The sequence below is a fragment of the Ruegeria marisrubri genome, from assembly GCF_001507595.1.
Classification (GTDB): Bacteria; Pseudomonadota; Alphaproteobacteria; order Rhodobacterales; family Rhodobacteraceae; genus Ruegeria; species Ruegeria marisrubri.
The window spans coordinates 1-55411 of the sequence record NZ_LQBQ01000035.1; the positions used below are offsets into that span (position 1 = coordinate 1).

Here is a 55411-nt window from a genome sequence, read left to right on the forward strand (position 1 = left end):
ATCTCCCCGACCGAATCCGTCAGGGCAACGTGTTCACATGGGTCAATTCTCAGTGAAAATCTGGGGGGCTACCGGGTCACTTCTCAGCAGAAATCAACAATTTATATGTTTTAAATTTTTTTCTTGCGTTTGATCGATGGCAGTTCCATCTCTTTTTCATCCAACGTTCAGAGCCAAATCTGGTATCCGAACGACGGGTCGAACGGCGGCGAAGAAGCCGTTCGCAGATCAGTTCATCCTGATCTCACGTGAGCGACCCAGAGGGTCCTGCTTACGCATCAACGGAGAGACCGCGGTGTCCAGCACCGCATGAAAGTTTCGAAGGAGCCTTCCGGGCTGTCCGGCGGGCGTGGTGCATGAGGAGGACTTATTGTGCCGAATGCGAAGACCGAGGCGAAGAGCCTAACCCTGCCGGAAGAGCTTCGGCTGAAGATCACATACCGCAAGGTGGAGGATCTCAAACCCTATGCGGGGAATGCCCGGACCCACTCCGACAAACAGATAGACCAGATCGCAGCATCGATCCGGCAGTTCAGCTTCGTGAACCCGGTTCTGATCGATGACGCTGGCGGCATCGTCGCCGGACACGGCCGCGTCGCCGCGGCGCGCAAGCTCGGATACGATGAAGTTCCTGTCATCGAACTGGCACATCTCAGCGAGGCCGAACGGCGGGCCTACGTCATCGCCGACAATCGCCTCGCCGAACTGGCGGGCTGGGATCGCGAAATCCTTGCGATCGAGTTTCAGGCCCTCTCGGAGATGGATCTCGAGTTCGATCTAGAGATTACCGGCTTCGAGACGGCCGAGATCGACCTGCTGCTGGATGACGACGATGCTGGAGATCGCGATCCCGCCGATGTTGTCCCCGAGCCCATCGCAGGTCCTGCAATCACTCGGCCTGGCGATATCTGGCAGCTTGGACGCCACAAGCTGATCTGCGGCGATGCGCTGGATCCTGAAACCTATCGTCTGCTTATGGGTGACGATCGCGCACGCGCTGTCTTCACCGATCCGCCCTACAACGTAAAGATCGACGGCCATGTCTGCGGCTCCGGCAAGGTGAAACACCGCGAATTCGCCATGGCGACTGGCGAGATGGATAAAGCCGGCTTCACCAGCTTCCTGCGCGACGCCCTTTCCGCCATGGTCGAGGTCAGCCTCGATGGCGCAATCCACTTCGTCTGCATGGACTGGCGCCACATGGATGAACTCAGCGCGGCGGGTGACGAGGTCTATTCCGAGTTCAAGAACCTGGTGGTCTGGGCCAAGACCAATGGCGGCATGGGCACCTTCTACCGCTCGCGTCACGAGCTGATCTTCGTCTACAAGGTCGGCACCGCGAAGCACCTGAATACCTTCGGCCTTGGCGAAACTGGTCGCTATCGGACGAATGTCTGGGACTATCCCGGCGTCAACAGCTTCGGCGGCAACCAGGAAGACCTAGCGCTTCATCCGACCGTGAAGCCTGTCGCGCTGGTGGCGGATGCCATCCGCGACGTGACCCGCCGCGGCGACATCGTGCTCGACGGTTTCGGCGGTTCGGGCACAACATTGATCGCGGCCGAACGCACGGGCCGTGCGGCTCGTCTGATCGAACTCGACCCGCTCTACTGCGATGTGATCTGCCGGCGCTTCGAGGCCCAGACGGGGCAGCCGGCACGGCTCCTTGGTACGGATCAGACCTTTGCCGATGTAGCTTTCGATCGCGCAGCCGATCCAGACATTACGATCGTGGAGGCTGCCGAATGAAGAAAGACCAGACCCCCAATGTAGGCTACATGATCCCGCCGCAGCACACGCGGTTCAAAAAGGGCCAGTCTGGCAATCCGCGTGGCCGCCCGCGCAAGCGGGAAGACCTGAACACCGTTCTTCATCGGGTCCTCAACCGCAAGGTCCGGACCAAGGACGACGACCAGACGATGCCGATCCGCGATGCGCTGATGTGGAAGCTCCGCGATCTGGCGTTGCAAGGCGACAAACAAGCCATCGCTCTGCAGCAACGCATCATCGAAGAAGCCGGTATCGCCGATCCCAATGCCCATTCGCCGGAAGAAAAGGCACGGCGGGTTCTCCGCAACATCAGACGGATGGAGAAAAGAGCGGCTCGAAAGGACCCTACCCATGAATGATGACAAGAAAATCGGCTACGCCCATCCACCAAGATCGACACGCTGGCAGAAAGGTCAGTCGGGCAACCCAAAGGGTCGGCCGAAAACAAAATCGGAAATCATGATGGACGCCGCACGAATCCTGACCCAGACGGTCGACGCCCGCGCGCCGGATGGACGTACGATCAGGCTGGAAGCCATCGAAGCCGCCTATCTCGCACTCTGTCGAAAAGGTCTCAAGGGGCACAAACCGTCGCTGCTCGAAGCGATCCGCATCATGATGGATGTCGGTCCGGCTGTTCAGGCAAAAAAGGAAGAGCAGAAAAACAAGCGGCAGGAAATTTTGGAACGGCTGGAGCGTATGGGCGTCCCAATCTCAGAAGATTCCAAACTGCGCAAATAGCGCCATTCCAAACTGGACTTCCGACGCGCCAAGAGCGTCACTGTTGCCACGCCCGGCAAGATCATCCCGGGCGCATCTCGGTACCAGGGCCAGCATAACGCTGGCCCGGAGAACCGAGGAGCAAACATGTCCACATCCAAATCGACACCCCCGCGCGAGACCAAGTCCGCAATCCTGCGCAGACTGCTGAGCCGCAAGGCCGGCGCGGATCTGACCACCCTGCAATCCGCCACCGGCTGGCAGCCGCATTCCGTCCGCGCCGCGTTGAGCGGTCTGAGGAAGGCCGGATACACGATCGACCGAGCGGATCCCTCTAAGCCCGGCGGCGGCGCGGTCTACCGCATCACCAGCAGCCCGGAGAGCACAACATGAAGCTCTCCCTCGCCGAGATCGAGACCATGGACCGGGCGGCGCTGAGCGCCGCCTGGGACGCGGTCTTTGGCACACCTGTGCCGAAACGCCTCAGCAGCCCGTTCCTGCGCCGGTTCCTGGCCTTCGAGATACAGGCCCGGGAATGTTGCGGATTGCCCAAGGGCTTTGTCGCTAAGCTGCAGAAGGCGGTCGGCGACGGCCGGGGCACCAGCAGCCCTGCGCTGAAGCCCGGCGGCCGCCTGATCCGGGAATGGAATGGCGTGACCCATGTGGTCGATGTCATCGACGGTGGCTTCGTCTGGAATGGTCAGCGTTATGCGTCGCTGTCGCCGATCGCCCGGGCCATCACCGGGGCCCGGTGGTCCGGGCCGCGGTTCTTCGGCCTGAAGAAGGTGCCCTGACCATGAACAAACCGCGGATCCGCTGTGCCATCTACACCCGCAAATCCTCTGACGAAGGACTCGACCAAGACTTCAACTCGCTCGACGCGCAAGCAGAGGCATGCGCCGCCTACATCGCCAGCCAGCGGCACGAGGGCTGGGTTGCGGGCAAAACCCGCTACGATGACGGCGGCATTTCTGGCGGAACGCTTGACCGACCCGCTTTGCAGCGTCTTCTCGCCGACATCGACGCGGGGCACGTGCAGATGGTGGTGGTCTACAAGATCGACCGCCTCACCCGCTCGCTGGCCGACTTCGCCAAGCTAGTCGAGCGCTTCGATGCGGCCGGGTGTTCCTTCGTCTCGGTGACCCAGGCCTTCAACACCGCGTCTTCCATGGGACGGCTGACCCTGAACGTGCTCTTGTCCTTTGCCCAGTTCGAGCGCGAGGTCACGGCCGAACGGATCAGGGACAAGATCGCCGCCTCAAAGAAAAAGGGGCTCTGGATGGGTGGCGTGCCGCCGCTCGGGTACGATCCCCATCCGGATCCGAAGACCCGCGGTCTCGTCATCAACGCAGTTGAGGCAGAGACCGTTCGGACGATCTTCGCGCTTTACGACGACCTCGGCTGCCTGAACGCCGTCATGCGCCGGGCCAATGATCTGGGCCTGCGCTCCAAGCTGCACCGTTTCCGCTCCGGGCGGGTCCAGGGTGGCAATCCGTTGTCGCGCGGCCAGATCTATGCGCTCCTGCGCAACCCGATCTACATCGGCAGGATCCGACACAAGACCCGGGTCTGGGATGGGCAGCATGAGCCGATTGTCTGCGATGCGGTTTGGGACCGGGTCCAGGAAAAGCTACAGGCCGCCAGTGCACGACCGCGGGGTCGGAAAACTGCTGCTCGACAGCTCGGCGCCATGCCTGATGCCCCGCTCACCGGGAAACTGCGTGATGGGACCGGAGATCGACTCACCCCGACGCACACCCGACGTCATGGACGGCAAATCCGGTATTATGTCTCGAACCGGTTGATCTCCGGCGGAACGGATCCCGCTGGATGGCGACTGCCCGCAGCCGCGCTGGAGCAGGCGGTGGCGGACACCGTTGCCAGCCACCTCGTCTCCCTCGCCAGCGACCACCGGATCTGTGCAGAAACGGACCTACAGCGGGGCAACGCCGTCAGGGACAGGGTGCGCCACCTCGCCGATCGGCTGACAAGCGGCACGCCTGGTCTCCTCGACGCGCTTTTGGCCGAGGGGTGCATCGGAAAGAACCGCATCGTCCTGAGGCTGCAGGCCCAGGCGCTCGCCGAAGCACTCGATCTCCATCCGAACGCGATCAATCCGTCAGCCCTCTCGATCGAGGCCCCCTTCGCCCTTCGGCGTCGGGGCGTGGAAGGCAAGATCGTCGTCGGGGAGCGCGCGCCACAGCCCGATCGCACGCTGCTGCGCGCCCTCTCGCAGGCCCATGCATGGGTGGCCGACTTGCGCAACGGCAGGCCCCTTTGTGAGATCGCCACGGCGACGGGTCATGCAGAATCCTATATTCGCACCCGATCGCAGCTGGCGTTCCTGTCGCCCGCGATCCAGAGCGCAATCCTCGACGGGCGCCAGCCGACGAACCTGACCCTCGAACGGATCATCCGAAAACCAGTGCCATTGGACTGGGATGCCCAGGCCCGATTGTACGGCTTCGCAAGCGGTCAGTGACTTCCCAGATCTGGACGTGGCGTTCCCTGTTCCCGCGGAACACTTCCCTGATAATCGCGAAAAAATCCCTGTTAATTTGCGTAGGGAATTTTTGTGCAAGGTACTGATAATACGAGGCGATTTATGGCGCAAAATCACCAAAATGCCCCAAATTCGAAGAATTTCCCTGTATTTTCCCTGTTAGCAGGGAATTTTGGCCCTAACCGAAGCGCGTGATGGTGCCTACGGAGACACTACGCAGAAATCGCGCCAGCTCACGGGATTACGGTCGTCTCTCTGGCAGATGGCATAGTCCAAGCGCCCGGGAAAACGGGAGAAAACAGGGAAAGAAAGACTGTGCTGACAGAGATCGGGGTGGGTGGCGGAGACGAAGGGATTCGAACCCTCGAGACGGTTTCCCGCCTACTCCCTTAGCAGGGGAGCGCCTTCGACCACTCGGCCACGTCTCCGGCGACGGGTATATCCTTGCACTCAACGGAAACACAAGGCCGATTGTGGTTGGCCGGCAATTTTTTCGGTTCGTGTGATACGCCGTTGAAATCCTGCGGAAAAGCACTCCAGCAGGGCGCGCTTCTCGCTTTTTTGTCGACCACTGGGAAACTCACCGCTTCAAAGTGCCACCGTTTCCGCAAAATGGATTCGTCCATTCCTCCTGCGAGCAAGGGCGACATACCTCGGCTGAAACGGTTTCCGGCTGGGAACGCCGCGCAGCGCGGGTTGCAAAATGTGGCAAAATCTAGGCATAATTGCGGCAATTGTATGTCGAAAGTGTGCAAAGCAAGCACCGCTGGACCGGAATAGTACCGGGGCGTCAGGCCAAGATGAAACCTCTATGAGCCATTTGGAACTCCAGATGGGAGATTGTTGGTGTGTCTTGGTGCCAAGTATTGAAGGTTTTCATTTTCTTTGGGGTTTTTGCACAAGCTGCCGAGGACGTTCAGGCTGCGATCGGCGAGGTCGTGGGGGTCCAGCAGGGCGCCAAGCTCACATCCGGAGGCAAGACCCAGGTCGTGCGTCTGGGGATGGAGGTGAATTCCGGCGATGCGATCACGACGGATGCCAGCGGCGTGGTGCAGGTCATATTTTCCGACGAAACCAAGATTGCCGTAGGACCGAATGCCCGCATGGTTCTGGATGTATCGATGATGCGCGGCAACCAGACCGCCAAGAATTTCGCGGTCAAGGCGCTTGGTGGGAGTTTCCGTTTCATCTCTGGTAAAAGCAGGCGGCCTGTTTACAAGATTCAGACACCGACGGCGACAATGGGTGTGCGCGGAACAGTCTTTGATCTTTGGGTTCTTGATCAGAGGCAAAGTTCGATGGTCATCCTTGAGGGGTCGGTTCGCATGTGCAGCTCCAGGGGATTTTGTTCCTTGGTGCGTGGCCAATGCAAAATGGCCGCGACCTCTCCGAACGGTCGTGTAGGTCGGCCTGCGGACCACCTGCAAGCCGCAAGGGCGCTGCGCAGCGGGTTCCCGTTCCTCATGTCCCAGAGCGCTTTGACCGATCCCTTTCGGGTCGAGGTGGGTGGTTGTTCGAACCTGACTGAACCGCCCTCGCAGTTCGAGACTGTCATTCAACAACCGGTTCCCAAGATTGCGGTGCCGAAACCTCAAGCTTTGCCGATTGCAACCCCTCCGGCGCCGCAACCGCCTGCACCGCAACCGCCTGCGCGGGAACCGCCGGCGCCTGAACCACCAGCCCAACAACCTCCTGAGCCGGAACCGCCCGCGGTTCAGCCGCCCGTTGTCACGCCTCCGGCCGCGCTTGGGTTCCCGGGGCAAAGCCGTGGGGCATCCGGAAGAAATCAAGGGCGTGGCAACGAGATCAGTGAAGGCCAGCATGGGACAGGCACCGGAAAGGGGCGGGGCGCTGAAAACCGCGGTGGCAATGCTTCGGGGCGGGCGGCGACCACCGGGACAGGTATGGCTTCCGGTGGAGCCGTGGCCGTAGGTGGTGGGTCTGCCCCGGGCAACAGCGCGTCGACCGTTGGGCGGGAAAACAGTGCTTCGGTCGCCGGACGAGGCGGCAGCGCGTCAGCCGCTGGACGGGGCAACAGCGCCTCGGCCGTCGGGCGAGGCAACAGCGCGTCAGCCGCCGGACGGGGCAAGAGCGCTTCGGCCGCCGGTCGGGGCAACAGCGGTAATGCAGCCGGTCGGGGCAACGGTGGCGGTGCTGCCGCGGCGCGCGGAGGCCCGGACAACTGATGCTGATCCTGCTGGGGTTTCGGTGACATGTTTTGGTTGTCTGGAAAAAGAAACCGAAAGCTGGTGTTCCGTATCACGGGACTTGTTCTGATCCTCATGGGGTGCGTCTTGAGGGTAGTGGACCCCTATCCGGTCGAGGCGTCCCGGCTGATCTATTTCGACTATCTTCAGCGGTTGGCGCCCAGAGACTTCGATCCGGACCTGCCCGTACGTGTTGTCGATGTGGACGAGGCCTCGTTGTCGCAATTGGGACAATGGCCTTGGCCACGCACGACATTGGCTCGGATGGTCGACCGCCTGGGGGAATATGGTGCAGCGGCCATCGCCTTTGACATGATGTTCGCCGAGCCCGATCGCTATTCGCCGGCGCGACTGGCCAGCGATCCCCTGTTCGCGGCCGTCCTGCGCGACGACACCGACCTCGGCAGTTTGGACAATGACGTAAGATTCGGCCAGGCGATCGCACGGTTGCCGGTGGTCATGGGTGTAGCTGCGCGCCTGGGCGGTCCATCCCCGAGCCAACTGCAGCCGCGGGCCGGAATCATAGAAATCGGAGAAAATCCCGCAGCGGGATTGGTTCAGGTGCCGGACTGGACACCGCTGGCGCCGCCGCTGGGGGATGTTGCGGCCGGGATCGGCGGCGTCAACGTTTCGCCCTTGGGCGGACTGGGCGTGGTGCGGACGGTTCCTTTGTTGTGGGCCAGCCCCAGCGGCATCGTTCCGGCCCTCAGCATCGAGGCACTCAGGGTGGCAATGGGGGAAACCAACATCTTTGCCGAAGGTGCGATGGACGAGCCCGGGATAATGCTGTCGCTCGGCTTGGGAGGGTTCCAGGTGCCGACGACCGAGCGCGGCGAGATCTGGGTCAGATATCGGCGGGACGACCCGGGGCTCTACCTGTCTGCGGCTGATGTTCTCAGCGACACTTTCGATCCCGCCCTTCAGGCCGAGATCAGCGGCAGGATCATTCTGGTGGGCACCTCGGCGGCAGGTCTGCTCGACATTCGCGAAACACCCCTTGGCGAATCCGTGCCCGGCGTTTCGATCCACGCGCAGATCATCGAGCAGACCGTGCTTGGAGAGGTTCTGCAGCGATCCGACATCACGGCCGCGTTGGAATTGATCTGCTTCGTGTCTCTGGGCTTGATCGTAACCACCGTCATGTCGGGAGCCGGGGCGATTCCCTCATTCTTCGCGGGGGGCGCTGCCGCGGCTTCGGTCGTCGGAATCAGCTGGCTGTTTTTCGAACATTCTTCGGTGTTGTTCGACGTCACCTTCCCTCTGGCGGGAGGGATGGCGAATTTTAGTGTCCTCGCGGGATTCCTGTTCGTGTCTACAGAGCGGGAAAAACGGGCCATCCGCCGGACATTCTCGCATTACGTGGCGCCGGAAATTCTGGATGAAATGGAAGCCAGTGGCCATGAGCTGGAACTGGGTGGAGAGACGCAGGACATAACGGTGATGTTTTCCGACATCCGTGGTTTCACGCCACTCACCGAAACGATGTCTGCCACCGAACTTGTCAAGTTGCTGAACAGGTTGTTCTCGCGCATCGGCGACCAGATTCTGGCCGAGAGGGGGACGATCGACAAATTCATTGGCGATGCGGTGATGGCGTTCTGGAACGCGCCTTTGCCCCTTGAGGACCATCCTCTGCGGGCGGCCCGGGCGGCCCTGCGGATGCGCGAGGCGCTTGCCGCCTTCAATTCTTCTCCCAGAATGAGGGGGCGATCGCCCATTGCACTTGCGACCGGCTGCGCGTCTGGCCGGGCCTGCGTGGGAAATATCGGGTCACGAAAGCGTTTCAACTATACCGCCGTCGGTGATGTCGTGAACGTGGCGGCGCGGATCGAGCATGTCTGCCGTCATGTGGAATACGATATTCTGGTATCGGAAGCCGTATTCGAGGCCACAAAGGGCATGCTCGCCATGCTCGAGGCGGGTATTGTTCCGCTGAAGGGAAAATCCCGGTCCGAGGCGATCTACATCGTCGTGGGTGACGAGGGCGTCGCGGGCTCTGCCGCGTTTGCGGAACTGGCCGAAAATCATGCAAAATTGATCAAGATGCTACGCGAGGGCGCGCCGCCGTCCGAAATCGAGTCCCTGGTGGAACGCTGTGCTCTTCTTGGATGCGAAATCGAGCCGGGGTTGGGGCGGTTTTACGCCATTCTGCCGGAAAGGAGCGTGGATTTTCGGCCCGATGCGCAGACCGATGAGATCGCATTCCGGCATTTTCAGATTTCGCGCTCTGCCGGGGCCTGAAGCCACACGACATTTTCGACAGACCGATCCCGGTATTTTCCTGCTGGTGAGATGCTCCTGCCCGGGTGGATGCGGGGGCCGCCCCCCTCACGCAAGAACACCAGATACCGCAGTTTCCCGCGACGGCACATCTGGCGCTTGCAAGCCGGCCCCCGCTCCACCACAGGGTGACCTTAACGTCATTCAAACTGGTGCCGTGGTCTGTGAAGCAGTTCACAGAAGCCCGAAAAAAGGCCTTCCGATCAACGCCAGTCGAAGAAGTTCTCGCCGGCCTGCGCCAGCAGTTTGGCGGCCATCGCGCGGCCCATCTCGGCGCCATCCTCGATCGTTCCGGTCACGTCGTCGGCGATGACTTCCGAGCCGTCAGGGCGCAGCACTTCGCCGCGCAGCCTCAGCGAGCCGCTGTCAAGTTCGGCCAATCCGGCGATCGGGGTTTCGCAGGACCCGTCCAGTGCCGCCAGAAACGCCCGTTCCGCCGCCAGCCGCTGGCCGGTTTCGGTATCGTGTATCGCCGACAGCATCTCGGCCGCGCGGGTGTCGTCGGTGCGGCGTTCGATGCCGATGGCGCCCTGGGCGACCGCCGGTAGCATGTCGTCCACGGGAATCGGGGTTGCCGGAACATCCTGCATGTCCAGCCGGTTGAGGCCGGCCATGGCGAGGAATGTGCATTCAGCCACGCCTTCGCCCAGTTTCTTGAGCCGGGTCTGAACGTTGCCGCGAAACTCCACGACCTTCAGATCCGGCCGACGGTTGAGCAGTTGCGCCCGCCGGCGCAATGAAGAGGTTCCGACGACCGCGCCTTCCTGCAGATCCGCCAGGGAGGATTTGGAGGGCGACACGAAGGCGTCGCGCACGTCTTCGCGCGGCAGGTAGGTGTCCAGGATCAGGCCGTCGGGCTGCAGCACCGGCATGTCCTTCATCGAGTGCACGGCGATGTCGATGCGGCCTGCCAGCAGGTCTTCCTCGATCTCCTTGGTGAACAGCCCTTTGCCGCCGATCTCTTTCAGCGGCTTGTCGGCGTCGATCAGCGAGCGGTTGTCGCCGGTGGTCTTGATGACGACGATCTCGAACGCCTCGGCGGGCAGGTCGAAAGCCGCGCTCAGGCGGCGGCGGGTCTCATAGGCTTGGGCCAGCGCCAGCGGCGAACCACGGGTGCCGATTTTGAGCGGCGAAGCGGGGGAGGGAAGCGGTGCAGTCATGGGGCAAGCTTTAGTCGCGTCACATCGCCCTGACAATGGGGGCAGATCTTGACAAATTGCCGCCGAAGGACGAGCGGTGGCCCAAACAGGAATTTTGGGGGCAAGCATGGCCGGAACGAAGAAACTGCTGCGGGCACTGGCGGGCGAGGTGCAGGAGGTGCCGCCGATCTGGATGATGCGGCAGGCGGGGCGTTACCTGCCCGAGTATCGTGCGACCCGCGAACAGGCCGGCGATTTCCTGTCGCTTTGCTATACGCCCGAACTGGCCGCCGAGGTCACGCTGCAGCCGATTCGGCGTTACGGGTTCGACGCGGCCATCCTTTTTGCCGACATCCTGCTGGTGCCGCAGGCGTTGGGCGCGGATTTGTGGTTCGTGACCGGCGAGGGGCCCCGCCTGTCCACCATAACCCGTCAGGAAGAGTTCGATGCCCTCAGGCCGGTTTCGGATATCCACGAGACTTTGGCGCCGGTCTATGAGACCGTGCGCATCCTGTCGCGGGAATTGCCGTCCGAGACGGCCTTGATCGGATTTGCCGGTGCGCCGTGGACCGTGGCCACCTACATGATCGCCGGGCGGGGGACCCCGGATCAGGGGCCGGCGCATGCGCTGCGCGAGGAAAACACCGCGTTGTTCGAGGCGCTTATCGACCGGATCACCGAGGCGACGATCGAATATCTGTCGGCGCAGATCGAGGCCGGGGCCGAAGTCGTCAAGATTTTCGACAGCTGGGCCGGGTCTCTGAAGGGCGAGGCCTTCACGAAATATGCGGTGGAGCCCTGTCGGATCATCACCCAGGCGCTGAAGGAGCGTCACCCCCGCATTCCGGTGATCGGCTTCCCGCGCGAGGCGGGCGAGGGATATATCGGTTTCGCCAAGGCGACCGGCGTCGATTGTGTGGCGCTGGACAATTCGGTGTCCCCGGAATGGGCGGCCGAGCATGTGCAGGTGGATGGCTGTGTTCAGGGCAATCTCGCCGCGTCACACATGGTGACCGGTGGTCAGGCGCTGATCGACGAGACACGGCGGATCGTCAAGGCGTTCTCGAAGGGGCCGCATATTTTCAACCTTGGCCACGGGATCACGCCGGATGCCGATCCGGAGAACGTGCAACTGATGATCGATACGGTGCGCGGCAGGTGAGCGTGGTGGAGGGGGCCTGCCCCCTCTTGGCCTGCGGCCAATTCACCCCCGGGATATTTGGGGCCAGATGAAGGGGCGGGTCAGGATTTCTGGTCGCCCCTGATCTCTTGCAGGATCTCCTGGGTGTTCTCGCCGCGTGCCGGGCTGGGTTTGGGCTGCCATTGGGCGGTTGAAAAGCGGGGAGCACCGGCGGCCTGCAAGGTGCCGTCGATTTCCCGCCAGGTCTGGCGGGCGTCGTTCATTTCATGCGTTTTCGCTTCTTCGGGGCTGAGAACCGGGGCGACGCAGGCATCCGTGCCGAGGAAGACCCTGGTCCAGTGATCGCGAGGTTGCTCGGCGAAGATGGCTGCAAGCCTTTGGGTTAACTCGGGCCAGAGCTTGGGGTTGAACTGTTGCTGGAATTCCGGGTCGCCGGACAGGCTCAGCTTTTCGAGGAAGATGGCGTAGAATTTCGGCTCGAGGCATTGCACCGTCACGAAGCCGCCGTCGGCGCAGGCGTAGGTGCGGCTCCAATGGGGGCCGTCCAGCAGGCTGCGCCCGCGTGTTTCCAAGAGATTGCCGGTCTGGCGCAGGCTCATCAGCAGGTTCATCATGTGGGCCGAACCGTCGTAGATGGCGGCGTCGACCACGGTGCCCTGTCCGGTTGAGTGCGCGTTGATGATGCCTGCGAGTATACCGGTCACCAGATACATGGCGCCGCCGCCGATATCGCCGACCAGTGTTGCGGGTGTCTGGGGCGCATCGCCGGGGGCTGAGCCGTACCAGAGCGCACCGGAAAGCGAGATGTAGTTCAGGTCGTGCCCCGCCGCGTGCGCCAATGGCCCGGTCTGCCCCCAGCCGGTCATGCGGCCATAGACCAGTTTCGGGTTCAGCGCGTGGCAGGTCTCGGGGCCGAGGCCCAGCTTTTCCATCACGCCGGGGCGGAAGCCCTCGATCAGCCCATCGGCGGTTGCGATCAGCTGTTTGACGGTCTCCAGATCTTGCGGATCCTTCAGGTCGAGCGCGATCGAGCGTTTTCCCCGGTCAAGCAGCGAGCGTTCCGGCATGCCGGGGGTCACGGCGCCGCCCTTGCGGTGCACGGTGATCACGTCGGCACCCAGATCCGCCAAAAGCATGGCCGCGAAGGGGCCGGGCCCCAGCCCCTCGATTTCGATGATGCGGATGCCGTGCAGCATGTCAGCTCCTCCCTTTGGCGGGAAGCTTCCGTTTGGCGGGGCGGATTGCAAGACATCTGTTGTGCGACGTGACGTCCTTGGGGCGTGGTCTATGCGGGAAGGTGGGCTCATGCTTTCCTGTTGGCAAAACAGGGAGGAAGCCATGTCAGCTGTTGCCTATGAACAGGATGGCCGGGTCGCGCGGATCACGCTGAACCGGCCCGAGGTGATGAATGCGATCAACGACGAGTTGCCGGTCGAATTGGCCGGAGCGGTCGAGCGGGCCGACGCGGACCCGGGTGTTCATGTGATGGTGCTGGCGGGAAACGGGCCGGCTTTCTGCGCGGGATATGACCTGACTTATTATGCCGAGGGCAATGGCTCGGGCGAGGTGACGCAGCCGATGCCGTGGGACCCGATCAAGGACTACAGCTTCATGTGGCGCAACACGCAGCATTTCATGTCGCTGTGGCGGGCGATGAAGCCGGTGATCTGCAAGGTGCATGGGTTCGCGGTTGCAGGCGGTTCCGACATCGCGCTGTGCGCCGATCTGACGATCATGGCCGAGGATGCACAGATCGGCTATATGCCTGCCCGGGTCTGGGGCTGCCCCACGACGGCGATGTGGGTCTATCGTCTTGGTGCTGAGAAGGCCAAGCGGATGTTGTTCACTGGCGACAAGATCTCCGGCCGCGAGGCGGCGGAGATGGGGTTGGTTCTGAAGGCCGTGCCGGCGGACCGGCTGGACGACGCGGTGGAGGAGATGGCGGCGCGCATGGCCTCGGTGCCGATCAACCAGCTGGCCATGCAGAAGATGGTGATCAACCAGGCCATCGAGCAGACCGGTTTGATGCAGACCCAGCGGCTGGCCACGATTTTCGACGGCATCACGCGCCATTCGCCCGAGGGGGTCAACTTCAAGACCCGAGCCGAGCAGGTCGGGTGGAAGCAGGCCGTATCGGAGCGCGACCAGGGAACTTGGGACTGGACTGCGAATGAAGAGCTGCCGAAACGCAACCGTTAGCCCGCTTGCCATGGCAGGGCCGGGCGCTTAGCGTTCTTCGGTACGGGTTTTGAGGCGAGGGCGATGCGGGTCTGGATCGTCATTTTTGTTTGTGTGGTTCTGGCTGTTCTGGCGATGGTTTTGTCGCGGCTCAACCCTCCGGGCAGTCTTACCCTCGCTGCCGGACCCAAGGGCGGTGCCTACGCCGCCATGGCGGAGCGGTATGCGGAGATATTGGCTCGGGATGGGATCCAACTGGAGATCATCGAAACGGCCGGGTCTGTCGAAAACGCGCAACTGCTTGGGGACGGCAAGGTGGATGCCGCCTTCGTGCAGGGCGGTATCGTCGTTCCCCCTGCCGAAGTCGAAGCCATCGGCACGCTGTTTTTCGAGCCGATGATCTTCATTACCCGAACCGGCGCCGACATCCCTCGCAACCCCGCTCTGTGGCGGGGCCTGCGAATCAACAGCGGCGCACAAGGGTCCGGCACCGAGGCGGCATTTCGGGATTTTGAAAACGCGGTCGGGCTGACGGGCAGGGAAAACCTGCATCTTGATATCCCCTACAGCCAGGCCGTTGACGCATTGTTGGAGGACGAACTGGATATCGCTGTTTTCGTCGCTCCGGTCTTTGCCCCCTACCTGATGGAAGCCTATGAAAAACTGGGTGTAAGTGTTTTCGAGCTGGATCATGTCCAGGCGATATCCAGACGATTGCCTTATGCCAGCGTCGTGACTCTGCCTGCCGGAGGTGTCTCTCTTGACCCCGTTCTGCCGTCGGTCCCGGAGGACCTGGTCGCCCTTTCGGCCCGCATGGTGGTTCGCGCAGATTTCCACCCCGCGCTGGTCAACCGGCTGACAATGGCAGCCATCGAGCTGCACGGTTCCCGAAGCATCCTTTCCGATGCCGGAACCTTTCCGGCGGCGGACGGGGGCGGCCTGCCGGTGAACAAGACCGCCCGCCAACTGATTCAAGAAGGGCCTTCGGTCTGGCACAACTGGCTGCCTTACTGGATTGCGGCACAGGTCAACCTGTTGCTGCTGCTGTTCCTTCCTCTGGTTCTGATCGTTCTTCCGCTGCTCCGGACGTTGCCGGTTCTCTACAGGATCGTCATGCGCTGGCGTGTCTGGCAGCATTATCCCGAGATCTGGAAGATCGAGGACGAGTTGATGCGGCACCCCGATCTGGCGGATCTGGATGCCTTGCATGACCGGCTGTCGGAACTTGACGAGCATCTGGCGGCACTGCGTTTGCCCGCATCCTACCGCCAGGTGCAGTACGAGGCCCGGTTGCACCTGGAGTTCGTGCGAAAACGCATTTCGGACATGCGCGACGCGCGAGTTCCGGCAGGCGAGGCCCGAAATCCCTAATAGCGCCCCTTGATCTCGGCCCGGGCGATCTTGCGGGCCTTTTGCTGTTCACGCAGGAACACGAACAGGCCCGCGCCCATGATCATCGCCATGCCCAGCCAGACCAGCGGCGCCGGCAACTCGCCCCAGATCAGCCAGCCCCAGAACACCGCCAGCGGCAGACCGACATATTCGAACGGAGCGACGGTGGCGGCGTCGGCGACCCGGTAGGCCTGGGCCAGGCAATAACCCACCACGCCGGAATTCAGGCCGAGCCAGATGAAGTAGAACCAGTCTCCGTCCGCGGGCCAGGTCCAGGCGCGCAGCAGAAAGTTGAGGCTGGGGTTGTCCGTGCCGGCCGCAAACCGGCCGTCTCCGGCCACCACGTAGAAGCCGATCGACACGAGGATGAACATGCCCTGGATGTAGACCGCAAGGGCCGAGGCCTTGGTGGTGGCGCCCAGTTTGCGGGTCATCAGCTGGTTCAGCGCATAGGTCAGCGCCGAGAGAACCGGCAGCATCAGCACGACCCGGTCTGCGGTCATCGTTTCGCTGCCTTCCCACGGGCGCTGCATGATGATGACGCCGGCAAAGCCCAACACGACCGCGCCGATCCGCATCGGGCCGACCTTTTCCCCGAGGATCGGAATGGACAGGACGGTGATGAAGAGCGGAGCGGCAAAGAACAACGCGGTCACATCCGCCAGCGGGGCGGCCGCCAGCGCGACGAAGAAGGTCATGTTCGAGATGACGACCAGCAGGCAGCGTATCGTGTGCAGCACCGGGTGACGTGTTTTCAGCAGGGAAACGCCGCCCTCTATCTGCACCAGCATCAGGGACAGGCCAATGCCGATGGAAGAACGCAGAAAGACCATCTGGTGCAGCGGATAATCGCCCGACAGTTGCTTGATGAGCATGTCGTTGATCGAAATCGCGACCATTCCGGCCACGATGAAGGCGATGCCGGCGGCGGGCCGGTTCTGCGAGAGGTCCGTCATGTGGTGCTCCGTCGGCCAGAGGGCGGACAAAATTGCCCACGGCTCGACCCATCGCTATCACACGGCTGAAGGATGTCCATGCCCATAGTTCTTTCGTCCCGGTTGCCATTTCACCCGCTCTGGCGCAACGTCGCTTCGGAATCGTGCCACGAGTGGGAGAAGGAGGCGCGCCCATGCACATGAGCGACACGCGAGAGATTCAGGCCGAACCGGCCGCCGTTTACGCCGCACTTCTGGACCCGGAGGTGCTCAGGATCTGCGTCAGCGGAGCTCAGGAAGTGACCGGCAACCCGACCGACGGCTACCAGGCCACGGTGGTGCAGAAGGTCGGCCCGGTGAAGGCGACGTTCAAGGGAACCGTGACCATGTCCGACATGGTCGAGAATGAACGCCTGACGATCGTGGGCGAAGGCAAGGGCGGCGCGGCCGGATTCGCCAAGGGCGGCGCCAGCGTGACGCTCTCACCCAGCGAAAACGGCGGCACGCTTCTGAGCTACGATGTCGACGCCAAGGTCGGCGGCAAGCTGGCACAGTTGGGCAGCCGCCTGATAGACGGCTTTGCCAAGAAGATGGCGGATCAGTTCTTTGCCAGTCTGCAAGAGCATCTGGAAGGCCCGGCCGAGGAAGAGCCCGAGGCCGAGGCCGCTGAATCGGATGAAGAGACTGCCGAAAAGAAAAAGGGCTGGCTGGGCCGCCTGACCGGCCGGGGCTGAATTTTTCGCATTTGCACAGGCTCCTGTGCGCAATTGGCCTGTTCCGAAGTGAAGACGCGCGATAGGGTCTCCGCGAGAACGGGGAATTCGCATGACGGCCATCCTGTCCATCAAGGATCTGCGCAAATCCTATGCCGACGGTTTCGAGGCGCTCAAGGGCGTCTCGCTGGATATTCGCGAGGGCGAAATCCTCGCGCTGCTCGGCCCCAATGGTGCGGGCAAGACGACTCTGATCTCGACGATCTGCGGCATCACCACGCCGACCTCGGGCACCGTGACCGTCGGCGGCCATGACATCCAGTCCGAATACCGCGCCGCCCGGTCGATGATCGGTCTGGTGCCGCAGGAGATCGCACTGGAGCCATTTGAGAAGGTCTGGAACACGGTCCGGTTCTCGCGCGGGCTGTTCGGGCACCGCATGGACAATGCCAAGATCGAGCAGATCCTGCGCAAGCTGTCTCTGTGGGACAAGCGCAAGAACGCGATCAAGGAGTTGTCCGGGGGCATGAAGCGCCGGGTGCTGATCGCCAAGGCGCTGGCGCACGAGCCCCGCATCCTGTTTCTCGACGAGCCGACGGCCGGGGTGGATGTCGAGCTGCGCAAGGACATGTGGGAAATCGTGGAGGAACTGAAACAGAGCGGCGTGACCATCATCCTGACCACCCATTACATCGAAGAGGCCGAGGCCATCGCCGACCGCGTGGGTGTCATCAACAAGGGCGAATTGCTGCTGGTGCAGGACAAGGACAGGCTGATGGCGCAGATGGGCCAAAAGCAGATCGAGGTCATGCTGACCAAGCCGGTCACCGCTATTCCCAAGAGCCTGTCACAGCACAATCTCGAACTCGGCGAGGGTGGCGAGTCGCTTGTCTATACCTATGACACCCAGGCCGAGCGGACCGGGATCACCAAGCTGCTCAACGATGTGGCCGAGGCCGGGCTGGTGCTGCGGGACGTGCGGACGCGGCAATCGAGCCTCGAAGAGATTTTCGTGACCCTCGTTTCCGGAGACGCCACGTGAACTGGACCGCCATCGCCGCCATCTACCGTTTCGAAATGGCCCGCTTCTTCCGCACGCTGGCGCAGAGCTTCCTGTCGCCGGTCCTGTCCACATCGCTTTATTTCGTGGTGTTCGGAACCGCCATCGGCAGCCGGATCCAGGAGATCGAGGGCGTCTCTTACGGCGCGTTCATCGTGCCCGGTCTCATCATGCTGTCGGTGGTGATGCTGTCGATCTCGAACGCATCCTTCGGCATCTATTTTCCGAAATTCCTCGGCACGATCTACGAGCTGCTCTCGGCGCCGATCAACTTTTTCGAGATCGTGATCGGATATGTCGGGGCCGCCGCGACGAAAGCCTTGTTCGTCGGGCTGGTGATTCTGGGCACGGCGACCTTTTTCGTCGATATCCGCATCGAACACCCCTTCGCCATGGCGGCCTTTCTGATCCTGTCCTGCCTCAGCTTCTCGCTGCTGGGTTTCATCGTGGGCATCTGGGCCAGCAATTTCGAGCAGATGTCGCTGATTCCGCAGCTTGTGGTGACGCCGCTGATCTTTCTCGGCGGCACCTTTTATTCGGTGTCGATGCTGCTGCCGGTCTGGCAGACGATCACGCTGTTCAATCCTGTAGTCTACCTGATCTCGGGCTTCCGCTGGTCCTTTTACGGGCTGGCCGACGTTCCGATCGCCCTGAGCTTATTGGCGATCGCGGGCTTTACCGGCATCTGCCTTGCGGTCATCTGGTGGATCTTCAAGACCGGGTGGCGCATCCGCAGCTGAGGCCTTTCGCCGGGCGTGGTATTTTTACCCGTCAACTGTCACAATCGGGTCCACGCGGCGTCTCAGTTGCGGTTGGCGTCTTGTTTACCGCAAGTCGGCACTCTACATCGGCACCCATGAAACTTCGCCTGCCTTTCCTGAAAAAGTCCCCTGTCGTGGCCGTGGTGCGTTTGTCCGGCACCATCGGTATGGTCGGACGTGCATCGCTGAACGACAACACCCTGGCGCCAGTTCTGGAAAAGGCGTTCCGCAAGGGCAAGCCCGCTGCCGTCGCGCTCGAGATCAACTCGCCGGGGGGCTCGCCGGTGCAAAGTTCGATGATCGGCGGACGGATTCGCCGGCTGGCGGATGAACTGGACGTGCCGGTTTACGCTTTCGTCGAGGATGTGGCGGCGTCGGGCGGTTACTGGCTCGCGGCGGCCGCGGACGAGATCTGGGCCGACGACAGCTCTGTTCTCGGCTCGATCGGCGTGATCTCGGCCTCATTCGGGGCGCATGTCTTTCTGGCGCGGCAAGGTCTCGAGCGGCGTGTTCACACGGCTGGCAAGTCCAAGTCGATGCTCGATCCCTTTTCCCCTGAAAAGGAAGAGGACGTGGAGCGTCTCAAGGTCATTCTCGGCGGCATCCACGAGAGCTTCATCAACCACGTCAAGGCGCGGCGCGGGGAAAAACTGGACACCAGCGCAGACCTGTTCACTGGCGAAATCTGGCTGGCGGGCAAGGCAAAGGAGCTGGGGCTGATCGACGGTATCGGCCACCTGAAACCCAAGATGCAGGAACGTTTCGGCGACAAGGTCAAGTTCCGCCGCTACGGGGTGCGCCGGCCGTTCTGGACGCGGTTCGGAGCGCAATTGGCCCAGGACGCGCTTGCAGGCATAGAGGAGCGCGCGGCCTACGCGCGTTTCGGGCTCTGACGTGATCATTAAGGCAGTCACATTTTTCCTGATCGGAATGGCAGTGTTGGCGATGTTCGGCAAGCTGCGCTTTCCGGGTCAGCGGCGGCTGGAGTCGGCGAAATGCCCGCGTTGCGGTCGTTTCAAGATCGGCAAGGGACCATGCCCCTGCGAGAAGGGGGGGCGCGGATGATGGCTTGGCTGCTTTCCGGTCTGGGGCTGATGATCCTGCTTTTGGCGGGGGACGCGTTGGTGCGTGGCGCGGTGAATCTCAGCCTGCGACTCGGGGTGCCGGCCCTGATCGTCAGCCTGACCATCGTGGCCTTCGGAACCTCGGCGCCGGAACTTCTGATATCCATCAAGGCGGTGCTTCAAGACTCCCCCGGCATCGCGCTGGGCAACGTCGTCGGATCGAACACGGCCAACATCCTTCTGGTTCTGGGCGTGCCCGCGATGCTGGCGACCCTTCACACCAGCGAATGCAGCTCGCGCCGCAACTATGTTTTCATGCTGATCGCCTCGGTGCTGTTCATCGCCTTGGCGTTTTGCGGGGTGTTCACGGCCGTCAGCGGGCTGATCCTGCTATCTGCTCTGGCGCTGGTGCTGCTGAATGCCTTCCGCCAGGCAAATGACCACCGCAAGGCCAACGGTTCGCCATGTGCGGGGGGCGATGATCTGGACATGTTGGACGCGCTGGAAGAGGCCGACCCCGACATGCCCTACTGGAAGATCGGCATCTATCTTGTCCTGGGCCTGGTCGGGCTGCCGATGGGAGCAAGCCTGCTGGTCGACAACGCCTCGATCATCGCACGGACCTACGGGGTGAGCGAGACGGTGATCGGCCTGACGCTGGTTGCCGTGGGCACGTCGCTGCCCGAATTGGCCACCACCGTCATGGCCGCCCTCAGACGGCAGGCCGACGTGGCGCTGGGCAATGTCATCGGGTCGAACATGTTCAACCTGCTGGCCATCATCGGCGTCGCCACGCTGTTCGGGCGGATCGAGGTCGCCCCCGAGTTTCTCGATTTCGACCTGTGGGTGATGCTGGCGGCTTCGCTGCTGCTGATTCCCTTCGTGTTCTTCAAGCAGGACATCAACCGCCTGTGGGGGGTTGCCTTGACCGTGCTCTACGGCATCTATGTGATTGTCGTGCTGACCTGACGCCTCTGCCCGAGGAGACCTGAATGACCCGAGCTCTCGTGACCGGTGCCGGTATCCGGCTGGGCCGCGCCATGGCCCTCTATCTTGCCGACCGCGGATATGACGTGGTGGTTCACTTCGCCACTTCGGAACAAGCCGCCCAGGAAACCGCCGAGGCCATCCGTGGCAAGGGGCGCAATGCGATCGCTTTGCAGGCGGATCTGCTGGATGAGGAGCAGACGCAGGGCCTGCTGGCCCGGGCGGCCGAGGCGCTGGGCGGGCCGATCACCTGCCTGATCAACAACGCCTCGATCTTTGAATACGACAACATCCGCACGGCGACGCGGCAGAGCTGGGACAGGCATATGGACAGCAACCTGCGCGCGCCCTTCGTGCTGACGCAGGCGATGGCCGGGCAGGGGCTGCGGCCGGACATGAACGAGAACGCAGAGCCGGTCGCCACCGGTCTGATCGTCAACATGGTGGACATGCGCGTACGCAAGCTGACGCCCGAGTTCATGTCCTACACGATCGCCAAGATGGGGCTCTGGACCCTGACCCGCACCAGCGCGCAGGCGCTTGCTCCGGCGATACGGGTCAATGCCATCGGGCCGGGCCCGACCTTGCAGGGATACCGCCAGAGCGAATCGCATTTCGCCGCGCAACGCGCGAGCACCATCCTCGAACGGGGCGCGGACCCGTCGGACATCACCGCTGCCCTGGGCTATTTCCTCGATGCGCATACCGTCACGGGGCAGATGCTGTGCGTGGATGGAGGCCAGCACCTGGGATGGCGTACACCTGATGTTCTGGGCGTAGAATAAGGATTTTCGGTGCAAGTTTTGCACCGCTCTCGTTTCCGTTACAGAAGCGTTACAAAAATGCCTTTTATTTCATGGGCTTGTCAGGTGTGCGAAAAATATGACGAAAAAACAATAGGTTGCAATAGTGCACATTTTTTGTGCAGATCAAGGAATGCCCAGCGAAACAAGGGAAATTCCGGGCGGTCAGAAAGTTATCGTCATAGTTATCCACAGAAGCCGTGGATTTGTTCCATCTTGATCTTGTCGCCGTAAGATTGCAGCCACCCGCAGGGAATCATATTTCAGGGCGATGACGCATCAAAGCAATTCCACGTCAGGCACCAGAGTGACGGGCTATGCCTGCATCCGACAGTATCTCAAGACGCTGGACGGCTCGCCGGGCGTTTACCGCATGCTCGATGCGGAAAGCCGTGTGCTTTATGTCGGAAAGGCGAGGAACCTCAGGGCGCGGGTGTCCAACTATACGCGGCCCGGCCATTCCGCGCGGATCGAACGGATGATCCGCGAAACCGCCTCGATGATGTTTCTGACCACCCGGACCGAAACCGAGGCGCTGCTGCTGGAACAGAACCTCATCAAGCAGCTCAAGCCCAAGTACAACGTCCTGCTGCGTGACGACAAAAGCTTTCCCAACATACTCGTCGCCAAGGATCACCCTTTTCCGCAGATCAAGAAACACCGCGGCGCCAAAAAGGAAAAGGGCGCCTATTTCGGCCCCTTCGCCAGCGCGGGCGCGGTCAATCGGACGCTGAACCAGCTGCAAAAGGCGTTTCTGCTACGCAACTGCTCGGATTCGATGTTCGACAGCCGTACCCGGCCCTGCCTGCTCTATCAGATCAAGCGCTGTTCGGGACCGTGCGTGGGCATGATTTCGCAGGCCGACTATGCCGAAAGTGTGCGCGACGCCGAGCGGTTCCTGTCCGGACGCTCGACCCGAATCCAGGAGGAGCTGGCCGCGCAGATGCAAGAGGCCTCGGACGCGATGGAGTTCGAGCGCGCCGCCGCCCTGCGTGACCGGATCCGCGCCCTGACGCAGGTGCAGACGGCGCAGGGCATCAACCCGCGCGGCGTGACCGAGGCGGATGTGATCGGCCTGCACATGGATAGCGGGCAGGCCTGCGTGCAGGTATTCTTCATCCGTGCCAACCAGAACTGGGGCAATCGCGACTTCTATCCGAGGGTCGGCCCCGACGTGTCCCCGGCCGAGGCGATGGAGGCCTTTCTGGGCCAGTTCTACGACAGCAAGGATCCTCCGCGCCAACTGATCCTCTCGGACGGGATCGAAAACGCGGACCTGATGCAGCAGGCCCTGTCGGAAAAGGCGGGCCGCAAGGTCGAGATCGTGGTGCCGCAGCGGGGCGAAAAGCTCGAGCTGGTCTCGGGCGCACTGCGCAACGCGCGCGAGGCGCTGGCCCGCCGCATGTCGGAAAGCGCGACACAGGCCAAGCTGCTGCGCGGCCTGGCCGAGGCCTTCGATCTGGACGCGCCGCCGCAAAGGATCGAGGTCTACGACAACTCGCACATCCAAGGCACCAACGCGGTGGGCGCGATGATCGTGGCCGGGCCCGAGGGGTTCATGAAGAACGCCTATCGCAAGTTCAACATCCGCGGCGACGACCTGACGCCGGGCGATGATTTCGGCATGATGAAAGAGGTGCTGACCCGCCGCTTCACCCGCCTGCTGAAAGAGGATCCCGACCGCGACAAGGGGCTTTGGCCCGACCTGCTGCTGATCGACGGAGGCGCGGGGCAGGTCAGCGCGGTGCATGAGATCATGCAGGCGCACGGGGTCGAGGATATCCCCATGGTCGGCGTCGCCAAGGGCGTCGATCGCGATCACGGCAAGGAAGAGTTCCACCGCATCGGCCAGCGCCCCTTTGCCCTCAAGCGCAACGACCCGGTGCTGTATTTCATTCAGCGCCTGCGGGATGAGGCGCACCGCTTTGCCATCGGCACCCACCGCGCCAAGCGGGCCAAGGCGGTGGGGGCAACGCCGCTCGATGAAATTCCCGGCGTGGGCGCGGCCCGCAAACGTGCCCTGCTGGCGCATTTCGGCAGCGCCAAGGCGGTCAGCCGCGCCAATCTGGCGGATCTGAAGGCGGTGGACGGAATCTCGGCCGGTCTGGCGCAGAAGGTCTATGATTTCTTTCACGACAAGGGCTGAGGGCGCTGGCGCCCGCGCCACAGGATGTAAAACCCTGAAGCGACGATGAGGGCGCAACCCAGCAGCATGGCCTGATCCGGGCGTTCGCCGAACATCAGCATCCCAAGGCCGACCCCGAACAACAGGCGGGTATAGCGAAACGGGGTCACAGCGGAAACCTCGCCGGTCCGCATGGCCTTCATCAGCGAGGAATAGGCCAGTGCCCCCATGACCACCGCCCCAGACAGGTGCAGGGCGCCGGTGCCGGTCAGCGGCGCCACAGGTGCGCCTTCCCAATATCGGAAGAGCAAACCGGCCGCGATGATGGCCAGGAAACCATGAAACCCCAGCGCCGCCGTTCCCAATGTCGCCGGCGCGGCGCGGCTGGCCAGATCGCGACCGGCAAAGCCCAGCATCCCCAGAACCGCAAGAATTGACAGGGCCGAGAAACTGTCGCCCGTGGGCCGGATTATGATCACCACACCGATCATGCCGACCACGATGGCGCCCCATCGCCGCCACCCGACGGTTTCACCAAAGAACACGGCGGCACCCGCAACGACCACCAGTGGTGTCGCCTGCAGAATGACCGTTGCAGAGGACAATGGCGTAAACGCGATGGCCAAAACGTAGAACAGCCGCCCGAAAACCTCGAACAGCACGCGGACTTTCATGGGGTTAGAGAACACGTCGCGGTGCAGCAGCGGAACACCCTGAAACAGGGCGGCGCAGCAGAAAACCACAGCGCCCCCGGCACCAAACAGAACCAGAACCTGCCAGATCGGCATCAGGCCCGACGCACTCTTCAACAAGGCATCTTCCAGGGCAAATCCGGCCATCGCCGCGACCATCCACGCGCTGCCGATCAGGCTGGAACGTGCATCTGTTCGAATGTGTGTCGTAAGCATGCGATCCGTTGCCCCGGTCTGGAACCCGGGCAGGCCGCCGGGAATCATCCCGCAAACTGAAGGCAATTCGCTCCGGTGCCAAGTTGAAACCGGGTCGGATTCCGCGATTGCCGAGATAGGTCCCGGAGCAGGCTGGCAGCTGTCGTCGGCCAGTTTTTTGCCGTCTCGTCTTTTCTGTCCGGAACCGGCGATGTAGGGTCCGCTTCATGAAGTGGAACCTGCCCAATATCCTGACCTTGCTGCGGCTTTTGGCGGCTCCGGGGTTGGCTATCATGTTTCTGTATTTCAACAGGCTCTACGCCGATTGGTTGGCGCTGCTGCTGTTCGTTTCGGCGGCGATCACAGATTGGTTCGACGGCTATCTTGCGCGCGCCTGGAAGCAGGAAACCAAGATGGGCGCGATGATGGACCCGATCGCCGACAAGGCGATGGTGGTGATCGCGCTGATGATATTGGTCGGCTATTCGGGCCAGCAGTGGACGCCGTGGCTGGTCTTGCCGGCGACCGTGATCCTGTTTCGAGAGGTCTTTGTGTCGGGATTGCGCGAATATCTGGGCGATACCGCCGGTACGCTCAAGGTGACCAAGCTGGCCAAGTGGAAGACGACGACACAGATGATCGCCATTGCGGTGCTGTTCTCTCAGGGCATCTTCGAGCATTATCTGGCGATGACGACGATGGGCATGGACCCCACGCTCATCGAGCAGATCATCAAGGGCCAGGTCGCGGATTCGCACGGCCTGCGCCTCAAGTTCGAGGCCACGATCTGGGCGGGGCGTGTCGGCTTGTGGCTTTTGTGGATCGCTGCGGGGCTGACATTGGTCACCGGTTTCGACTATCTACGCAAGGCCATGCCCCATCTGAAGGAGTCGTAAAGGATGGATGTGCTTTATTTTGCGTGGGTCCGTGAGCGGATCGGCCTGCCGAAAGAGCGGGTCGAAACCTCGGCTGCCACGGTCTCTGATCTTGTCGCGGAACTGCGCGCGCGCGAGCCGCGCTACGAGGCTGCCTTCGCTGACCTGTCGGCGCTGCGCGTCGCCTTGGATCAGGAACTTGCGGATTTCGACGCACCTCTGGCCGGGGTGCGGGAAGTTGCCTTTTTCCCGCCCATGACCGGGGGCTGAGCCCATGCGGATCGCCGTGCAGGAATCTTCGTTTGACTTGGGCGCCGAAGCGAATGCCTTTGCCGCCGGTGTCGCTGGTTGCGGTGCGGTCGTCACCTTCACCGGCATCGTGCGCGACGTGGCGCAGGGTGATCTGGACGTGATGGAGATCGAGCACTATCCGGGCATGACCGAAAAGGCGATTTCCAAGATCGCCGAAGAGGCAAAGAGCCGGTGGTCTCTGGGCGACGTTTTGGTGATTCACCGCTACGGGCGCCTCGCCCCCGGTGAGCAGATCATGATGGTCGCCACCGCGGCGCGCCACCGCAAGGACGCGTTCGAGGCAGCCGAATACCTGATGGATTACCTGAAATCCCGCGCCCCGTTCTGGAAAAAGGAATTCACCTCGGATGGCGCCGAATGGGTCGAATCCAAGGACGAGGACGAGGACGCGCTCAGGCGTTGGTAAGACGCGGCGGGCCGGATTGGCGCGAATTCCAGCGCCAATCCCCGTTCCGGTATCGGCTTCTGCTACTCGGTGCGATGCACCAATGCCCGCAGTTCTTCCGCCTCCTGCCGGGCGGCCCGCAGACCGTCCATCGCGGCGGCCAGTTCGGCTTCGGTCTGGGTCAGCTGCGCGGTCAGTTCCGCCTCGCGCTGTTGCATGTAGGTGATGGCCTGATCGCGGCTTTCCTCGGCTTCGTGAAGTTCCTGGCTCATCCGGTCCAGATCGGCCACATCGCTCTGGCGAACCCGCGAAAGGCGATGGGCGAGCCAGTTGGCGAACCAGCCCATGCAAAACGCGACGAACAGAATGACGGCGGTTGCGATGATGAATTCGGTTCTGTTCATTTCATTGATCCTCGGCGTCTGATTCCGGCGCGTTGCCTGTTTGGTTCGCTGCGCCGTCCTGCCCGGCCGCTGCATCCGTATTTTCCAGAGCTTCCAACCCGGTTTCCTCCGGCTCCACGGGCTCCGGCCGGATCAGGCGGAATTCGATGCGGCGGTTTTGTTCGCGCCCTTCCTCGGTGTCGTTGTCGGCGATTGGCTGGGTCTCTCCGTATCCGACGGCTGCGAAGCTCGAGGTCAGAACCCGGCGCGCGCGCAGTTCGTTCAGGATGGACTGGGCCCGCGACTGGCTGAGTTTCTGGTTCATCTCTTCGCGGCCCTGGCTGTCCGTGTGCCCCTGAATCTCAAGCCGGATCTGGCCGCATTCGCGCAGGATATCGGCAATCTGGTTGATCGCGTCCAAAGACCCCGCGGAAACGGTGGCCGAGCCGGGCTCGAAAGTGATCTTGTTGCGTTCCTGCACTTCCGCGATCCGTGCCTCGCATTCTTCGGGGGCGGGCTTGGAATCCACCGGTTTGGGCGGGGCTTCGTAGGTGACCAACAGCGTGAAATCCTTCGCATCGCCCAACCGCGCCGACAGCACCCGCGCGATTTCGGCCTTGGCGTCCTCGCGGTGGCTGGTCCCGCTCAGGATTACCGCATCCGGGGTGACCGTGGCGGCGCCGTTATGCAGATAGGACAGTGCTTCGAGGCTTGCCAGAACCCTGACCGGCCAATCCGCCGGCAAGTCCGGTGCGACCCGCGTCGCCATGTAGACGGCATCGGAACCGAAGGCCGCGCGGGCATAGCTGTCGGCCATTTCTCGGAGGGTTTCATCTCCGACGCGGCCGCGCATCTGCACCAAACCCTCGGGGCTGAGGGTGGCGGTGAACTCGGGTGTTCCGACCGCCTGGGCCATTTCGGGTTCCGGCAGAACCGCGTGCAATGCAAACACCTCGGGAAGGCTGTTTTCCAGTTCACCGACGACCCGGTCGAAAAGCGCGTGGTCGGTTCCCTGCCGCGCGACAAGAGTGATGTCCGCGTCCGAAATCGTGACCGATCCTTGCCCAAGTTCGGCCAGCGCGGCGATGCTCAACTCCGCGGCCCTGGCCCAATTGGGCGATGGAACGCCAAGTCCGATCGTGCATGTCACCGCGCCGGTCAGTCCGGCGCGTCGGGCGGCGGCGACGATGCGATCGCGGGCGGCTTCGTCCTGGGCTGAACAGGCGTCGAAGCGACTGCCGCTGTCGTCGATCAGGAAGCGCAGCGTGAACGGGGTGATGACCGGCCTGGGGGCCGAAATGGACAGGCCAATGCGCAGGCTGGGCGGGGCCGCGCGTGTCAATTCCTGCTCAAGCCGCGTCTTGTCCTCGGGGCTGTCGGCGATGGCCGTTATCTTGACCAGCCCGGCGCTGGCGGAAACCTTGGCCCTCGGCAGCTGCGACAGGGCCTGAACCGCGTAGGATATGGCAATGTCCCAACCCGACGGTGCCGGGTAATCGGCGGTCTCCATGAGATCGGCAACCCGTGCGCTTGGGTCGAGGCTCTTGAGGGACTGCACCAGTTCGTCGCGATCCGTGTTGGTGGGAATCAGGCCGATAATGGATATTCCGCTGTCGTTGCGCAGGATTTCCGCCGAAAACCGGGGCGGCTCCAGATCCGCGGTCGGCTCGACCTCCATTTCGTCGATGACCCGAGAGGCGTCGACTTCGGTCCCGGCGACCGTAATCGCACTGAAGCGGGTTGCCTCGTCGGGCGCCATGCCCGTCAGGACGACCCGCAGCCCGTCGGCCTCGACCTCTGCCCATTCGAAACCTTGCAGGCTCAGGGCGCGCCTCACGGCGCGTTCGGAACTGTCTTCGACAGAGGTGACGGCATAACCTGCTCCGAAGAGGCACAGAACGACCGCCAGAACAAAGGTTGCAACAACCGCGATTGGATAGGGAAGACGCATTGGTGGGCTTGTCTCAACTCAGCGTTTGGCCGGCAGTCTTACAGTCCTCCGGTCCGGGGTGCAATCAGGCCAGCAGGGCCGCGCAGAAGAAGACCAGCGGAATTAGGCCGGTGTCCCGGTTGGCGCGGAACAGCTGCAGAAGTTTTGCATTGTCCTCGATGTCCAGACCACGCAGTTGCCAGGCCATGTGCCAGCCCATTGCCCAAGGCCCGGCAATGCCCAGAGCCAGCGCCAGGAACGAAGCATCTGGCAGCGCGGCCTCGATCACGGCGATACCCATCAGCGAGACGGTGCCGACCAGGAAATACTTCAGCCATCGCGCCGTATCCGTGCCGAACAGCCGCGCAGTCGACTTCACCCCGATCAGGGCATCGTCCTCGGTATCCTGATGGGCATAGATCGTGTCATAGAACAGCGTCCATGAAATGCCGGCGGCATAGAGGAAAATGGCCGGCCATCCCAGCGAACCGCTATGCGCGGTCCAGGCCAGCAGCGCGCCCCAGTTGAAGGCGAGCCCCAGAAACACCTGCGGCCACCAGGTGAACCGCTTGGCAAAGGGGTAAATGGCGACTGGCAGCAGGGACAGCACGCCAAGCGCAATGGCGGCCCGGTTGAAGGTCAGCAGGATCGCCAGCGCCAGCAGGCATTGCAGCACCATCCACGCCACCGCCTGCTTGACCGTGACCTGCCCGGACGGGATCGGGCGTGACCGGGTGCGTTCGACCCTGCCGTCGAAATCGCGGTCGGTGATGTCGTTCCAGGTGCATCCCGCGCCGCGCATCAGGAAGGCGCCGATGGCGCAGCCAATTGCGATCCACAGATCCTGCCACCGCGGGTCACCGCCGTCGAGCATGGCCAGCGACAGCCCCCACCAGCAGGGAATCAGCAACAGCCAGGTGCCGATGGGCCTGTCCGCGCGCGAGAGGCGCAGATAGGGGCGGGCAAAGGCCGGGGCGCGGGTATCCACCCAGTTGCCGGTGACCGCGTCCGAGACCTGACCATCTGGTGTTGGGGCGTTGCCTTGCATATGTAGGCTCTCATGAATGCTAAGATCAGGCTGTATGTAGATCACCCTCTGGGGGTGGGGCAATCGGTTCCTTTGACGCGCGAGCAGGCGCATTACCTGTTCGGCGTGATGCGCTTGGCCGTGGGCGCCCCGGTGGCGCTGTTCAACGGGCGCGACGGCGAATGGCTGGCCGAGGTGTCCGAGGCGGGGAAAAGGGGCGGCTTGCTGACCTGCAAGGAACAGACGCGGCCCCTGCAGCTTCCCCCCGATCTCTGGTTGCTCTTTGCGCCCATAAAGAAGGCGCGCACCGATTTCATCGTCGAGAAGGCGGCCGAGATGGGCGCCGCGCGGATCATTCCCGTGCAGACCGATTTCACCAACTCCGAACGCATCCGGCAGGACCGCCTGCAAGCCCACGCCATCGAGGCGGCCGAGCAATGCGGCGGCACCTTCGTGCCCGAGGTCACCGAGCTGCAAAAGCTGGACCGGTTGCTTGCCGACTGGCCCGAGGGCCGGCAACTGATGTTCTGTGACGAGGCCGAGGCCGGTTCGGCGCTGCGCCTTGCGGCCGGTGAAAAAGGCAGGCCCTGGGCCATCCTGATCGGCCCCGAGGGCGGGTTTTCCGACCGTGAACGCGCGCGCCTGTCGGGCCTTCCCTTTGCACATGTGGTCAGCCTCGGGCCGCGCATCCTCAGGGCCGACACGGCGGCGGTGGCGGCGATGACCGTCTGGCAGCAGGCGCTGGGAGACTGGGCGTGACACCGCCGCCCCGCCTGCATGTCGTGACCGCCACGGCGCCCGACAAGGCGGTGATCCTGCGGCGGGGGCCAAGCGGGCAGGTCGCCAGTATACTGTGGGACCGCCAGACCAACGTTTTCCGGCTGGGTCAGTGGCTGCTCGGGCGCATCCACGAATACCGGACCGACCTGTCGCCTGATGGTCGGCACCTGGTCTATTTCGCCTGTCGCGGCGGGCGGTGCTGGACCGCCGTGTCCCGGGCGCCGTGGTTGCGGGCGCTTGCCTTTTGGCCGCAGGCCAGCAGCTGGCACGGCGGCGGTGCTTTCACCGACGAGGGCGCGCTGTGGCTGAACGGGGCCGAGGCGCCGCCGAACTTGCCTGACGGATTGCGGCCTGCGTCAACCGACGCCTACCTGCATTCCACCGATGGATTTTACATCGGCAACCTGTATGCCGCGAAGATGCAGCGGCGGGGTTGGGCGCATGTGGCCGGAGACCGCTACGAGGCCGAGTTGAAAAAGACCGCTGTCGGCGGTTGGGCGCTGCGGATGCGCCTTGCGATCGGTGAAAGGGACAGGTCCCTGATCTCGACCCGCTTCGCATTGGCGGCCGCAAACGGGGCGGAAACCATCGACCTGACCGATTGGGAATGGGCCGACACCCATGGCGATCATGTCCAGTGGACCGCAAGAGGCGGACTCTGGCAGGCGCGGCTCGGGGCGGATGGCTCTCTTGAAGATCGCGTGTTGCTGCACGATTTCTCTGACATGGAGTTCCAAGCCATCGAGGCCCCGTATCAGGGCGTTCAGGAAAGGCCGCAGCCATGAGTTTCATCCGCCCCGAAGTAAAGCTTGCCCTGTGGCGCTGGCGCGAAGTGCTGGTGGCCGCAGGTGTCGCGGTGTTGGGGGTCAGCTGGATCGGCGGGCCGGGTGGGCTGTTGGGCTGGATCGGCTGGGTGCTGGTTGTCGCGGCGCTAGCTCTGGCGATCATCGGGGTGCAACGCGCCCGTTTCCGCACCGGCGCGGGCGGACCGGGGGTGGTAAGCGTGGACGAGGGGCAGATCACCTATCTCGGGCCCTTGACCGGCGGTGTCGTGTCGGCGCGGGAAATCGAGCGTCTGGCGCTGGATCCGACGGCGCGGCCCGCGCACTGGATTCTCGAGCAGCCGGGGCAACCCACTCTGCACATCCCGGTGAACGCCGAAGGGGCCGAGGCCCTGTTCGACGTGTTCGCGTCCCTGCCGGGCATGCGGACCGAACGGATGCTGGCCGAACTGAACGGCGCCTCCGTTCACCCGGTCGTGATCTGGGAAAAGCACCCGATGCGTCCGCCGCAGGCCAGGCTGCATTGACACCGGGGCCGTTTCCGACCACGACTGCCCTCTACGACAAGACACATCAGGATCGGAGCACGGTTCATGTCCATTCCTCAGTCCGGCGGCGGGCCGATCGAGCGCCACGAACAACTGGCCGAATACCTGGCCGATGGCTGCAAGCCCAAGCAGGATTGGCGCATCGGAACCGAGCACGAGAAGTTCGGCTACTGCAAGGAAACGCTCAAGCCGTTGCCTTACGAGGGCGAGCGGTCGATCCTGGCGGTGCTCGAGGGGCTGCGCGATCTGCACGGCTGGGCACCTCTGGAAGAGGGCGGCAAGCTGATCGGCTTGGAAAAGGACGGGGCCAATGTCTCGCTCGAACCCGGTGGGCAGCTGGAACTGTCTGGCGCGCCGCTCGAGACGATTCACGAGACCTGTGACGAGGTGAACGCGCACCTGAAGGACGTGAAGGACATCGCCGACAAGATCGGCGTCGGTTTCATCGGTCTGGGCGCGGCGCCGATCTGGACGCATGAACAGATGCCCGTGATGCCCAAGGGGCGATACAAGCTGATGACCGACTACATGGATCGGGTCGGCACCATGGGCAAGACCATGATGTATCGCACCTGCACGGTGCAGGTGAATCTCGACTTCGCCTCCGAGGCGGACATGGTGCAGAAACTGCGCGTGGCGCTGGCATTGCAGCCGGTGGCGACCGCCCTGTTCGCGAACTCTCCGTTTTTCGAGGGCAAGCCGAATGGCCACAAGTCCTGGCGCTCGCGCGTGTGGCGCGATCTGGATCCCGCGCGCACCGGCATGTTGCCCTTCGTGTTCGAGGATGGCTTCGGCTTCGAGGCGTGGGTGGAATACGCGCTCGATGTGCCGATGTATTTCGTCTATCGCGACGGCAGATACATCGACGCGCTGGGCCAGAGTTTCCGTGACTTCCTCAAGGGTGAGCTGCCCGCGTTGCCGGGTGAGACCCCGACGCTGAGCGACTGGGCCGACCATCTTACCACGATCTTCCCCGAGGCTCGGATCAAGAAATTCATCGAGATGCGCGGTGCTGATGGTGGCCCGTGGCGGCGGCTGTGCGCATTGCCGGCCTTCTGGGTCGGCCTGACCTACGAACAAAGCGCGCTGGACGCGGCCTGGGACCTGGTCAAGGGCTGGGATGCCGAAACCCGCGAGGCGCTACGCGTCGCGGCCAGCAAGGATGGGCTGCAGGCCAAGGTTGCTGGTATCGACATGCACGAACTGGCGCGCGAGGCGGTGTCGGTCGCCGAAGCCGGCCTCAAGGCCCGCGCTCGGCCGGGGGCGGGCGGCATGGTGCCGGATGAGACGCATTTCCTGAACGCTCTCAAGGACAGTCTGCAAAGCGGCAAGGTGCCGGCCGATGAACTGCTCGAGCATTATTATGGCGACTGGAACGGGGATCTGACCCGCATTTACGCCGAATACAGCTATTGATTGCTGGAAAGGCCAATCAGAACGGGTCCGCCATTTGAACCGGCGGACCCGTTTGCGTTTCTGCCGTCTGGTTCAGAACCGAAAGGCCGCACGAACCTGAATCGTGGTGGCATCCACGTCCACGGTGGAGCCGTTGAAATTGTTGAACTCGTGATACAGGAGTTCACCGGCAACACTGACATCGCCGTTGACAACGTGTTCGTAGCCGCCGCCGATGAACCAGCCGTCATCGCTGCCCAAGGTGCTGACGCTGGCCTCGGCATAGCCGCCGACACCGTAAAGCAGGCCTTCGTTCACCTTGTATCCGGCCCGGACCCTGAGCCGCCAGATGTCGTCGATCGAGGCAGAACTGCCCAGAGAAACATCCGTCCAGTCATAATCGAAACCGCCACCTAGAACCCAGGTGCCGAAATCGTAGTCATAGCCAAGGTTCAGCCCGCCGATCCAGTCATCTCCGTCAATGCCCGAAAGGTTCGTATCCGCGCCGATATATCCCAGCTGCCCCCCCGCATAGAACCCGGTCCAGTCGTAGTTGGTCGGGGGCAGGGTTGACGCATACTGCGTCACGCTGCTTTCCGTCGCGGATTGTGCCCACGCCTGTCCTGAGGCCAGAATGGAAAGGGCAGAGAAAATCATCAGGTTCCGCGCCATCTCTTATCCTTTCATTGAAATCTCGGTGCACCGGGGAGGGCATCGAAGGTGTTGCCAGAATTCCCTTCGGCTGATGCCGCTTCTGACCGTCAAAAAACTTCTGAAATTCACACCATGCCCCTGCCCCCCAAAAAAAGGCAGACGCCGCTTCATGAATAAACTGAAATTCAAGTGCCGGAATGATACCGCCAAAAAGGCGGAACCTCAAATCACATCGTGCGGCGCAACAATCTTTCTACCAAGGGTCGCCGGTGTAGGCAGGCGCGGAACCGGGGTTTGGCCGTTCGTGACTACGAGCGTCCGATCCTGGGTTCCGTTCCGGCCCGGATCCGGGCGATGTTGGCGCGGTGCCTCCAGTAGATCATGACGGTCAGAATGACGCCCAGCAGGAAGGTGGTTCCGTATCCTAGAAAAACGGCCCAGATCGTTGAAGACGCCGCCGCCATCAGCGCGCCCATCGAGGAAATGCGCGTCACTGCTGCCGCCGCGAGCCAGGTCAGACAGCAGGCAATGCCGACAGGCCAGGCCAGTGCCAGCCACAAGCCCAGGAATGTGGCGACGCCTTTGCCGCCCCGGAACCGCAGCCAGACCGGGTAGCAATGCCCGACAAAGGCCGCCAGGGCCGCCAGTTGCGCGGCGTCCTCGCCCGCGAAGGCGCGCGCCAGCAGCACGGCCACTGCTCCTTTGCCCGCGTCGAACAGCAATGTCACGGCCGCCGCCGCCTTGTTGCCGGTGCGCAGCACATTGGTCGCGCCGATATTGCCCGACCCGATCTGCCGCAGGTTTCCCAGCCCCATGACCTTTGCCACGATCATCCCGTAGGGGACCGAGCCCAGACCATAGCCGATCAGGGCCCAAAGCAGCAGTTGGGCGGTCGAGGTATCAATGGGCGGCATCAGTCTCTCCGATAAACGTTCCGTCCGGCGACATAGGTGGCCAGCACCCTACCTTGCATGCGCTGGCCGTCAAACGGGGTGTTCTGCGACTTTGACTTCAGCGTGAACCGATCCAGCACGAAGGGCACGTCCGGGTCGAACAGGACCAGATCGGCGGGCGCGCCGGCCGACAGGCGCCCGCATTCCAGCCCAAGGCGGTTCGCCGGATTCAGGGACATGGCGCGGAACAGGGTCGGCAGGTCAAGCTGCTCGGAATGATACAGCCGCAGCGCCGCCGGCAGCAGCGTTTCCAGCGCCACCGCGCCCGAGGCCGCCTCTTCGAAGGGCAGGCGCTTGCTTTCCTCGTCCTGCGGCGTGTGCATCGAGCTGATGATGTCGATCAGCCCGGATCGCACAGCCTCGACCACCGCCAACCGGTCGTCCTCGGCACGCAGGGGCGGCTTGACCTTGAAGAAGGTCCGGTAATCGGCCACGTCGAACTCGTTCAGCGTCAGGTGGTGGATCGAAGTGCCCGCTGTGATGTCGAGCCCGTTGCGCTTGGCACGTTCCAATGCGGGCAGGGCGCGGGCCGTGGTGATCTGATCGGCGTGGTATTTCGCCCCGGTCATCTCCAGCAGAGCGATATCACGATCCAGCCCCATCCGCTCGGCCATGGGCGAGACGGTGGGCAGGCCGCGCAACGTGGCGAACTTGCCGCTGGTGGCGGCAGCGCCGTTGCTCAGCCCCGGTTCCTGCGGGTGGCCGATGACCAGCGCGCCGCACGAGCGCGCATAGGTCAGCGCGCGGGAGAACACCTTGGTGTTGGCGATGACACGGTCGCAGTCGGTAAAGGCGACGGCGCCGGCATCCATCAGGAACCCGATCTCGGTCATCTCGCGTCCCTCGCGCCCCTTGGTCAGCGCGGCCATGGGCAGAACGTGGACCGGCGTGTCGGCCTGCGCGCGGCGGGTGACGAATTCCAGTGTTTCGGGCGTGTCGATGGTGGGGTCCGTGTCGGGGCGGGTGACCATGGTGGTCACGCCCCCGGCGGCCGCGGCCAGACCGGCGGACTTGTAGCTTTCCTTGTGCCGCTCGCCCGGCTCGCAGACCTTGACGCCGATATCGACGATGCCCGGGGCGAGGCACTTGCCTCGGCAATCGACGACTTCCGCGTCAGCGCCATCGGGCACGCCTTGCCCAACTGTCGTGATGTGCCCGTCGGAGACTTTCAGCCAGCCCTGCGCGTCGGTGCCGGCTTCGGGGTCGATCAGGCGGGCATTGGTAAAGAGAATGTCGCTCATGGCAGCGCCCTTTCGATGGCGGTCTTGGTTGCGGCGGGATCGGCCTGGTACTTGATCAGGTGCTTGTCGCCGGCCTTGGTGACGATCTGAACGAAACTGCCCATGGTGTTGACGGCCTCGATCTGGTTCAGCGGCACGATGCGCGGCCCGGGGCCGGTCAGGGTGGTGGCAGTCATCTCCCACTTGGCCTCCAGTTCTTCCGAGGCCAGATACCAGGCCCGTACGACAACCGCGGCCAATCCGGCCGGGGCGCCGGTCCAGGCATAGGGGTTGCCGATCAGCCACAGCACGGCCATTGCGCCGGCCATCGCGCCGGCGGCCAACCAGGTGTTGGTGCGGATATAGGCCCCTTTGTCAGGCGTAAAGGTCACAGTATCAGCCACAGGATGCCTCCCACGATCAAAACCAGTATCAGGGCCAAGAAAATTGAACCAATTCGTCTCGCCTTGTCGTCCTGGAAAACGCGACCGGGCGGGGCAGAATAGGGGCGTGCGCTTTGCGTCTCGATCGGCGCGCCGCGCCAGTTCGTCGCCTCTTCGGTATAAAGGCCCACCAATGTCAGACGCGGGTCCGGTTGTAGCTCCTCCGCGCGGTCTTGAAAGGCCTTGCTGCGCAGCACCATGACCCAGCCCTTGATCCGGTCCAGAGTCGCCCGGTCCAGCTGATCCGCCGAGATGCCGCAACCCTCGGACAGGTAGCCATAGAGGCCCAACTCCTCCAGATCCGAGACGGGAAAGACGTCGATCTGCGTGTGATCGAGGCTGTCGACCCCGAGCATCTGCTCGGCCGCGCCGGGTTCGCGCAGGAAACGCGCCTCTTCGGGGCGCATGTCCAGCGTGAACAGGCGCAGGACGCCACGTTCGCCCGGTGCGACGCTCAACTCACTCATGCCGCGCCACGCAGGTTGCGGGCCAACAGTTCCATCGCCGCCATGCGCACGGCCACGCCCATCTCGACCTGGTCCTGGATGACCGAGCGGTTGATGTCGTCGGCCAGCGTGCCGTCGATTTCCACCCCGCGGTTCATCGGGCCGGGATGCATCACGATTGCATCGGGCTTGGCCAGTGCCAGTTTCTCGGAATCCAGACCATAGCGGTGGTAGTATTCGCGTTCCGACGGGATGAAACCGCCATCCATGCGCTCTTTCTGAAGCCGCAGCATCATCACCACGTCCACGTCCTTTAGGCCCTCGTGCATGTCGTCATGGACCTCGGCGCCGAACTCGGCGAAATGCGCGGGCACCAGCGTCGGCGGGCCGATCAGGCGGATTCGGTTTTCCATCTTGCCCAGCAGGATCAGGTTAGACCGCGCCACGCGGCTGTGCGCGATGTCGCCGCAGATGGCCACGTTCAGCCGGTGCAGCCGCCCTTTGGCGCGGCGGATGGTCAGCGCGTCCAGCAATGCCTGCGTGGGGTGTTCGTGCCGCCCGTCGCCTGCGTTCAGGACGGCGCAGTTCACCTTCTGCGCCAGCAGGTCCACCGCGCCCGAATGCGGATGGCGCACCACCAGCAGATCGGGATGCATGGCGTTCAGCGTCATCGCCGTGTCGATCAGGGTTTCGCCCTTTTTGATCGAACTGGCCTGCATCGCCATGTTCATCACATCCGCGCCCAGCCGCTTGCCCGCCAACTCGAAACTGGCCTGCGTGCGGGTGGAGGCCTCGAAGAACATGTTGATCTGGGTCAGCCCCGCCAGCACGTCGGCGCGTTTGGCCGGCTGGCGGTTCAGTTCGACGTATGTCTCGGCCAGGTCCAGAATGGCGGTGATGTCGCTGGGGGACAGGTGCTCGATGCCGAGAAGGTGACGATGGGCAAAACTCATGGGCCGGGCTCCTGTCTGACAGTCGGGCCGCTTATAGGAAGGACAGGGCGGCGGGGCAACATGATCCGGGGTCGCGGAAGGGCGCGATCAGGGTGTTTTCTCGCAGATGCCGTCATCGGAGCATTCGTGGCCCGGATCACAGGGCTGCCCGTCGCCGCAGCCCGTCGCCTCCAGATCCTCGCATCCCCCGTTGTCGAGGCAACGCTGCCCGGGTCTGCACCATTTGCCATAGCCGCAATCGACCGCCTTGACGGGGACGCATCCCTGATGTTCCGAACATTTGAAGCCGGGGCGGCACTGCGAGCCGGTTTCGGGGCAGAGGAACCATCCGGGCCGCGTGCAGCCTCCGTCCGGCAGGCAGGTGGACCCGGCAGGGCAGACGCGGCCGCCGACACATTTCGTGGGCGGGCGTATCTCGGCCCGGCCATCTCCTTCCCGGACGCATTCACCGGTTCTGGTGCAGGTCATTCCCGGCGGGCATGTCAGGCCCGAGGTGCATTTGCCGGGTCCGGCCGGCGCGCAACGGGTGCCGCCGGCGACACATTCCTCGAACGGCCCGCAAGAACGCCCGCCCCCGCAATAGGTGCCGCCCGGCGGAATGCAGTAGCCGTCCCAGCTGCATCGCTGAGAGGGCGAGCAGCAATTGAACTGGCCACAGCGGATCTGGCCCGGGCGGCATTCGGAACGCCCGCCCTCGGCAGCCGCGAACGTGCCCGTCAGAACGAGCAGGATCGTGGAAAGGAAGAATCGGACCAAACTATGCATGAATGTCGCCATGGTCGGGTGCAGCGAAGACGCAGGCAAGGGCATTTCTCTTTCCCTTGCCGCCAAGGCAGTTAGATTGGGAGGCATGGAATCGGCAATCGACCATGAAACCGCCCGCGCATTGCTGGAATGGCAGATCGAACTGGGCGCGACGGAAGCCATCGGGGACACTCCGGTGGACCGGTATGCCCTGCCCGATACCGCCCCCAAGGCGAAAAAGCCCGAGGTCGCGCAGAGGGCCCCCGCCAAGCCCAAGGAAGTCGATCCTGTCGAATTGGCGCGAAAAGCGGCAGCTGCCGCCAATTCGCTCGACGAGTTGCGCGCGGCGTTGCAGGAGTTTGAACATTGCGAACTCAAACGCGGTGCGCGCAACCTGGTCTTTGCCGACGGAACGCCGGGCGCGCGTGTCATGATCATCGGCGAAGCCCCGGGCCGCGATGAAGACCGCGAAGGGTTGCCCTTTGTCGGGCGCGCCGGTCAGTTGCTGGATCGCATGCTGGCGGCCATTGATCTGAACCGCCGCGAAAACGTCTACATCACGAACGTTCTGCCGTGGCGCCCACCGCAGAACCGCGACCCAAAGCCCGAGGAAATCGGCATGATGAAGCCCTTCCTCGAGCGTCACGTCGCGTTGGCAAAGCCCGAGATCCTCGTGCTCATGGGCAATATCAGTTGTCAGGCCGTGCTGGGCAAACGGGGCATAACCCGCCTGCACGGGCGATGGGATCAGGCGATGAACCTGCCGGTGATCCCGATGTTCCACCCGGCCTATCTGCTGCGCCAGCCGCACATGAAACGGCAGGCCTGGGCGGACCTGCTGGAACTCAAGGCGCGTCTGGGAGGATTGCAATGAAAGTGCTGGCCTTTTCCGATCTTCACATGGCGCGGGCCCGCGCCGCGGATCTGGTTCAGGCCAGCAGCGAGGCCGATCTCGTGATCGGCGCCGGCGACTATTGCAACATGCGTCAGGGTCTGCCCGAGGCGATGTCCATGCTGTCAGGCATTTCCGCGCCTCTGGTCCTGGTGCCCGGCAATGCCGAAAGCGCCGAGGAACTGGCCGCAGCCGTGCCCGAAGGTGTCCATGTCCTGCATGGCAGCGGGATGACGGTGGATGGTGTGCGCCTGTTCGGGCTGGGCTACGGGGTGCCGGTGACACCGTTCGGCGACTGGTCCTGCGACATGACCGAAGCCGAGGCAACCGAGATGCTGGATCGCTGCGACCGGGCGGACATTCTGATCGTTCATTCTCCGCCCAAGGGCACCGGCGACGTGACCTCGCAAGGGGTTTCGGTGGGGTCGATCGCGGTGCGGGACGCGATCGAGCGGATCCAGCCGAAACTGGCGTTTTGCGGCCATATTCACGACAGCTGGGGGTTTCGCGGCGCCATCGGGAAAACGGCGGTCGCCAACCTCGGTCCCACCGTGAACTGGTTCGAGATTACCGCATGATCCAAAAAGCAGCGTTGCCGGGACGGCCGGAGGAGCGATTTGCTCAACGCCGTCAACTCGGCTCTCAATGATGGAAAGGCCCTGAAAATCCATGTCGCGCATCGACGAAAACAAGGAATTCATCCCGGTTCGCATCGCCGTTCTGACCGTATCCGACACGCGGTCAATGGAAGAGGACCGATCGGGGCAGACCCTGGTAGACCGCATCGAACGCGCGGGGCATCACCTCGCCGACCGCAGGATCGTGCGCGACGAACGCGCCGACATCGCGGCGCAGCTGCGCGAATGGGTGGCCGATCCCGAGATTGACGTGGTGATCTCCACCGGCGGCACCGGATTGACCGGCCGGGACGTTACCGTCGAGGCGCACAGGGATGTCTACGAGAAGGAAATCGAGGCGTTCGGAACCGTTTTCACGATCGTTTCGATGGAGAAGATCGGCACCTCCGCCGTGCAGTCCCGGGCAACCGGCGGGGTTGCGGGAGGAACCTACCTGTTCGCGCTGCCCGGCAGCCCCGGCGCCTGCAAGGACGCATGGGACGGAATACTGGAAAAACAGCTCGACTACCGTCACCGCCCCTGCAACTTTGTCGAGATAATGCCTCGATTGGACGAACACCTGCGACGGAAGTAGACTGTTTCCGCGTATCATAGCTTGTAACCGCTTTGTGGCTTGGCATTTTTCATTGCCCAGCTACGTTCAGCGGGGAGTGTTCCGATGTGACCGGAGTGACCTGACAGATGCGATTCTTGCGGCAGAGCCTGATCGGGGTGTTTCTGGCGTCTTTGACGCTGGCGTTGCTGATCTATGCCGCACAGATGATCGTGGGTGCGGTGCAAGAGTTCATGGCGCGGGACAGCCAGCCCGTGCAGGGGCGGGAAAGAGTGTTCACCGTCAATGTCCGGACCGCCGAGCTGGAAACGGTTACCCCTTATCTGGAAGTCTTTGGCGAGGTGCAGAGCCGCCGCAGGCTGGAATTGCGCGCGGCTGTCGGTGGGCGGGTGATCGCCCTTTCCGAAAATTTCGAGGAAGGCGGACGGGTCAGCGCCGGGGAAGTTCTGGTCGAACTGGATCCGGCGGATGCCCTCTCGGAACTGGATAGCGCAAAGTCCGACCTGCTGGACGCTCAGGTCGAACAACGTGATGCCGAACGGTCGCTGCTGCTGGCCAGGGATGAACTAAAGGCGGCAGAGGCTCAGGCCCAGTTGCGCGAGCGGGCGTTGAAGCGCCAGCAGGATCTGGCCGAACGTGGGTTCGGCTCCGAGGCGAGCGTCGAAACCGCGGAACTGGCTGCGGCCTCGGCGCGGCAAGCGGTTCTGGCCCGGCGCATCGCCGTGGCGCAGGCCGAATCCCGGGTCGATCAGGCCGCCACGCGATTGGCGCGTGCCCGCATCGCCCTTGAAACGGCTGAGCGTGATCTCGAGGATCTGACCATTCGTGCCCGGTTCGACGGCACGCTCAGCGGCGTGACGCTCGTCGAGGGCCGGCTTGTTGCCGCCAACGAGAAACTGGCCGAATTGGTGGATCCGCGGGCATTGGAAGTGGCCTTTCGTGTCTCAACAGCGCAATATGTCCGGCTGCTGGACGAAGAGGGGCGCCTGATCCCGGCACCGGTCAGGGTTTCGCTCGAGGTCACGGGGGCCGACGTGAGCGCGACAGGTGTAATCAGCCGGGACAGCGGCACCGCGGGCGAAGGGCAGTCGGGGCGCCTGATTTTCGCCCGGTTGAATGATGCGCCCGGTTTCAAGCCCGGCGATTTTGTCACGGTGTCAGTCACGGAACAGCCGTTGGAGAACGTGGTGCGGCTACCGTCCTCGGCTCTGGATGCTTCGGGAACGGTTCTGGTGCTGGGGCAGGATGAACGTCTTGAAATGCTGCCGGTAGAGCTGGTGCGGCGTCAGGGCAACGAGGTTCTGCTGCGCGGAGACGGGCTGGCGGGGCGCGAAGTGGTGATTGGCCGGACGCCCTTGTTGGGAACGGGGGTGCGGGTGCGGCCCCTGCGAACCGAAGCTCGGGCCGATCTGGCGCAAGAGATGATCGAGTTGACCGAAGAGCGCCGCTCGACCCTGGTTTCGGTCGTCGAGACCAGCGAGCGCCTGTCGGACGAGGCCAAGGCCAAGGCGTTGCGCCTGCTTGCCGAAACCAGGGTTCCGGCTCGGTTGGTCCGGCAACTTGAAAGCCGGACCGGGGGCTGAGACAGATGATCCGAGAGATCCCCGGTGCGGCGGGCGGATTGCTCAGCTATTTCACTCGGCACCGGACCGCCGCGAACCTTCTTCTGCTGGTTTTCCTCGTCCTTGGCGCTGCGGCGATTCCCAACATGCGGGCGCAGTTTTTCCCCGATGTGATCCTCGAACGGCTGGATGTCACCGTCGAGTGGGAGGGAGCCGGCCCCGAGGATGTGGACAATGCCATCGTGCAGGCGCTGGATCCGGTGCTGCTGGCCGTCGAGGGTGTTGAAAGCACCACATCCGTTTCGCGCGAGGGGCGGGCCAAGATACAGGTGGAATTCGAACCCGGCTGGGATATGGCGCGTGCCGCCGATGACGTGCGAACGGTGCTGGACGGGGTGACGGGCCTGCCGCTGGATGCCGAAGAGGCCGAAATCAAGCGCGGCGTGTGGCGGGACAGGGTGACGGATGTGGTCATCACCGGTCCGATCGAGCCCGGGCAGCTGGCGCGTCTTGCCGATGAACTGATAGCCCGCCTGTTCCGGGCCGGGGTGACCAGAACGTCGATCCGGGGTGTGGCGGCGCCGCGCGTCGTGGTCGAAGTGCCCAGCGCGCAATTGATCGCCAATGACATCAGCATGTCCGAAATCGCCTCGGCGATCGCGGCCGAGGCCAATGCAAATCCGGCAGGCGACGTCGCGGGGGCCAATGCGCGAATCCGCACCGGTGCCGAGAAACGCACCCCGGAGGAAATCGAAGGCATCGTGTTGCGGACCCACTCGGACGGATCGACGCTGACGATCGGCGACGTGGCGCGCATCAGGGCCGAGGGGGTGGCCCGCGAACGCAGCTATTTTGTCGGCGATGATCCGGCCATGTCGATCCGGGTGGACCGGTCCAGTCAGGGCGACGCCATTGCGATCCAGCGGACCGTCGAGAAGGTCGTCGCCGAAATGCAGGCCAGCCTGCCGGACAAGGTGACGGTCGAGATGATCCGCACCCGGGCGCAGGCGATCGCGGACCGCCTGGACATTCTGATAGACAACGGTCTGCTGGGGTTAGGCCTGGTCATATGCCTGCTGTTTCTGTTTCTCAACGCCCGGATCGCCTTCTGGGTTGCCGCGGGTATTCCGGCCTCGATGTTTGCCGCGATCGCGGTGATGTATGCAGCCGGCTTGTCGATAAACATGGTCTCGCTGTTCGGCCTGATCATCACGCTCGGCATCGTCGTCGATGACGCCATCGTGGTGGGCGAACATGCCGATTTCCGCGCGCGCAGGCTGGCAGAGGATCCCGTGGTCGCCTCGGAACGCGCGGCCAAGCGCATGGCGATGCCGGTTTTCGCCGCCACGATCACCACGGTGATCGCATTTTTCGGCCTGACGGCCATCGGCGGCCGTTTCGGCGAGTTGATCCGCGATATTCCCTTTACGGTGATCGCGGTGCTGATGGCCTCGCTGGTCGAGTGTTTCCTGATCCTGCCGAACCATATGTCCCACGCCATCGCGCATTCGGCCAGGGAACACTGGTATGACCTGCCGAACCGCTTGGTGAACCGGGGCTTTCGGTGGATGCGCGACCACGTTTTCCGGCACCTGGTGTCCTGGGTCATATGGGGCCGGTACGTGGTTCTGGCCGGCGCGGTGGCGATCCTGGCCTCGCAGCTTGCGCTTTTCATCCGCGGTGACGTGAACTGGCGGTTCTTCAACGCGCCCGAGCGCGGCTCGGTTACGGGAAACTTCATCATGGCCGAAGGCGCCACCCGCGCCGACACGCTCGAAATGATGCGCGAGTTGCAGCGTGCGGCCGAGGAACTGGGGCGGATCTACGAGGACCGCTACGGGCGCAACCCGATAGACTATGTTCTGGCCGAGGTCGGTGGCAGCGCCGGTTTCGGTCTGCACGGTGCCGAAGGCAAGGACAAGGACCTGCTTGGCGGTATCTCGATCGAACTGATCGACGCCGATCTGCGCCCCTATTCAAGCTTTGCCTTTGTCGGCGAGTTGCAGGATTTCGTCGTCCGTCATCCGATGGTCGAGACCCTCAGCTTCCGAGGATACCGCTCTGGGCCCGGTGGTGACGCGCTCGACGTGCAGTTCTTCGGAGCGGACGTGAATACGCTCAAGGCGGCGTCCGAAGATTTGCAGGCGGCACTGCTGAAGTACCCGCAGGTTTCCGCTCTTGAAGACACTCTTGCCTACGACAAGGAAGAATTCATTCTCGACCTGACTCCGCAGGGGCAGGCGCTGGGATTTACCATCGAGACATTGGGTCGGGTTCTGCGCAACCGGCTGAACGGCATCGAGGCGGCGACATTCCCTGATGGACCGCGCAGCGCCGAAATCAGGGTCGAGTTGCCCGAAGGCGAACTGACGGCGGATTTCCTCGAGCGGACCCTGATGCGAACGCCACAGGGTGTCTATGTTCCGCTGGCCGACATCGTCTCGGTCGAGCGCAAGTCGGGCTTCGCGACGATCCGGCGGGAAGACGGGCTTCGCGTGATCTCGGTTAACGGCGACATTTCCGAGGATGATCCGGCGCGGGCCGCCGAGATCCAGCGGGCGCTGGAAAAAGAGCTCCTGCCGAGAATCGCCAGCGAGCGTCAGGTCGAATGGCGCATGTCCGGGCTCAGCGAGCAGGAAGACGAGTTCCTGACCGAGGCCCGCACGGGCCTGATCCTGTGCCTGACCGGCATCTACCTCGTCCTGGCCTGGATCTTCGCAAGCTGGACGCGGCCCCTTGTGGTGATGGCGATCATTCCCTTCGGCCTCGTCGGGGCGATCTGGGGGCATTACCTGTGGGGCGTTCCGCTGAGCATGTTCTCGGTGGTGGGCCTGCTGGGCATGACGGGCATCATCATCAACGACTCGATCGTGCTGGTGACCACCATCGACGAACATCAGCGCGACCGGGGGCTGTTCCCCTCGATCGTGGAAGGTGCATCGGACAGGCTGCGGCCGGTGATGCTGACCACGCTCACCACCGTCCTGGGGCTGGTGCCGCTGCTCTATGAAAGCTCGCAGCAGGCGCAGTTCCTGAAGCCGACGGTGATCACGCTGGTCTATGGGCTGGGCTTCGGAATGCTGCTGGTGCTCATTCTGGTCCCGGCGCTGATGGCGATCCAGCAGGACGTGGCCAGGCCTCTGACCGCGATGCGGCGTGCCTTGCGCGGCCCGGACGGTCTGGTGCGGGCCGCGATCGTGGGAACCGGTGTCGTGATGTTGGTCTGGCTGGGCCTGACGATGGTCTGGCCGCTTGTCAGCGGTAGGCTGCCAGAGGTCGTGACGTGGATGAGTGACGCGCCGGACAGCGCGAACATCATGCGGGTCGGGTTCGGGTTGTTCCTGATCGGCGCCGTGGCGATTCTGGGAATTGCGATCGGTCTATCGGCTATTCTCTTCCGGCGTTTCTCGGGGCAGCGGAGGGCCTGACGCCTTCACAACCGGCGCAGGGCGCTGTCCAGAACCCGCGGCACTCCGGCGCTCATCGCCAATTCACCCTTTCGGATCGCATCGATCGGAAACCATCCGGCATCGAGCACGTCGCCACCGGCCTTGGGGGCTCCGCTCACATAGCTGCAAGCCACGGCTACCAGCAGGTAGTGACTGACCACGGCCCCCGCACCATCGCGGCGCAGCAGGTCCAGATTGTCGACATAGGCCCTGGGGTCTGCTTCGATTCCGGTCTCTTCCAGCAACTCGCGGGCGGCGGCCGCGAATACTGATTCTCCCCATTCCACATGCCCGCCGGGAAAGCTCCACAACCCGGCGTCCGGCTGTTTCCCGCGCCGGGCCAGAAGAACCTGTCCTTCATGGATGACGACACCCAGCGCGCCGATCAGAGGAAGGCGCGGCATTGCTTACCCTGCTGCACAGCCCCGGATGTCGACCGCGTGTTTGGTGCCCAGGACCGTGATCCGTATGTCGGAACGGTCCACCGCGAAGGTGGAGCCCGAGGCGTTGATCAACTCCGAACTGGCAATCAGCGTGTTGCCCTGCCGGCGGGTCCGGGTCTCGGAGGCCCAGAGTTCCGGGGCGCCGGGTTCGATCACGGCGACTTCCTCGTCACCGGCCGGTGGCATGGTGAGATGCGCCTCGATCTGGATCCCGTCCTGTGTCGGTTTCAGCCTGCAGCTTGCCGACACGACGCCGGCCTCGCGCGCCGAGTAGGGGCGCTGCGCCATTGCAGCGGCGATGGCCGGGTGAGGGCCGGCCGCCGCATCGAGCTTGTGGTCAAAGTCAAAGCTGCCGGGCACGCAGATATCCTTGCAGACGCCGAAATCGATCTCGCCCTTGAGGCGTACCGGCTGGCCGGGGTTCACAGGGGTGATTTCGACGGGCAGAACCATCTGCCCCTTGTAGCCGACAGAGCGGATTCCGTTCTGGTCGAAGACATGCGGGGCCGGCCAGATGATCGAGACTTCGCCCACATTCCGGGAACCGCGCCAGTCGATCTGCGGAGGAATGCCAGCCTCTCCTGGTGCCCGCCAATAGGTTTTCCAACCGTCGGCCAATGTCATCCGGATGGCGCCCAGATAGGTGCCCCTGCTTGTCAGCCCACCGTCGAGAATGTCCAGCTTGACGACATCTCCGACACCCCCCGCAGAGGCAGTTGTGCCAAGCGGCAGGCAGAAAAGCAGGACGGCGGACGCCTTTTTCAACAGGTTCAGCATATAGAATAGATGCGCCCTGATTCGGGAAATGCCAAGTCACGTTCAGGTCAAGATCGTGAAATCTGCGGGAAATCTCCGGTCGTCCCTTGCAAAGCCATGGCCTGAAGGGCCATTCTCGGGATGGAGCCAGAAAGAGTTGGTTGAACATGGACCTTACCGGAAAACTTCTGATTGCGATGCCGGGGATGGGAGATCCGCGATTCGATCACTCCGTGGTCTACCTGTGCAGCCACGGGGATGACGGGGCGATGGGTCTGATCGTCAACAAACCTGCCGATCTTCAGGTCAAGCTTCTGCTCACGCAACTCAATATTCCATTGAAGATCCCCGCCGTGGGCGAGCGGTTGGTTCGCTTTGGCGGCCCTGTCGAAACCGCCCGCGGGTTCGTCCTGCACAGTTCCGATTACGAGGCGAATCTGCATTCCATGCCGGTCACGCCGGGCTTCAGCATGACGGCAACGCTTGACATACTCGAGGATATTGCCGCCGGGCGGGGGCCCGAAAGGGCCTTGTTGATGCTCGGTTATTCCGGCTGGGGGCCGGGGCAGCTCGAGGACGAGATATCGATGAACGGCTGGCTGACGACCGATGCCTCGCCCGAACTGGTCTTTGACGTGGCCGATGACGAGAAGTGGGAGGCCGCCCTGGCGACACTCGGGGTCGACCCCCTGACCCTTTCGGCAAATGCGGGGCGCGCCTGATCAGGTGTTGCGCGGCGCGGCGGCCCGGCGCAGGCGATCATTGATTGCCACGCCCAGGCCGTGATCCGGTATTGGCGTCACGGCGATGGGGCGGCCGGTTTCGTTCAGCGCGTGCAAAGCCGAAAACAGGTTGGCCGCGGCCTCGGTCAGGCTTCCTGCTTCGGACAGGTTCAGATCGCAGTCCACCGGGCCGAAACCCAGCAGGATCTCGTCTCCGCGCCGGGCCTGGGCATTCAGGCGCACAGGCGCGTCCGGAGCATAGTGCGACAGCATCTGACCCGGTGCGGACAGCGGATCACCGGTTTCATGGTGCCGCAATGTCTTGCCCAGAACCCCCTCGATCTCTTCCGCGGCCAGCCCCCCGGGGCGCAGCAGGGTCGGTTCGTCGGCAAGGCCGACGATGGTGGATTCCACACCGACGCCGCAGGGGCCGTCATCCAGCACGGCGGCAATGCGGCCATCCAGACCGGTGCGCACATGCTCGGCCGTGGTCGGGCTGATCCGGCCCGAGGGGTTGGCCGAAGGCGCGGCCACCGGGCCATCGAAAGCTGCCAGCAGTTGCCGGGCTGTCGGATGGGCCGGAACCCGGACCGCGAGCGTATCCAACCCCGCCGTCACCAACGAGGAAATCCCGTGCCCTTCGCGCAGCGGCAGAACCAGCGTCAGCGGGCCGGGCCAGAAGGCATTCGCCAGCTTTTCGGCCGCATCACTCCATTGCACGTATCGCCGCGCCGCCTCGACCGAGGCGACATGGGCGATCAGGGGGTTGAAACTGGGTCGCCCCTTGGCCGCATAGACCGCCGCCACGGCCTCGCCGTTGCGGGCATCGGCGCCCAGCCCGTAAACCGTCTCGGTCGGGAAGGCGACCAGCCGCCCCTGCCGCAGCAATTCGGCGGCCCGGGCAATGCCCGCGTCGTCTGCGGTCAGGTATTCTGTGGTCAGCAGGGGCATGTGCGGTGACGCGGCGTTTTGGTTGCTTGAAAGAGCGGTATCGATAGGTAATCGTCCAAGCCCCGACAAATACCGGCGCTGACGGGGGATTCCAAGCCCGCAGATGCGACCGGTTGGACAGCCCCGAGGAAGACCATGCCGTATCGTGCCCCAATCTCAGATTACGAGTTCCTGTTCAAAAACGTGGTCGGTTTCGACCAGGTCGCCGAGACCGAGCGCTTTGCCGAAGCCAGTTCCGATGTGGTCAGCGCGATCCTGACCGAGGCCGGCAAGATGTGCGAACAGGTGATGGCGCCTCTGCAGCGCCCGGGTGATCTGGAACCGGCACGGCTGGAGAACGGCGTGCTGCGCACCTCGCCCGGCTATGCCGAAGGCTGGAACGCGATCGCCGAGGGCGGCTGGATCGGGATGAGCGGCAACCCCGAATATGGCGGCATGGGCCTGCCGATGGCCGTGACCACTGCGGTCAACGAGATGATGAGCGCCGCCTGCCTGTCGCTGCAACTGGCGCCGCTGATGAGCCAGGGCCAGATCGAGGCGCTGGAACACCATGCCAGCGACGAGATCAAGGAGCTGTATCTGCCCAAGCTGATCTCGGGCGAATGGTCGGGCACGATGAACCTGACCGAACCGCAGGCGGGATCGGACGTGGGCGCCCTGAGCTCCAAGGCCGAACCCAATGGCGACGGCACCTATTCGATCACCGGCCAGAAGATCTTCATCTCGTGGGGCGACAACGATTTCTGCGAGAACGTGTGCCATCTGGTGCTGGCACGTCTGCCGGATGGCGCGCCGGGTACCAGGGGGATTTCCCTGTTCCTCGTGCCCAAGTTCATTCCGGATGAGAACGGCAACCCGGGCGTGGCCAACGACCTCAAGGTCGTCTCGCTGGAACACAAGATGGGCCTGCACGGCTCGCCGACCTGCGTGATGCAGTATGACGGGGCCAAGGGGTGGCTTGTCGGTCAGGAGCACAAGGGCATGGCGGCCATGTTCACGATGATGAACAACGCGCGGCTTGGCGTCGGAGGGCAGGGCGTCGGCGTGGCCGAAGGCGCCTATCAGCACGCCCTGGCCTATGCGCTGGAGCGCAAGCAGGGCAAGACGCCCTCGGGCACGATCGTCGACCACGCCGACGTGCGCCGGATGCTGATGGAGATGAAGGCCGATGTCTTTGCCTCGCGCGCAATCCTGCTGGCCAACGCGGTTGCCATCGACATGGCGCAGGCCACGGGGGACGCGGACTGGGCGGCCCGGGCGGCGCTGCTGACGCCGATCGCCAAGGCCTTTGGCACCGAGACCGGCATCCGCGTCGCCGAAACCGGGGTGCAGGTGCATGGCGGCATGGGCTTCATCGAGGAAACCGGTGCGGCGCAGTATTACCGCGACGTCCGCGTGACCGCGATCTACGAAGGCACCAACGGCATTCAGGCAATGGACCTCGTCGGGCGCAAGATGATGGACGGGGGCGAGGCAGCCGCCCGCCTGCTGGACGAGATCGAGGCGCAGGCCGAAGGCGCGCGCGCCACGATGCCCGAACTGGCAGGCCCGGTCTGGGAGGCGACGGAATCCCTGCGCGAGGCGACCGAATGGCTGACCTCTCAGGACGACATGACGGAACGGTTTGCCGGTGCCTTGCCCTATCTGCGCGCCTTTGCGCGGGTGCTGGGCGGTCACTTTCACCTGGCCGCCGCACTGGCCGATCCCGACGGGCCGCGCGCCAAGCTGGCCCGGTTCTACATCAACGCGCTGTTGCCCGAGCACGCCGGGTTGCTGGCGCAGGCGCAGAACGGGGCGAAAGATCTCTACGCGCTCAGTGCTGACGAACTGGCCGTCTGATGGACGGCGCGAGGCCTCTTGCCATGCGGTATCCATGGGAGCAACCACCCGCTGCCGGAGAGGCCATAGAGGTCGCCGAGGGCGTTCTGTGGATGCGCCTGCCGCTGCCGATGAAGCTGGATCACGTCAATGTCTACGCGCTGGATGACGGCGACGGCTGGACGGTGATCGACACCGGGTTTTCGTCGAAAAAGACCCGTGGCATCTGGGAGCAGTTGCTGGCCGGACCTCTGGCCGGCAAGCCGGTGCACCGGGTGGTGGCGACGCATCACCACCCCGACCACATCGGCAATGCCGGATGGTTCCAGTCCGAGCAGGGGGCCGAGCTGGTGACGACCCGAACCGCGTGGCTGTTTGCGCGGATGCTGACCCTGGACGTGCAGGAAACCTGGCCCGAAGAGACGCTGGACTATTACCGCAGCGCCGGAATGGCGCCGGAGATTCTGGCCAAACGCATGTCGGAACGGCCGTTCAACTTTGCCGACATGGTCTATCCGATGCCGCTGGGGTTCCGCCGGATCAAGCAGGGCGACGTGTTCCGCATGGGCGGCCGCGACTGGGACGTGCACATGGGCAACGGCCACGCGCCGGAGCATGCGACCTTCTGGAGCCGCGACGACAACCTCGTGATCACCGGCGACCAGATCCTCAGCTCGATCAGCCCGAATATCGGTGTCTATGCCACCGAGCCTCTGGCCGATCCGTTGGCCGAATGGCTGGAAACCTGCGAGCGGTTGGAACCACTTGCGCGGGCCGATCATCTGGCGCTTGGGGGGCACAAGCTGCCCTTCACCGGCCTGCCGATCCGCATGCGGCAGTTGATCGACAATCACCACGGCGCGCTCAATCGCCTGCTCGAGCATCTAGACACGCCCAAACCGGCCTCCGACTGTTTCATGCCGCTGTTCAAGCGCAATATCGGCGAGGGCGAATACGGGCTGGCGCTGGTCGAGGCGGTTGCGCATGTGAACCATCTCTACCACATTGGTGCGGTGACCCGGACCCGCCGGTCCGACGGCGCATGGCTGTATCAGCGCAAAGAGTGAGAGATGGACGACAAGATCGAAACATCAGCCGAGGCCGCCGAGGCCGCGGCCCTGCCGCGTTTCCACGAAGTTCATTCGGACCCCGACAGCAATCCGGGGCCAAAGGAACTGCCAAAGCCCCTGCAGAAACCGGTCGAAACCAAGAGCCCCGCGCAATGGGCCTATGAACGCCTGATCCTGTATATCCAGAATTTCGAGGACCAACTGGACGGCAGCCACGAGGTCGCCATGGGCTTTGCCGGGGGCGATGCCGGTGTTCTGCGGATCGAGGGGCTGGGTTATTTCGACCCGGATATCGTCACCTTCTACGGGCGGGACGAAACCGGCGCCCGGAACCAGCTTGTCCAGCATGTCAGCCAGTTGAACGTGATGCTGCGGGCCGTGCCCAAACCCACCGAGGACGCGCCGGCCAACCGCATCGGGTTCAGGCTGGCCGAAGATCTCGCGCGGGACTGATCGCAACTTCTTGCTTTTCCCGGTTTCGCGCCGTTGAATGACCGCATAGTTCAGGAGTTCAACGCGTGACACATTTTCCAGTCGTGACAAAAGCCTATGCCGAGGCCTGGACCCGAAGGCGTGTATTCGTTCCGCTGTATCTGGTCCTGCGCCTGCTGGCGCTGGCAGCAATCGCCCCGAGCCTGGCCGTCGTGGTCAACCTGACCGTGTCGCTTTCCGATCAGTCGGCGCTGACCGATCAGGACATCGCCGCCTTCGTGCTGTCTCCGGTCGGGTTCGTCGCGGCGCTGGTGCTGCTCAGTCTGCTGCTGGTTGCCGAGGTGCTGGGCTTTGCGGTCATGGCGGCCTGCCTGCGCATGGGCGAGACCGACCTGTGGCGTGCCGGGCGCTCGGCCCTGACGCTGGTGCTGTCGCGCCTGCCCAAAATCCTCGCCTTCGCCCTGCGCTTCGTTCTGCGGGTCATGGCCATGGTCCTGCCGTTCGCGGCGGTGGCGGCGCTGATCGCCTGGTGGACCCTGACGGAATACGACATCAACTATTACCTCACCTTCCACCCTCCCGCCTTCTGGGTGGCGGTGGTGCTGATCGGACTGGTGGTCCTCGTGCTTGCCTGGGTGCTGATCCGGCGCCTGTCGGCCTGGGCGCTGTCCTTGCACCTTGTGTTGTTCGAGAATGTTTCGCCGGGCGATGCGTTCGGCGAAAGCGCGCGCCTGATGGAGGGGCGTCGCAGCGACCTCAAGATCAAGCTGGTCCTGTGGCTCGGCTTGCGGATCGCCGTCGCGGCGGCGATCGGTACCGTCGCCACCCTGATCCTGTCCCTGATTCCGCTGGATGCGGGCACCAATCTGCGCCTTGCCCTGACCGTCAGCCTTGCCGTGGTCATCGTCTGGTCGCTTGCGGGACTGGTTCTGGCGGCGACGGCGCTGGGGGCGCTGGCGGTGCTGCTGGATGGGTTCTTCGAGGGCGAGCTTGCCCGGATGCCCGCAGCCGAGGGCGGAAACCTCCGGCCGCGGCTCCTTGCATTGGCGGCCGTTTCCGTGATCGCTGTTCTTGCCGGTGCCTGGGCGAGCGCGCGGGTGCTCGCGCAGGTTCAGGCACCGGAAGATGTCGAGGTGATCGCCCACCGGGGCGCTGCTGCCATCCGGCCCGAGAATACCATGGCCTCGGTTCTCAAGGCCGTTGAGGACGGCGCGGACTGGGTCGAAATCGACGTGCAGGAGACGGCGGATGGCGTCGTGGTCGTCGCCCATGACAGCGATTTCATGAAGCTCGCGGGCGTCAACCTCAAGGTCTGGGACGCCACGATGTCGGATTTGGACGACATCGACATCGGCAGCTGGTTCGACCCCGCATTCTCGGAGGAACGCACGCCGACCCTGCGGGATGTGCTGGCCGCTGCACGGGGCAAGTCCAAGGTTCTGATCGAGCTCAAATATTATGGCCATGATGTCGATCTCGAGCGCCGCGTCGCCCGGATCGTCGAGGATCTTGGGATGCAGGATGATATCGCCGTCATGTCGCTGAAATATCCGGCCGTGCAAAAGATGCGGGATCTGCGCCCGGACTGGCGCACCGGCGTTCTGGCCGCCACCGCGGTCGGAAACCTGGCCGGGCTCGAGGGCGACTTCGTCGCCGTGAGCGCCGGCATGGCCTCGCCGGGGTTGATCCGCTCGGTGCATGAGGCGGGCAAGGATATCTATGTCTGGACCGTCAACGATCCGCTGCAGATGTCATCCATGGCCTCGATGGGCGTTGACGGGCTGATCACCGACGACCCGGCGCTGGCGCGTCGCGTGTTCGAGGCGCGGGCAGAGCTTGGGCCCGCCGAGCGCCTGCTGCTGTGGCTGGCGGCCGAGTTTGGCTTGGAAGTGGACACCAAGGAAATGCGCGATGCGAATCCTTGAGGTCGCGATTCTGGCCACCTGCCTGGCAAGCCCGCTTACTGCGCAGGAATTCGCGCAGAGATTGGAAATGCCCGGCCATCGGGCATTGATGCAGGCGCGTGAGGGGGCCGACCTTTCGCCGTTCGAGACCGACGGGTGTTCCGGCGGGCTGTCTTCGAGTTGGGAACTGGTCGCCGATACCTTTCCCGATTTTGCCTCAGCCCACGAAAACGCCCCTCCGTGGGAAGCCTGCTGCGTGATCCATGATCGCGCCTACCACGACGCCGGCGGCGCATCGGAAGCCGAGGCAAGTTACCAGGCGCGTCTGACGGCGGACGAAGAGCTGCAAGCCTGCGTGATCCGAAAGGGTGACGAACGCGTGGACGGGATTGCCGAATACTATGGTGTGAAGCCCGAGCAGGTTCGGGGCGCATACGAAACCATCGCAAGGGCCATGTTCATGGCCGTCCGTTTCGGTGGCGCCCCTTGCACCGGATTGCCGTGGCGCTGGGGATTCGGCTATCCCGATTGCACACCTTTCGACGCTCTTGGAGATGCGCGCGAATGACGTGGTGACAGAGGCGCGAGAATCCATTATTCACCGAGAAAACACGCGAATAGGAATGCAAACAATGGCTGAGTACAAACACGGCGAAATGGACATCAAGGAACAGACCGAAACCTTCAACAGTTTCGTGAAGTTCATCATCTGGAGCGTTGCGGCCATCTTTTTCGTCCTGCTCTTCCTGGCAGTATTCGCATCCTGATCCGATCGGTGTGGCCCGTGTTCCGGTTGTTCATTGCCTGCATGGTGAGCCTGACGCTCGCAGCATGCGCCACCAACACCCGCGGCCCCGAAGCTGATCCGGCGAAGATCGCGGCGCGATCCTACCGCGATCCGGGGCCTGCGACCTTGACGCTCTACACGATGGTGAACAACCGGACTGGCGCCGGGGCGCACACATCCCTGATGATCAACGCCAGCGAGCGGGTGATTTTCGATCCTGCGGGGTCATTCCATGCGGACATTGTCCCGGTTCTGGACGACGTGTTGTACGGAATCACGCCGGCAGTCGAGCAGGCCTATCGCGGGTCTCATGCCCGCTCGACGCACCATGCGCTTATTCAGGAGTTGCAGGTGACGCCGGAACAGGCGGAAATCGCCTATCGCCTTGCGAAACAGATGGGGCCGGTGCCCGGTGCCTTTTGCGCCAACTACACGGCGCGGCTGTTGCAGCAGGTGCCGGGGTTCCAGGACATCGACGTCGTTTACCAGCCGTTGAAGCTGGCGGAACAGTTCGGAAAGTATCCCGGTGTCGTGACCGAGGAATACTATGAAAACGACGATGCCGATCTGCAAAAGGGCCTGGCCGAGAACAACGCCAAGCTCAACGCGCTGGATCGCGGTTCCCTATCCCAGTAGGTAGAGCATCCCATAGAGCGTTGCCGCGCCGGAAAAGATTGCCGCAAGCACGTTCTTGGAAACCAACCCCACCGTCACGGCGACCGCCGCCGCGCTCATCCGCGGCAGATCGGCCTCTCCTCCGGTGGCCGAGGGCCACACGACCAGAGGAGCGATCAGCGCGGGCAGGATGGCCACCGCCGTATAGCGCAAGTGCCGCAGCAACCACGCGGGCATCTGGCGGTCGCCCACAAGGCCGATGAACACGAACCGCAGCGCATAGCTGCCCACCGCCAGCCCGACGATGATGATCCACATGGTGAC

56 protein-coding genes and 1 tRNA gene (1 of these 57 cut by a window edge) are annotated in these 55411 nt (G+C 63.4%); 38 read left to right on the forward strand and 19 right to left on the reverse strand.

The features are described from left to right. Nucleotides 1-372 precede the first annotated feature (372 nt). From AVO45_RS14205 to AVO45_RS14230, 6 genes are all read left to right on the forward strand, one after another. Entirely contained in the window at nucleotides 373-1749 is a 1377-nt protein-coding gene (locus AVO45_RS14205; RefSeq protein ID WP_240482145.1) for a site-specific DNA-methyltransferase, read from the forward strand. Nucleotides 1750-1778: 29 nt separating this feature from the next. Next, a complete protein-coding gene (locus AVO45_RS14210; protein ID WP_157770173.1) occupies nucleotides 1779-2129 on the forward strand; it encodes a DUF5681 domain-containing protein in 351 nt (116 codons plus the stop codon). Continuing rightward, complete coding sequence (locus AVO45_RS14215; protein WP_068348114.1) at nucleotides 2122-2511, forward strand: DUF5681 domain-containing protein; 390 nt, start codon at nucleotides 2122-2124, stop codon at nucleotides 2509-2511. Before AVO45_RS14210 ends, AVO45_RS14215 begins: the two co-directional genes overlap by 8 nt. 126 nt (nucleotides 2512-2637) lie before the next feature. Next, nucleotides 2638-2883 (forward strand): DUF3489 domain-containing protein, encoded by a 246-nt coding sequence (locus AVO45_RS14220; protein WP_068348115.1) that lies wholly within the window; start codon nucleotides 2638-2640, stop codon nucleotides 2881-2883. Beyond that, on the forward strand, nucleotides 2880-3284 hold the full coding sequence (locus tag AVO45_RS14225; RefSeq protein WP_082688813.1) for a DUF2924 domain-containing protein: 405 nt from the start codon (nucleotides 2880-2882) through the stop codon (nucleotides 3282-3284). Before AVO45_RS14220 ends, AVO45_RS14225 begins: the two co-directional genes overlap by 4 nt. 2 nt (nucleotides 3285-3286) lie before the next feature. Then, nucleotides 3287-4972 carry a recombinase family protein gene (locus tag AVO45_RS14230; RefSeq protein WP_068348117.1) on the forward strand — a complete coding sequence of 562 codons (1686 nt, stop codon included), beginning with the start codon at nucleotides 3287-3289 and terminating at the stop codon, nucleotides 4970-4972. Nucleotides 4973-5331: 359 nt separating this feature from the next. Here AVO45_RS14230 and AVO45_RS14235 read toward each other — a convergent pair. Then, nucleotides 5332-5421: transfer RNA gene (locus AVO45_RS14235), tRNA-Ser, on the reverse strand. A gap of 573 nt (nucleotides 5422-5994) precedes the next feature. Between AVO45_RS14235 and AVO45_RS20210 the strand changes: the two genes are divergently transcribed. Both AVO45_RS20210 and AVO45_RS14245 read left to right on the forward strand, forming a co-directional pair. Next, on the forward strand, nucleotides 5995-7179 hold the full coding sequence (locus tag AVO45_RS20210) for a FecR family protein (RefSeq protein WP_157770174.1): 1185 nt from the start codon (nucleotides 5995-5997) through the stop codon (nucleotides 7177-7179). Nucleotides 7180-7242: 63 nt separating this feature from the next. Next, nucleotides 7243-9441 carry a CHASE2 domain-containing protein gene (locus AVO45_RS14245; protein ID WP_240482147.1) on the forward strand — a complete coding sequence of 733 codons (2199 nt, stop codon included), beginning with the start codon at nucleotides 7243-7245 and terminating at the stop codon, nucleotides 9439-9441. Nucleotides 9442-9683: 242 nt separating this feature from the next. Here the strand turns inward: AVO45_RS14245 and hemC are convergent, their stop codons facing one another. Further along, nucleotides 9684-10640 carry a hydroxymethylbilane synthase gene (hemC, locus tag AVO45_RS14250; RefSeq protein WP_068348120.1) on the reverse strand — a complete coding sequence of 319 codons (957 nt, stop codon included), beginning with the start codon at nucleotides 10638-10640 and terminating at the stop codon, nucleotides 9684-9686. Nucleotides 10641-10746: 106 nt separating this feature from the next. Between hemC and hemE the strand changes: the two genes are divergently transcribed. Further along, nucleotides 10747-11781, forward strand: a complete 1035-nt coding sequence (gene hemE, locus AVO45_RS14255) for a uroporphyrinogen decarboxylase (protein WP_068348121.1) — start codon at nucleotides 10747-10749, stop codon at nucleotides 11779-11781. An 80-nt stretch (nucleotides 11782-11861) separates the two neighbouring features. Here the strand turns inward: hemE and AVO45_RS14260 are convergent, their stop codons facing one another. Then, nucleotides 11862-12956, reverse strand: coding sequence for a CaiB/BaiF CoA transferase family protein (locus AVO45_RS14260; protein ID WP_068348123.1), 1095 nt, complete (start codon nucleotides 12954-12956; stop codon nucleotides 11862-11864). Between the two features lie 109 nt (nucleotides 12957-13065). Between AVO45_RS14260 and AVO45_RS14265 the strand changes: the two genes are divergently transcribed. Then, nucleotides 13066-13959 (forward strand): crotonase/enoyl-CoA hydratase family protein, encoded by an 894-nt coding sequence (locus AVO45_RS14265; protein ID WP_276202408.1) that lies wholly within the window; start codon nucleotides 13066-13068, stop codon nucleotides 13957-13959. A gap of 63 nt (nucleotides 13960-14022) precedes the next feature. Further along, on the forward strand, nucleotides 14023-15309 hold the full coding sequence (locus AVO45_RS14270) for a TAXI family TRAP transporter solute-binding subunit (RefSeq protein WP_068348127.1): 1287 nt from the start codon (nucleotides 14023-14025) through the stop codon (nucleotides 15307-15309). Here the strand turns inward: AVO45_RS14270 and AVO45_RS14275 are convergent. After that, nucleotides 15306-16286, reverse strand: coding sequence for a DMT family transporter (locus AVO45_RS14275; protein ID WP_068348130.1), 981 nt, complete (start codon nucleotides 16284-16286; stop codon nucleotides 15306-15308). The genes AVO45_RS14270 and AVO45_RS14275 overlap by 4 nt on opposite strands. Before the next feature lie 173 nt (nucleotides 16287-16459). Here AVO45_RS14275 and AVO45_RS14280 point away from each other — a divergent pair, with 173 nt between their 5' ends. The 7 genes from AVO45_RS14280 (at nucleotide 16460) to uvrC (ending at nucleotide 23799) form a co-directional block, all read left to right on the forward strand. Further along, complete coding sequence (locus AVO45_RS14280) at nucleotides 16460-16999, forward strand: SRPBCC family protein (protein WP_068348131.1); 540 nt, start codon at nucleotides 16460-16462, stop codon at nucleotides 16997-16999. A 91-nt stretch (nucleotides 17000-17090) separates the two neighbouring features. Further along, on the forward strand, nucleotides 17091-18020 hold the full coding sequence (locus AVO45_RS14285; RefSeq protein ID WP_068348133.1) for an ABC transporter ATP-binding protein: 930 nt from the start codon (nucleotides 17091-17093) through the stop codon (nucleotides 18018-18020). Continuing rightward, nucleotides 18017-18778, forward strand: coding sequence for an ABC transporter permease (locus tag AVO45_RS14290; protein ID WP_068348135.1), 762 nt, complete (start codon nucleotides 18017-18019; stop codon nucleotides 18776-18778). Before AVO45_RS14285 ends, AVO45_RS14290 begins: the two co-directional genes overlap by 4 nt. Nucleotides 18779-18894: 116 nt before the next feature. Then, nucleotides 18895-19692, forward strand: coding sequence for a S49 family peptidase (locus AVO45_RS14295; protein WP_068348137.1), 798 nt, complete (start codon nucleotides 18895-18897; stop codon nucleotides 19690-19692). Between the two features lie 168 nt (nucleotides 19693-19860). Beyond that, entirely contained in the window at nucleotides 19861-20832 is a 972-nt protein-coding gene (locus tag AVO45_RS14300) for a calcium/sodium antiporter (RefSeq protein WP_068348139.1), read from the forward strand. 23 nt (nucleotides 20833-20855) lie between these two features. Further along, entirely contained in the window at nucleotides 20856-21635 is a 780-nt protein-coding gene (locus AVO45_RS14305) for an SDR family oxidoreductase (RefSeq protein ID WP_068348141.1), read from the forward strand. A 289-nt stretch (nucleotides 21636-21924) separates the two neighbouring features. Further along, nucleotides 21925-23799 carry an excinuclease ABC subunit UvrC gene (uvrC, locus tag AVO45_RS14310; RefSeq protein ID WP_068348143.1) on the forward strand — a complete coding sequence of 625 codons (1875 nt, stop codon included), beginning with the start codon at nucleotides 21925-21927 and terminating at the stop codon, nucleotides 23797-23799. Here uvrC and AVO45_RS14315 read toward each other — a convergent pair. Next, the gene (locus AVO45_RS14315; RefSeq protein WP_068348684.1) at nucleotides 23784-24686 is read right to left on the reverse strand and encodes a DMT family transporter; all 903 of its coding nucleotides are present in this window, start codon (nucleotides 24684-24686) and stop codon (nucleotides 23784-23786) included. The two genes, uvrC and AVO45_RS14315, sit on opposite strands and share 16 nt — an antisense overlap. A gap of 206 nt (nucleotides 24687-24892) precedes the next feature. Between AVO45_RS14315 and pgsA the strand changes: the two genes are divergently transcribed. From pgsA to AVO45_RS14330, 3 genes are read left to right on the forward strand one after another with little or no spacing between them, the layout of a single operon-like run. Continuing rightward, nucleotides 24893-25561: a CDP-diacylglycerol--glycerol-3-phosphate 3-phosphatidyltransferase gene (gene pgsA / locus AVO45_RS14320; RefSeq protein WP_068348145.1), complete on the forward strand. Its 669-nt coding sequence runs from the start codon at nucleotides 24893-24895 to the stop codon at nucleotides 25559-25561. 3 nt (nucleotides 25562-25564) lie between these two features. Continuing rightward, a complete protein-coding gene (gene moaD, locus AVO45_RS14325) occupies nucleotides 25565-25810 on the forward strand; it encodes a molybdopterin converting factor subunit 1 (protein WP_068348147.1) in 246 nt (81 codons plus the stop codon). Nucleotides 25811-25814: 4 nt separating this feature from the next. Beyond that, entirely contained in the window at nucleotides 25815-26258 is a 444-nt protein-coding gene (locus AVO45_RS14330) for a molybdenum cofactor biosynthesis protein MoaE (protein ID WP_068348149.1), read from the forward strand. Nucleotides 26259-26320: 62 nt separating this feature from the next. On the opposite strand, the gene AVO45_RS14335 is transcribed toward AVO45_RS14330, so the two are convergent. From AVO45_RS14335 to ubiA, 3 genes are all read right to left on the reverse strand, one after another. After that, nucleotides 26321-26641 (reverse strand): hypothetical protein, encoded by a 321-nt coding sequence (locus AVO45_RS14335; RefSeq protein WP_068348150.1) that lies wholly within the window; start codon nucleotides 26639-26641, stop codon nucleotides 26321-26323. 1 nt (nucleotide 26642) lies between these two features. After that, nucleotides 26643-28571 (reverse strand): OmpA family protein, encoded by a 1929-nt coding sequence (locus AVO45_RS14340; protein WP_068348152.1) that lies wholly within the window; start codon nucleotides 28569-28571, stop codon nucleotides 26643-26645. 64 nt (nucleotides 28572-28635) lie between these two features. Then, nucleotides 28636-29598, reverse strand: a complete 963-nt coding sequence (gene ubiA / locus AVO45_RS14345; protein ID WP_068348154.1) for a 4-hydroxybenzoate octaprenyltransferase — start codon at nucleotides 29596-29598, stop codon at nucleotides 28636-28638. Nucleotides 29599-29610: 12 nt separating this feature from the next. On the opposite strand from ubiA, the gene AVO45_RS14350 reads away from it, so the two are divergent. The 4 genes from AVO45_RS14350 (at nucleotide 29611) to AVO45_RS14365 (ending at nucleotide 33103) form a co-directional block, all read left to right on the forward strand. Then, on the forward strand, nucleotides 29611-30336 hold the full coding sequence (locus AVO45_RS14350) for a 16S rRNA (uracil(1498)-N(3))-methyltransferase (protein WP_068348156.1): 726 nt from the start codon (nucleotides 29611-29613) through the stop codon (nucleotides 30334-30336). Beyond that, the gene (locus AVO45_RS14355; RefSeq protein ID WP_068348158.1) at nucleotides 30333-31142 is read left to right on the forward strand and encodes a hypothetical protein; all 810 of its coding nucleotides are present in this window, start codon (nucleotides 30333-30335) and stop codon (nucleotides 31140-31142) included. The genes AVO45_RS14350 and AVO45_RS14355 overlap by 4 nt, the downstream gene beginning before the upstream one ends. After that, nucleotides 31139-31666, forward strand: coding sequence for a hypothetical protein (locus tag AVO45_RS14360; protein WP_068348160.1), 528 nt, complete (start codon nucleotides 31139-31141; stop codon nucleotides 31664-31666). The genes AVO45_RS14355 and AVO45_RS14360 overlap by 4 nt, the downstream gene beginning before the upstream one ends. A gap of 66 nt (nucleotides 31667-31732) precedes the next feature. Then, nucleotides 31733-33103 carry a glutamate--cysteine ligase gene (locus tag AVO45_RS14365; RefSeq protein WP_068348162.1) on the forward strand — a complete coding sequence of 457 codons (1371 nt, stop codon included), beginning with the start codon at nucleotides 31733-31735 and terminating at the stop codon, nucleotides 33101-33103. A 72-nt stretch (nucleotides 33104-33175) separates the two neighbouring features. Here AVO45_RS14365 and AVO45_RS14370 read toward each other — a convergent pair whose 3' ends face one another. From AVO45_RS14370 to AVO45_RS14400, 7 genes are all read right to left on the reverse strand, one after another. Beyond that, a complete protein-coding gene (locus tag AVO45_RS14370) occupies nucleotides 33176-33739 on the reverse strand; it encodes an outer membrane protein (RefSeq protein WP_240482148.1) in 564 nt (187 codons plus the stop codon). A gap of 305 nt (nucleotides 33740-34044) precedes the next feature. Next, nucleotides 34045-34650, reverse strand: a complete 606-nt coding sequence (plsY, locus tag AVO45_RS14375; RefSeq protein ID WP_068348166.1) for a glycerol-3-phosphate 1-O-acyltransferase PlsY — start codon at nucleotides 34648-34650, stop codon at nucleotides 34045-34047. Next, complete coding sequence (pyrC, locus tag AVO45_RS14380) at nucleotides 34650-35930, reverse strand: dihydroorotase (protein ID WP_068348169.1); 1281 nt, start codon at nucleotides 35928-35930, stop codon at nucleotides 34650-34652. Before pyrC ends, plsY begins: the two co-directional genes overlap by 1 nt. Next, on the reverse strand, nucleotides 35927-36313 hold the full coding sequence (locus AVO45_RS14385) for a hypothetical protein (protein ID WP_240482149.1): 387 nt from the start codon (nucleotides 36311-36313) through the stop codon (nucleotides 35927-35929). The genes pyrC and AVO45_RS14385 overlap by 4 nt, the downstream gene beginning before the upstream one ends. Next, nucleotides 36298-36819, reverse strand: a complete 522-nt coding sequence (locus AVO45_RS14390; RefSeq protein WP_068348173.1) for a hypothetical protein — start codon at nucleotides 36817-36819, stop codon at nucleotides 36298-36300. Before AVO45_RS14390 ends, AVO45_RS14385 begins: the two co-directional genes overlap by 16 nt. Continuing rightward, nucleotides 36816-37751, reverse strand: coding sequence for an aspartate carbamoyltransferase catalytic subunit (locus AVO45_RS14395; RefSeq protein ID WP_068348175.1), 936 nt, complete (start codon nucleotides 37749-37751; stop codon nucleotides 36816-36818). The genes AVO45_RS14390 and AVO45_RS14395 overlap by 4 nt, the downstream gene beginning before the upstream one ends. Nucleotides 37752-37838: 87 nt before the next feature. Beyond that, nucleotides 37839-38516 (reverse strand): scavenger receptor class F, member 2, encoded by a 678-nt coding sequence (locus AVO45_RS14400; protein WP_205627898.1) that lies wholly within the window; start codon nucleotides 38514-38516, stop codon nucleotides 37839-37841. Nucleotides 38517-38601: 85 nt separating this feature from the next. Here AVO45_RS14400 and AVO45_RS14405 point away from each other — a divergent pair, with 85 nt between their 5' ends. From AVO45_RS14405 to AVO45_RS14425, 5 genes are all read left to right on the forward strand, one after another. After that, nucleotides 38602-39369: a uracil-DNA glycosylase gene (locus AVO45_RS14405; protein ID WP_068348177.1), complete on the forward strand. Its 768-nt coding sequence runs from the start codon at nucleotides 38602-38604 to the stop codon at nucleotides 39367-39369. Then, nucleotides 39366-39965, forward strand: coding sequence for a metallophosphoesterase family protein (locus AVO45_RS14410; protein ID WP_068348179.1), 600 nt, complete (start codon nucleotides 39366-39368; stop codon nucleotides 39963-39965). Before AVO45_RS14405 ends, AVO45_RS14410 begins: the two co-directional genes overlap by 4 nt. A gap of 91 nt (nucleotides 39966-40056) precedes the next feature. Continuing rightward, nucleotides 40057-40599 carry a molybdenum cofactor biosynthesis protein B gene (moaB, locus tag AVO45_RS14415; RefSeq protein ID WP_068348180.1) on the forward strand — a complete coding sequence of 181 codons (543 nt, stop codon included), beginning with the start codon at nucleotides 40057-40059 and terminating at the stop codon, nucleotides 40597-40599. A 107-nt stretch (nucleotides 40600-40706) separates the two neighbouring features. Then, the gene (locus AVO45_RS14420; RefSeq protein ID WP_068348182.1) at nucleotides 40707-42161 is read left to right on the forward strand and encodes an efflux RND transporter periplasmic adaptor subunit; all 1455 of its coding nucleotides are present in this window, start codon (nucleotides 40707-40709) and stop codon (nucleotides 42159-42161) included. Between the two features lie 5 nt (nucleotides 42162-42166). Then, nucleotides 42167-45568, forward strand: coding sequence for an efflux RND transporter permease subunit (locus AVO45_RS14425; RefSeq protein ID WP_068348184.1), 3402 nt, complete (start codon nucleotides 42167-42169; stop codon nucleotides 45566-45568). A 5-nt stretch (nucleotides 45569-45573) separates the two neighbouring features. Here the strand turns inward: AVO45_RS14425 and AVO45_RS14430 are convergent, their stop codons facing one another. Then, a complete protein-coding gene (locus tag AVO45_RS14430) occupies nucleotides 45574-45993 on the reverse strand; it encodes an NUDIX hydrolase (RefSeq protein ID WP_068348186.1) in 420 nt (139 codons plus the stop codon). 3 nt (nucleotides 45994-45996) lie between these two features. Beyond that, nucleotides 45997-46809, reverse strand: a complete 813-nt coding sequence (locus tag AVO45_RS14435) for a protein-disulfide reductase DsbD domain-containing protein (protein WP_068348188.1) — start codon at nucleotides 46807-46809, stop codon at nucleotides 45997-45999. 146 nt (nucleotides 46810-46955) lie between these two features. Here AVO45_RS14435 and AVO45_RS14440 point away from each other — a divergent pair, with 146 nt between their 5' ends. Beyond that, entirely contained in the window at nucleotides 46956-47510 is a 555-nt protein-coding gene (locus AVO45_RS14440; protein ID WP_068348190.1) for a YqgE/AlgH family protein, read from the forward strand. Here the strand turns inward: AVO45_RS14440 and AVO45_RS14445 are convergent, their stop codons facing one another. Then, complete coding sequence (locus tag AVO45_RS14445) at nucleotides 47511-48461, reverse strand: L-threonylcarbamoyladenylate synthase (RefSeq protein ID WP_068348193.1); 951 nt, start codon at nucleotides 48459-48461, stop codon at nucleotides 47511-47513. 135 nt (nucleotides 48462-48596) lie between these two features. Here AVO45_RS14445 and AVO45_RS14450 point away from each other — a divergent pair, with 135 nt between their 5' ends. The 7 genes from AVO45_RS14450 (at nucleotide 48597) to AVO45_RS14480 (ending at nucleotide 55108) form a co-directional block, all read left to right on the forward strand. Next, nucleotides 48597-50300 carry an acyl-CoA dehydrogenase gene (locus AVO45_RS14450; protein ID WP_068348194.1) on the forward strand — a complete coding sequence of 568 codons (1704 nt, stop codon included), beginning with the start codon at nucleotides 48597-48599 and terminating at the stop codon, nucleotides 50298-50300. Further along, a complete protein-coding gene (locus AVO45_RS14455) occupies nucleotides 50300-51346 on the forward strand; it encodes an MBL fold metallo-hydrolase (RefSeq protein ID WP_068348196.1) in 1047 nt (348 codons plus the stop codon). Before AVO45_RS14450 ends, AVO45_RS14455 begins: the two co-directional genes overlap by 1 nt. A gap of 3 nt (nucleotides 51347-51349) precedes the next feature. Next, entirely contained in the window at nucleotides 51350-51802 is a 453-nt protein-coding gene (locus AVO45_RS14460; protein WP_068348198.1) for a DUF6173 family protein, read from the forward strand. A gap of 65 nt (nucleotides 51803-51867) precedes the next feature. Continuing rightward, nucleotides 51868-53706, forward strand: a complete 1839-nt coding sequence (locus AVO45_RS14465; RefSeq protein ID WP_068348200.1) for a glycerophosphodiester phosphodiesterase — start codon at nucleotides 51868-51870, stop codon at nucleotides 53704-53706. Next, nucleotides 53693-54253: a hypothetical protein gene (locus tag AVO45_RS14470; protein WP_068348201.1), complete on the forward strand. Its 561-nt coding sequence runs from the start codon at nucleotides 53693-53695 to the stop codon at nucleotides 54251-54253. The genes AVO45_RS14465 and AVO45_RS14470 overlap by 14 nt, the downstream gene beginning before the upstream one ends. Nucleotides 54254-54317: 64 nt before the next feature. Beyond that, the gene (locus tag AVO45_RS14475; protein ID WP_068348204.1) at nucleotides 54318-54452 is read left to right on the forward strand and encodes an aa3-type cytochrome c oxidase subunit IV; all 135 of its coding nucleotides are present in this window, start codon (nucleotides 54318-54320) and stop codon (nucleotides 54450-54452) included. Between the two features lie 41 nt (nucleotides 54453-54493). After that, nucleotides 54494-55108: a hypothetical protein gene (locus AVO45_RS14480; protein ID WP_068348686.1), complete on the forward strand. Its 615-nt coding sequence runs from the start codon at nucleotides 54494-54496 to the stop codon at nucleotides 55106-55108. On the opposite strand, the gene AVO45_RS14485 is transcribed toward AVO45_RS14480, so the two are convergent. After that, nucleotides 55097-55411, reverse strand: the 3' portion of a protein-coding gene (locus AVO45_RS14485; protein WP_068348206.1) for an AzlD domain-containing protein. It continues 18 nt past the right edge of the window; only the last 315 of its 333 coding nucleotides appear in the window; its start codon lies off the right edge, out of view; it ends in the stop codon at nucleotides 55097-55099. The genes AVO45_RS14480 and AVO45_RS14485 overlap by 12 nt on opposite strands.

Coding starts and splice junctions, on each gene's coding strand:
- AVO45_RS14210 (WP_157770173.1), top strand. CDS start 1,779: ATGATCCCGCCGCAGCACACGCGGTTCAAAAAGGGCCAGTCTGGCAAT.
- AVO45_RS14215 (WP_068348114.1), top strand. CDS start 2,122: ATGAATGATGACAAGAAAATCGGCTACGCCCATCCACCAAGATCGACA.
- AVO45_RS14220 (WP_068348115.1), top strand. CDS start 2,638: ATGTCCACATCCAAATCGACACCCCCGCGCGAGACCAAGTCCGCAATC.
- AVO45_RS14225 (WP_082688813.1), top strand. CDS start 2,880: ATGAAGCTCTCCCTCGCCGAGATCGAGACCATGGACCGGGCGGCGCTG.
- AVO45_RS14230 (WP_068348117.1), top strand. CDS start 3,287: ATGAACAAACCGCGGATCCGCTGTGCCATCTACACCCGCAAATCCTCT.
- AVO45_RS20210 (WP_157770174.1), top strand. CDS start 5,995: ATGGAGGTGAATTCCGGCGATGCGATCACGACGGATGCCAGCGGCGTG.
- hemC (WP_068348120.1), bottom strand. CDS start 10,640: ATGACTGCACCGCTTCCCTCCCCCGCTTCGCCGCTCAAAATCGGCACC.
- hemE (WP_068348121.1), top strand. CDS start 10,747: ATGGCCGGAACGAAGAAACTGCTGCGGGCACTGGCGGGCGAGGTGCAG.
- AVO45_RS14260 (WP_068348123.1), bottom strand. CDS start 12,956: ATGCTGCACGGCATCCGCATCATCGAAATCGAGGGGCTGGGGCCCGGC.
- AVO45_RS14265 (WP_276202408.1), top strand. CDS start 13,066: ATGCTTTCCTGTTGGCAAAACAGGGAGGAAGCCATGTCAGCTGTTGCC.
- AVO45_RS14270 (WP_068348127.1), top strand. CDS start 14,023: ATGCGGGTCTGGATCGTCATTTTTGTTTGTGTGGTTCTGGCTGTTCTG.
- AVO45_RS14275 (WP_068348130.1), bottom strand. CDS start 16,286: ATGACGGACCTCTCGCAGAACCGGCCCGCCGCCGGCATCGCCTTCATC.
- AVO45_RS14280 (WP_068348131.1), top strand. CDS start 16,460: ATGCACATGAGCGACACGCGAGAGATTCAGGCCGAACCGGCCGCCGTT.
- AVO45_RS14285 (WP_068348133.1), top strand. CDS start 17,091: ATGACGGCCATCCTGTCCATCAAGGATCTGCGCAAATCCTATGCCGAC.
- AVO45_RS14295 (WP_068348137.1), top strand. CDS start 18,895: ATGAAACTTCGCCTGCCTTTCCTGAAAAAGTCCCCTGTCGTGGCCGTG.
- AVO45_RS14300 (WP_068348139.1), top strand. CDS start 19,861: ATGATGGCTTGGCTGCTTTCCGGTCTGGGGCTGATGATCCTGCTTTTG.
- AVO45_RS14305 (WP_068348141.1), top strand. CDS start 20,856: ATGACCCGAGCTCTCGTGACCGGTGCCGGTATCCGGCTGGGCCGCGCC.
- uvrC (WP_068348143.1), top strand. CDS start 21,925: ATGACGCATCAAAGCAATTCCACGTCAGGCACCAGAGTGACGGGCTAT.
- AVO45_RS14315 (WP_068348684.1), bottom strand. CDS start 24,686: ATGCTTACGACACACATTCGAACAGATGCACGTTCCAGCCTGATCGGC.
- pgsA (WP_068348145.1), top strand. CDS start 24,893: ATGAAGTGGAACCTGCCCAATATCCTGACCTTGCTGCGGCTTTTGGCG.
- moaD (WP_068348147.1), top strand. CDS start 25,565: ATGGATGTGCTTTATTTTGCGTGGGTCCGTGAGCGGATCGGCCTGCCG.
- AVO45_RS14330 (WP_068348149.1), top strand. CDS start 25,815: ATGCGGATCGCCGTGCAGGAATCTTCGTTTGACTTGGGCGCCGAAGCG.
- AVO45_RS14335 (WP_068348150.1), bottom strand. CDS start 26,641: ATGAACAGAACCGAATTCATCATCGCAACCGCCGTCATTCTGTTCGTC.
- AVO45_RS14340 (WP_068348152.1), bottom strand. CDS start 28,571: ATGCGTCTTCCCTATCCAATCGCGGTTGTTGCAACCTTTGTTCTGGCG.
- ubiA (WP_068348154.1), bottom strand. CDS start 29,598: ATGCAAGGCAACGCCCCAACACCAGATGGTCAGGTCTCGGACGCGGTC.
- AVO45_RS14350 (WP_068348156.1), top strand. CDS start 29,611: ATGAATGCTAAGATCAGGCTGTATGTAGATCACCCTCTGGGGGTGGGG.
- AVO45_RS14360 (WP_068348160.1), top strand. CDS start 31,139: ATGAGTTTCATCCGCCCCGAAGTAAAGCTTGCCCTGTGGCGCTGGCGC.
- AVO45_RS14365 (WP_068348162.1), top strand. CDS start 31,733: ATGTCCATTCCTCAGTCCGGCGGCGGGCCGATCGAGCGCCACGAACAA.
- AVO45_RS14370 (WP_240482148.1), bottom strand. CDS start 33,739: ATGATTTTCTCTGCCCTTTCCATTCTGGCCTCAGGACAGGCGTGGGCA.
- plsY (WP_068348166.1), bottom strand. CDS start 34,650: ATGCCGCCCATTGATACCTCGACCGCCCAACTGCTGCTTTGGGCCCTG.
- pyrC (WP_068348169.1), bottom strand. CDS start 35,930: ATGAGCGACATTCTCTTTACCAATGCCCGCCTGATCGACCCCGAAGCC.
- AVO45_RS14390 (WP_068348173.1), bottom strand. CDS start 36,819: ATGAGTGAGTTGAGCGTCGCACCGGGCGAACGTGGCGTCCTGCGCCTG.
- AVO45_RS14395 (WP_068348175.1), bottom strand. CDS start 37,751: ATGAGTTTTGCCCATCGTCACCTTCTCGGCATCGAGCACCTGTCCCCC.
- AVO45_RS14400 (WP_205627898.1), bottom strand. CDS start 38,516: ATGCATAGTTTGGTCCGATTCTTCCTTTCCACGATCCTGCTCGTTCTG.
- AVO45_RS14405 (WP_068348177.1), top strand. CDS start 38,602: ATGGAATCGGCAATCGACCATGAAACCGCCCGCGCATTGCTGGAATGG.
- AVO45_RS14410 (WP_068348179.1), top strand. CDS start 39,366: ATGAAAGTGCTGGCCTTTTCCGATCTTCACATGGCGCGGGCCCGCGCC.
- moaB (WP_068348180.1), top strand. CDS start 40,057: ATGTCGCGCATCGACGAAAACAAGGAATTCATCCCGGTTCGCATCGCC.
- AVO45_RS14420 (WP_068348182.1), top strand. CDS start 40,707: ATGCGATTCTTGCGGCAGAGCCTGATCGGGGTGTTTCTGGCGTCTTTG.
- AVO45_RS14425 (WP_068348184.1), top strand. CDS start 42,167: ATGATCCGAGAGATCCCCGGTGCGGCGGGCGGATTGCTCAGCTATTTC.
- AVO45_RS14430 (WP_068348186.1), bottom strand. CDS start 45,993: ATGCCGCGCCTTCCTCTGATCGGCGCGCTGGGTGTCGTCATCCATGAA.
- AVO45_RS14435 (WP_068348188.1), bottom strand. CDS start 46,809: ATGCTGAACCTGTTGAAAAAGGCGTCCGCCGTCCTGCTTTTCTGCCTG.
- AVO45_RS14440 (WP_068348190.1), top strand. CDS start 46,956: ATGGACCTTACCGGAAAACTTCTGATTGCGATGCCGGGGATGGGAGAT.
- AVO45_RS14445 (WP_068348193.1), bottom strand. CDS start 48,461: ATGCCCCTGCTGACCACAGAATACCTGACCGCAGACGACGCGGGCATT.
- AVO45_RS14450 (WP_068348194.1), top strand. CDS start 48,597: ATGCCGTATCGTGCCCCAATCTCAGATTACGAGTTCCTGTTCAAAAAC.
- AVO45_RS14455 (WP_068348196.1), top strand. CDS start 50,300: ATGGACGGCGCGAGGCCTCTTGCCATGCGGTATCCATGGGAGCAACCA.
- AVO45_RS14460 (WP_068348198.1), top strand. CDS start 51,350: ATGGACGACAAGATCGAAACATCAGCCGAGGCCGCCGAGGCCGCGGCC.
- AVO45_RS14470 (WP_068348201.1), top strand. CDS start 53,693: ATGCGAATCCTTGAGGTCGCGATTCTGGCCACCTGCCTGGCAAGCCCG.
- AVO45_RS14475 (WP_068348204.1), top strand. CDS start 54,318: ATGGCTGAGTACAAACACGGCGAAATGGACATCAAGGAACAGACCGAA.
- AVO45_RS14480 (WP_068348686.1), top strand. CDS start 54,494: ATGGTGAGCCTGACGCTCGCAGCATGCGCCACCAACACCCGCGGCCCC.